Genomic DNA, 55,511 nt, shown 5'->3' on the forward strand with positions numbered 1-55,511 from the left:
TCATCGAGGTCGACGGTGCGAGGCCTGACCGGATCGCCGCGTTCCGCGAGAAGCCGAAGGACCCGGTGGGCCTGCCGGACTCGCCGGATGAGGTGCTCGCCTCCATGGGCAACTACGTCTTCGATGCCGACGCGCTCATCGACGCCGTGATCCGCGACGGCGACAAGCCGGACTCGAACCACGACATGGGCGGCGACATCATCCCGGACTTCGTCTCGCGCGACGAGGCCGCGGTGTACGACTTCAACAACAACGACGTCCCCGGTGCGACCGATCGCGACCGCTACTACTGGCGGGACGTCGGGACCATCGACTCGTTCTTCGAGGCCCACCAGGACCTCATCTCGACGCTCCCGGTCTTCAACCTCTACAACCGGTCCTGGCCGATCTTCAGCCAGGTGCTCAACTCGCCGCCCGCGAAGATCGTGCGCGACGGCCGCGGCGCCCTCGGCACGACGATCGACTCGATCGTGTCGCTCGGCTCGGTGATCTCGGGCGCGCATCTCGAGCGCAGCGTCCTCGGACCGTGGGCGAAGGTCGACTCCGGCGCGAAGGTCGTCGACTCGGTGGTGTTCGACCGGGCGATCATCGAGCCCAACGCGTTCGTCGGCCGCGCCATCCTCGACAAGGACGTCGTCGTCGCCGAGGGCGCCCGCATCGGCGTCGACCAGGAGCGCGACCGCGCACGCGGCTTCACCGTGACGGAATCCGGCATCACCGTGGTCGGAAAGGGAGTCCACGTCGTCCCATGACGCCTCCCGAGCAGCACCACCGGGCCGCCGATGATCCCGCCCGCTTCCTAGTCGTCCTCGACGCCGACTCGACCCTGATCCACGACGAGGTGATCGAGCTGCTCGCCGAGGAGGCCGGCTCGCGCACCGAGGTCGCCGACATCACCGAGCGCGCCATGCGCGGGGAGCTCGACTTCGAGCAGAGCCTGCGTGAGCGCGTCCGCACCCTGGCCGGCCTCCCCGTCTCCGTCTTCGAGCACGTCGGCGAGCGGATCCGCGTCACTGACGGCGTTCCCGAGCTGATCGCCGGCGTCCACGCCGCCGGCGGCGAGGTGGGCGTGGTCTCGGGAGGCTTCCACGAGATCCTCGACCCGCTGGGTGCGCGGCTCGGCCTCGACCACTGGCGCGCCAATCGGCTGGCCGTCACCGACGGCGTCCTGACCGGCGAGGTGGAGGGACCGGTCGTCGATGCCGCCGCGAAGGCTCAGGCCCTGCTGTTCTGGGCGGCCGCCGCCGGCGTGCACCTTCGGCAGACGATCGCCATCGGCGACGGCGCCAACGACCTTCGCATGATGGCTGAGGCGGGCCTCGCCGTCGCCTTCAATGCGAAGCCGAAGGTGCGGGCCGAGGCCGACCTGGTCATCGACCGGCAGGACCTGTCGCAGGTGCTGCCGCTCCTCGGGCTGAGAGGCTGACCGGCGTCAGTGCCCCATGCCGAGGCCGCCGTCGACCGGGATGACCGCCCCCGAGATGTAACCGGCGTCGTCGCCCGCGACCCAGGCGACGACCTTCGCCACCTCGGAGGGCGACGCGAACCGCCCGGCCGGGATGCTCTTCTTGTACTCGGCCTGCTGCGCCTCCGGCAGCTCGGCTGTCATGTCCGTCTCGATGAATCCGGGAGCCACGACGTTCGCGGTGATGCCGCGGGCGCCGAGCTCGCGGGTGATCGACCGGGCCATGCCGACGAGGCCCGCCTTCGATGAGGAGTAGTTGACCTGGCCCGCGCCGCCGAACAGGCCGACCACGCTCGAGATGAGGACGATCCGCCCGAAGCGGGCCTTCAGCATGCCCTTGGAGGCGCGCTTGACGACCCGGAAGGCCCCGCCCAGGTTCGTGTCGACGACCGAGTCGAACTCCTCGTCCGACATGCGCATGAGGAGGGTGTCCTTCGTGATCCCCGCGTTCGCGACCACGACCTCCACGGGACCGAGCTGCTCCTCGACCTCCGCGAACGCCGCATCGATGGAGGCGCTGTCCGTCACGTCGGCGCGCACGGTGAGCGCTCCCGCAGGGCCCTCGCCCGACCGAGCCGTCACGGCGACGCGGTGCCCCTGAGCGAGGAACTCCTCGGCGATCGCGTAACCGATGCCTCGGTTTCCGCCGGTCACGAGCACGGTGCGCGGAGTGGTCATAGGGTTTTTCCTCTCGATCAGGGCCGAACCCAGTTTATGGACGTACGCTGGAGGCGACGCACATGAAGCCTTCACGCCCTTCCATCACGAGCCTCCCGTTGTCCCCCGACGAGGAGCGCAAGCACCGGATGATCAAGTATTCGGTCGCCATGGGCGTGCGCGTCGTGTGCCTGTTCGCGGCCATCCTCGCACCGGGGTGGTGGGCCGCCGTGCCCATCATCGGAGCGATCTTCCTCCCGTACTTCGCCGTCGTCATCGCGAACGTCTCCGTGGAGCCGCGCCAAGCAGAAGTCCAGCGTCCAGGCAATATCCTTCCGGTAGCGCCTCCACCCGGAGGGGGCGGCGACCGGCCGGCGGACGAGTGAGCCCCGGCATCCATGAGCCGGAGGACCGATGAGCGGAGGCTGCCCATGATCGGGCTGGGCGAGCCCGAGCCCCTCACGTGCTCCCGTGCCGGGTGCCGTGAACGGGCCGCGTGGCGCATTGAGTGGCGCAATCCGAAGATCCACTCGGAAGATCGGGTCAAGGTGTGGCTCGCGTGCGACGAGCACGTCGGTTTCCTCCGCGACTTCCTCGCGGCACGGGACTTCCCGGTCGTCGTGGCCGCGATCGCGGACGAGAGGTCGACGGCATGAGCGACACCGCGCCCGAGGCGACGGCATCGCCCGGCTGGCGCTTCGCCTTCTCGCGCCGGTGGCTCGGCTATCTCGCGTTCGCGATCGTCTTCGCCGTCGCGTGCGGCTTCCTGTCGAATTGGCAGTTGGCCCGGAGCAAGGAGGCGGCCGCGGCCAATGCCGTCATCTCCGCGAACTTCTCCGCGAAGCCCGTTCCGCTCACCCAGGCACTGCCGGGTCTCGCCTCCTATTCCGCGAAGCAGGAGTGGCAGCGGGTGTCGGTGACGGGAACCTACGAGCGCGACCACGAGCTCCTCGTGCGCAATCGTCCGTTCAACGGCAACCCGGGCTTCGAGGTGCTGACGCCGCTCCGAACCGCCGACGGCGCCCTGTTCATCGTGGACCGCGGGTGGCTCCCCACCGGGAGCCGCACCGATTCTCCCGACTCCGTTCCCCCGGCCCCGAGCGGCAAGGTCACCGTCATCGCGCGGCTGAAGGCCAGTGAGCCGGCGATTCCCGGCAGAACCGCCACGGGCAATCAGGTGGGGACCATCCAGCTCTCGGTCGTCAAGGAGAAGCTCGGCGACGCGGACGTCTACACGGGCGCCTACGGCCTCCTGGACCGGCAGACGCCGGCGCCCGCGACGGCGCCGACCGCAACGGTCACCTCCCCGCCGACGCAGGACGAGGGCCTCCACTGGTCGTACATGATCCAGTGGATCATCTTCGCCCTCATCGGGTTCTTCGGACTCGGCTACGCCCTCGTCACCGAGTACCGCCGGCGCAACTCCGACGACCCCGCGGAGCGGGCGCGGGCGGCCGAGCGAGAGCGCCGGCGCCGGGCCCGCCGCACCGATGCGGACGTCGAGGACGAACTGCTCGACGCCGCCCGCTGATCGCGTGCTATCGTCGTCACGATCGTGTTCCGACGTCACGATCGTGTTCCGACGTCAGGAGGTGAGACCCATGTACGCAATGACAGCAGTGGGCGCTCCCTCTCGTCCACGATCGCGCGACTGACCTCGTCGCCACCGGAGCGCCGCCCTCCTCGTAGAAACGGCGACTCCCATGAACTCCCCCACCTCTTCACCGCATTCCGACCCGGCGCACACGCGAACGGGGTCCACCGCACGGCCCGCTGAACGGGCACTCGTCCTCGGCGGAGGCGGCTCCACCGGCAACGCGTGGCTGATCGGCGTGGTCGCCGGCCTCGCCCAAGGCGGCCTCGACGTCACAGCCGCCGAGTTGACCGTCGGGACATCTGCGGGGGCCACCGCAGCCGCACAGCTGGCGGGCGCGTCTCCCGCAGGCCTTTACCGAGCGTCCCTGGTCGCTCCCCCGCCGCGACCCGCTCCCCCGTCGAACTCCGGAGGCGCGTCGCCCGCGAGGCCCGCGGTCACCGGCGTGCACCGCGTGCAGAGCATCATCGATTCCGCACACGACATGGACGACATGCGCCGGCGCATGAGCGCCTCCGCACTCGAATTGGACGCCGAGTCCGACGGCTCCTGGTCGGAGCGGTGGCGGGCCATCGCCGCCGGGCGCCTCCCGGGCCGCGACTGGCCCGAGAGACGCGTGCTGATCACCGCGGTCGATGCGCGCACCTCCCTCCCGGTCGTGTTCGACAGGGACAGCGGCATCGACATCGCCGACGCGGTCGCGGCCAGCACGTCGAGCGGGCTCCCCCTCCGGCTGGGCGACGACCGTTACATCGACGGCGGCTTCCGGATCAATGCGGAGAACGCGGACCTCGCCGCGGGCGCCGGCCGGGTGCTCGTGCTGTCGCCGCTCGGCGGACGTTCGCTGACTCCGGAGCGGTGGGGCGTGCACCTCTCGACGCAGCTCGACACCGTGCGGGCCTCCGGCAGCGACGTCCGCCTCGTCTCACCGACGGCGGAGGCCGAGCCGCTGTTCGGCGTCAACGGCATGGACCTGTCCCTGCGCCCGGCCGCCGCCCGCGCGGGCTTCGAGCAGGGGCTGGACCTCGCGCCGGCTCTCACACCGTTCTGGAGCTGAACGCCTAGGCGAGGGAGATCAGGTCGAGGTAGTCCTTGTTCCAGTGGTCCTCGACCCCGTCGGGGAGGATGAGGACGCGCTCGGGATTGAGCGCCTCGACCGCTCCCTCGTCGTGGCTAACGAGCACGACCGCTCCCTCGTAGTGCGCGAGAGCGTCCAGGATCTCCTCGCGGCTCGCCGGGTCGAGGTTGTTCGTCGGCTCGTCGAGCAGCAGCACGTTGGCACCCGACACGACGATCATGGCCAGCGCGAGGCGCGTCTTCTCGCCACCGGAGAGGACACCGGCCGGCTTGTGGGCGTCGTCTCCGGTGAAGAGGAACGAGCCCAGGACCTTACGCGCCTCGGTCTCGGTCAGCGACGGCGACGACGACACCATGTTCTGCAGGACGGTGCGCTCCACGTCGATGGTCTCGTGCTCCTGCGCGTAGTAGCCGATCCGGAGCCCGTGGCCCGGCTCGACCGCGCCGGTGTCCGGCTTGTCGACACCGGCGAGCATGCGCAGGAGCGTCGTCTTGCCGGCACCGTTTAGGCCGAGCACCACCACTTTCGATCCGCGGTCGATCGCGAGATCCACCGCCGTGAAGATCTCGAGCGAGCCGTAGCTCTTCGACAGATCCGACGCCTGGAGGGGCGTCTTGCCGCACGGTGCGGGCGTCGGGAAGCGGAGCTTCGCGACCCGATCGACCTGGCGGACGTCCTCGAGCCCGGCGAGCAGCTTCTCCGCCCGCGCCACCATCTGGTGCGCGGCGGCCGCCTTCGTCGCCTTCGCGCCGAACTTCGCCGCTTGGAGCTGGAGCGCGCTCGCCTTCTTCTCGGCGTTCACCCGCTCCTTCTTCCGGCGCTCCTCATCGGCGGCGCGCTGGCGCTGGTAGTTCTTCCAGCCCATGTTGTAGATGTCGATGACCTGACGGTTGGCGTCGAGATAGAAGACGCGGTTGACCGTCTCGCCGACGAGCTCCACGTCGTGGGAGATCACGATGAAGCCACCGGTGTAGCTCTTGAGGAAGTCTCGCAGCCACACGACCGAGTCGGCGTCCAAGTGGTTGGTCGGCTCGTCGAGGATCATGGTGCGGGCATCGGAGAAGAGGATGCGCGCGAGCTCGATGCGACGCCGCTGGCCACCCGAGAGCGTCTTCAGCGGCTGATCGAGGATGCGGTCCGGGAGGTTCAGATTGGAGGCGATGGAGGCCGCCTCGGCCTCGGCCGCGTAGCCCCCCAGCAGGTGGAAGCGCTCCTCCAGCCGGCCGTACTTCTTCATGGCGGCTTCCGAAACAGTGCTGTCCGTGCTCGCCATGTCGAGCGTCGCCTGCTGCATGCCGAGCACGATCGAGCCGAGGCCCCGGGCGTCGAGGATGCGCGTGCGCGCCAGGTCGTCGAGGTTGCCGGACCGGGGGTCCTGAGGGAGGTACCCGAGCTCGCCCGAGCGTTCGACCTTGCCGGCGGTCGGCAGGAGGTCGCCGGCGAGCACCTTCGTGAGGGTGGTCTTGCCGGCGCCGTTGCGGCCGACGAGTCCGATCTTGTCGCCGTCGGCCACGCGGAAGCTGACGTCCTCCATCAGAAGGCGGGCGCCCACGCGCAGTTCGAGGTCGTGCACGGCGAGCACAGTGAGGGTCCTTACGTTCGGTGGTCGTGCGGAGGTCCCGGCACGCTCGTGCCGGGACCTCTTCGTCAGTGCTGTCGGTGGGCGACGGTCAGATCGCGAAGCCGAGGGCGCGCATCATGTCGCGGCCGTCGTCGGTGATCCGCTCCGGACCCCACGGCGGCATCCACACCCAGTTGATGCGGAATGCCTCGACGATGCCGTCGAGCGACTCGGCGGTCTGCTCCTCGAGCACGTCCGTGAGCGGGCAGCCGGCGCTGGTCAGCGTCATCGAGATGATCAGGGCGTTGTTCTCGTCGTCCCAGGCCAGGTCGTAGATGAGACCCAGGTCGACGACATTGATCCCGAGCTCGGGATCCATGACGTTCTTGAGCGCCTCCTCGACCTGGTCGAAGAGCGCGGGGCTCAGCGTGGCGGGCATGTCAGGATTCTACGCTTCGGCCAGCTCGACCGCGTCGGCCTTGGCGGGCTCGGGGGCGTCGACGAAGCGGTCGTAGCCCTCCTCCTCGAGGCGGTCGGCCAGCTCGGGGCCGCCCTCCTCGGCGACGCGGCCGGCCACGAAGACGTGGACGAAGTCCGGCTTGATGTACCGGAGGATCCGCGTGTAGTGCGTGATCAGGAGGATGCCGAGGCCGGTGGTCTCCTTGGCGCGGTTCACACCCTCCGAGACGACCTTCAACGCGTCGACGTCGAGCCCGGAGTCCGTCTCGTCGAGCACGGCGAACTTCGGCTTGAGCAGCTCGAGCTGCAGGATCTCGTTGCGCTTCTTCTCGCCTCCCGAGAACCCCTCGTTGACGTTGCGCTCGGCGAAGGAGGAGTCCATGCGGAGCCGGCCCATGGTCTCGCGGACGTCCTTCACCCAGGTGCGGATGGCCGGCGCCTGGCCGTCGATCGCCGTCTTCGCGGTGCGGAGGAAGTTCGTGTTCGTCACGCCGGGGATCTCGACGGGGTACTGCATCGCGAGGAACAGCCCGGCACGAGCCCGCTCGTCGACGGTCATCGCGAGGACGTCCTCGCCGTCGAGGGTGATGCTCCCCTGCGTGACGGTGTACTTCGGGTGGCCGGCGATCGTGTAGGCGAGCGTCGACTTGCCCGAGCCGTTGGGGCCCATGATCGCGTGGATCTCGCCCTCGCGGATGGTGAGGTCGACCCCGTTGAGGATGGGCTTCGTGCCCTGGTCGGTCTCGACGGTGACGTGCAGGTCGCGGATCTCGAGGACTGACATGCTTACTGGATCTCTTTCGTTGCGTGCGGGTCGATGTAGACGTCTCCGTCGATGATCTCGACCGTGAAGACGGGGACCGGCTCGTAGGCCGGGAGGTTGAGGGGCTTGCCGGTGACGAGCGAGAACTGCGACCCGTGGGCCCAGCACTCCAGGGTCTCGTCCTCGACGAAGCCCTCGGAGAGCGAGATCTCGCCGTGCGTGCAGGTGTCGCCGATGGCGTGGATGTCGCCCGCGGAGTCTTTGACGACGGCGATGGGGACGCCGTCGAGGACCACTCGCTTGGCCTGGTTCTCGACGAGCTCGTCGACGGCGACGGCGCGCTGGCCGGCCATCAGGCCTCCGCCCCGGCGTCGGCCTGCGCAACCGGGGAGCTGTCGAGCTCCGCCTCGATCTTGGCCTGGAGACGCTCCTGGAGCGACGGCGAGCCGATCTGCTGGACGATTTCGGACAGGAAGCCACGGACGACGAGGCGCCGCGCCTCCTGCTCGGGGATGCCGCGGGACTGCAGGTAGAACAACTGCTCGTCGTCGAAGCGGCCCGTCGCGCTCGCGTGCCCGGCGCCCACGATGTCGCCGGTCTCGATCTCGAGGTTCGGGACGGAGTCGGCGCGCGCGCCGTCCGTGAGGACCAGGTTGCGGTTCTGCTCGTACGTGTCGGTGCCGACCGCCTTCGGGCCGATCAGCACGTCGCCGATCCACACGGTGCGGGCTCCGTGCCCCTGCAGGGCGCCCTTGTAGGTGACGCGGCTGCGGGTCTCGGGACCGTCGTGATGCACATAGACCTGCTGCTCGAGGTGCTGGGACGCGTCGGCGAAGTAGGCGCCGAGGAGCTCGGCGTCGGACCGGGCGCCGGCGAGGTGGGCCGACGGGTTCAGGCGCACCACGCCTCCGCCGAGGGTCACCGCCACGTGCTTGAGGTGGGCGCCATCGGCGAGCTCGGCGAAGTGGGCGGCGACGTGGAGTGCGTCGTCGTCCCACTCCTGCAGCGTGACCACGGTCAGCCGGGCACCCTCGCCGAGGAGGAACTCCACGTTCTCGGACAGGTGCGCCGCCCCCCTGTTCTGGAGGATCAGCGTCGCCTCTGCCGCCGGGGCGACGTCGACGACGGTATGGGCGCCCCTGGGTGCTGCGCCCAGGGCGCTCCGGCTCAGCGTGATCTCGCGGTGATCGCCCTCGACGGCCTCGATCCGGACCAGCAGAGCCTGCTCGAAGGCCGACCACGCGTTCGCGGAGGCGCGGTCCTCGGGCTTGCCTGCGGCACCGATCCGGCGGTCGTCGCGCTCGATCCATGCGGTGCTCACGCCGGGTGCCGCGGTGACGTCGTAGACGTACGGCGAGCCGTCGAGATCGCCCGAGGTGAGCTCGGCGATGCGGGCCACCGGCGTGTACTTCCACATCGCCTCGCGGCCGGTGACGGCCGGGAAGTCGGCGACCTCAGTGGAGGTGAACCGCTCGGAGCGGGTCTGCACCGGCACGGGCGCGCGCAAGTGCGTCGCCGGCGCGTCGGGGGTCTGCGTCGGGGTGGGTGCGGTCGTCATATCAGCCGACAGAGCCTTCCATGCCCATCTCGATGAGCTTGTTGAGTTCGAGTGCGTATTCCATCGGGAGCTCGCGAGCGATCGGCTCGATGAAGCCGCGGACGATCATCGCCATGGCCTCGTCCTCCGGGAGCCCCCGGGACATCAGGTAGAACAGCTGCTCCTCGCTCACGCGCGAGACGGTCGCCTCGTGGCCGAGCTGCACGTCGTCGACCCGGATGTCGATCGCCGGGTACGTGTCGGAGCGCGAGATGGTGTCGACCAGCAGGGCGTCGCACCGGACGGTGTTCGCCGCGTGGTGCGCGTTCGCGTCGACACGGACCTCGCCGCGGTAGCCGGCCCGGCCGCCGCCGCGGGCGATCGACTTCGAGACGATCGAGGACTGCGTGTACGGCGCCATGTGGATCATCTTCGCGCCGGCGTCCTGGTGCTGGCCCGGCCCGGCGAAGGCGACCGAGAGGGTCTCGCCCTTGGCGTGCTCACCCATCAGGTAGATGGAGGGGTACTTCATCGTCACCTTGGAGCCGATGTTGCCGTCGATCCACTCCATCGTCGCGCCCTCGGCGGCGGTCGCCCGCTTGGTGACGAGGTTGTAGACGTTGTTCGACCAGTTCTGGATGGTCGTGTAGCGGACGCGGGCGTTCTTCTTCACGATGATCTCGACCACCGCGGAGTGCAGCGAGTCGGACTTGTAGATCGGCGCGGTGCAGCCCTCGATGTAGTGGACGTAGCTGCCCTCGTCGGCGATGATCAGCGTCCGCTCGAACTGGCCCATGTTCTCGGTGTTGATGCGGAAGTAGGCCTGGAGCGGGATCTCCACGTGGACGCCCTTCGGCACGTAGACGAACGACCCGCCCGACCACACAGCCGTGTTCAGCGCGGCGAACTTGTTGTCGCCTGCGGGGATCACCGTGCCGAAGTACTCCTCGAAGATCTCCGGGTGCTCGCGGAGGGCGGTGTCCGTGTCGAGGAAGATGACGCCCTGCTGCTCGAGGTCCTCGCGGATCTGGTGGTAGACCACCTCGGACTCGTACTGCGCGGCGACGCCGGCGACGAGGCGCTGGCGCTCCGCCTCCGGGATGCCGAGCTTCTCGTAGGTGTTCCGGATGTCCTCCGGAAGGTCCTCCCAGCTCTGCGCCTGCTTCTCGGTGGAGCGGACGAAGTACTTGATGTTGTCGAAGTCGATCTCCGACAGGTCGGCGCCCCAGGTGGGCATCGGCTTGCGCTCGAACAGCTGGAGCGCCTTGAGCCGGCGCTGCAGCATCCACTCGGGCTCGTTCTTGAGGGCCGAGATGTCTTTCACCACCCCGGGACCCAGCCCACGACGCGCGGAGGCACCCGCCGCATCGGAGTCGGCCCAGCCGAACTCGTACTGCCCCAGTGAGGCGAGTTCCGGCCGGTCGATCAGGATGTCTGACATATCTACCTCGTCTTCCTTCCACTCGTAACCGGATATCAGTCCGGCTCATTCCCCTCCGCCGCCGGGGGTGGCGACGGAGCGTCCTGATTGCGCGGGTGGCTGGTGTGCGTACCTAAACTGTTCGAGGACACGGGCGACGCTGCCCCGGCTTGCACGGCTGCCGCCGCTCTCTCGAGCGGGGAGGAGGCCGTGCCGGCACGCGCAGGATCGCGCGTTTCTCGAACCCATCGATTCTACAGGTGCAGGACGGTAAAAGTAGAGGAGCGGCTGCGCGTTGGCCGTGTATCCCCCACCCCCGAACGAGGAACCACACCCATGAAGCGAATCATCGCCTGGCTGCCCACCCGCGTCGCTACGCCGCTGCGGGCGATCGCCTGGGTGTACCTGGTGGGCCAGATCGTCCTCGTCGGCACGGGAGGTGCGGTCCGCCTGACCTCCAGCGGGCTCGGCTGCCCGACCTGGCCGAAGTGCACGGACGCCTCTCTCGTGAACACGCCCGAGATGGGCATCCACGGCGTCATCGAGTTCGGCAACCGCGTGCTCAGCGCCCTCCTCGCCGTCGTCGCGGTCATCGCCTTCCTGATGGTCGTGCGGATGTACCGCTCCCGCAGGGACCTCTTCTGGCTCGCGCTCGGCGCGGGGCTCGCCATCCCGGCGCAGGCCGTGCTCGGCGGGATCAGCGTCCTGACCGGGCTGAACCCCTACGTCGTCGGCCTGCACTTCGTCGTGTCCATCGCGCTGGTGGCGGTCTGCACGGCCTTCCTCGTCCGCGTCTACGCCGTGCCGGGTCCGCGGGTGCGGGCGGTGCCCGGCTGGTTCGCGGGCATCGCGCACCTGACCAGCGCCTTCGTGGCTCTCACCGTGCTCATGGGCATCCTCACCACGGGGTCCGGCCCGCACGCCGGCGACAGCGGGGCGAAGCGCAACGGGCTGAACCCCGAGATCCTCCAGCACGTCCACGCGGTGCCCGCGTACGTGACGTTCGCGCTGACCCTCGTCCTGGTCGCCGGCTCGTTCCGGCTGCGCACGACCCCGGTTCACCGCTACGCGCTCTGGCTCCTCGCGGTCGAGGTCGCCCAGATCGCCGTGGGACTGATCCAGGCGAACACCGGGCTCCCGGGCATCCTCGTCGGCATCCACATGGTCCTCGCCGCGACTCTCGCCGCCGTCATGACGGCCGTCGTGCTGGCGCTCAAGGCCCCGGTCGCCGCGCTCGAGCCGAGCGACGCCACCCCCGCCGAGGCCCTCCGGGCCTGACCACGCTCACACCGCCGGCAGCGCCCGCGTCAGGGTACCGATGACGGCCGGGCGTTGCTCGCCGCGGAACTCCACCGACCGGGGGCGGTCGTCGAACGCGAACCCGACGGCCTCTGCCAGGCGCCTGCTCCTGTCGTTCCCGGCGAGACATTCCCAGCGCAACTGCTCGAAGCCCGGGCCTGCGGGCGAGAACGCGTAGCGGCACACCGCGGCCACCGCCTCCCGCATGTACCCGTGCCCGCGCGAGCCCGGAGCCAGCCAGCACCCGAACGACCCGGACCGCGCGGCGTCGTCGCGCCGGAGCTCGACCGCCCCCAGGAGGGTCGGCGTGCCGCGCAGGCGGACGGCCCACACCGTGTAGCGGCCGCTGGTCTCGCCGTGCAGGCCGTAGCTGCGGACGAAGAACTCCGCGTCCTCCCGCGTGAACGGCGACGGGAGCGGCACCCAGCGCAGGATCTCCGGGTCGCGGCAGATGGCGAGCACCGCGTCGGCGTCCTCCTCGCGCGGCGCGTCGAGCACGAGGCGCTCCGTCAGCAGCCGCGGCGTCATGCGCCCATGGTAGGGGCTGCGTGTCGCAGAGCGCGTCCGGGCGTCAGAACGGGAGGAGCGGGTCGATCGCGACCGCGAGGAAGATGAGCGTGAGGTAGGCGATCGAGCCGTGGAACACGCGCATCGGCGACACAGACTCGTGACGGATCGCGAGGTTGTAGAGGCGGTGCGACTCGTAGATGAACCAGCCGCCAGCGACCAGCGACACCGCCGTGTACAGCAGCCCCATGTGGCCGACGGGGATCAGCAGGAGCGAGCAGGCGACCATCGCCCAGGCGTACAGGATCACCTGCAGGCCGACCGCCTGACGGCCTCGGACGACGGCGAGCATCGGGACGCCGGCGTCGCGGTAATCGGCCCGGTATTTCATCGACAGCGGCCAGTAGTGCGGCGGCGTCCAGAGGAAGATGATGCCGAACAGGATGAGCGGCGCCCAGTCGAGCGACCCCGTCACCGCGGCCCAGCCGATCAGGACCGGCATGCAGCCGGCGATGCCGCCCCAGACGATGTTCTGCGGGGTCCGGCGCTTGAGGATGAGCGTGTAGAAGACGACGTAGAGCAGGATGGCGAGCACCGAGAGGCCCGCCGCGAGCCAGTTGGTGAACACGCCGAGCACGAGGACCGACGCGACGCCGAGGGCCCACGCGAAGACGAGCGCCTCGCGGTCGCTGAGCTCGCCGGTGACCAGCGGGCGGTTCTTGGTACGCCTCATCACACGGTCGATGTCGCGGTCGATGTAGCAGTTGAACGCCCCCGCGGAGCCCGCCGACATGTAGCCCCCCACCACCGTCGCGAGCACGAGCCACAGGTTCGGGATGCCGCGGGCGGCGAGGATCATCGTCGGCACCGTGGTCACGAGCAGCAGTTCGACGACGCGGGGCTTGGTGAGGGCGACGTACGCCTTCACCTTGCGGGCGGCGCCGATGCGGCTCGGTCCGACACGGCTCTCTACGGCGACGTCCATTGCTCCTCGGCTGTTGTCCTGTCCATGTGCTGCGCGACCGCGGAGCGGCCCGGCGACGGCGCCCGCGCACCGCGGGCGACCCTCCGACAGTCTACGTCACATGCGGGGCGCTACCCCGGGTCGCTGTGTTACACAACCGTCTGGGGGAACACCCCACGTTTCGTGCGTGTTACCTATACTTGGAGGTGCTCGCCAGCCGGAGCCCCCGAAACCCGCGACTGTTCGCCGACCGTCACGGTCGGATTCCGGCGCCGATGACGTCCACGGCGCGCACTACCTCAACCGGTGCGGGTTCCACAGACGGCCCTCACCATCTCTACGAAGGGTCAGTTTTCACGTGGCAGCACTGCAGTGGGATCCCATTGACAACAAGGCGGTAGACACGGTCCGCGTTCTCGCGGCCGACGCGGTGGAGAAGGTGGGCAACGGGCATCCCGGCACCGCCATGAGCCTCGCCCCCGCCGCCTACCTGCTCTTCCAGAAGGTGATGCGCCGCGACCCTCGCGACCAGCACTGGATCGGCCGCGACCGTTTCGTCCTCTCCGCCGGCCACAGCTCGCTGACGCAGTACATCCAGCTCTACCTGGGCGGCTACGGCCTCGAGCTCGACGACCTCAAGGCCCTCCGCACGTGGGGCTCCCTCACACCCGGCCACCCGGAGTACGGACACACCGACGGAGTGGAGATCACGACCGGCCCGCTCGGTCAGGGCATCTCCTCTGCCGTCGGTTTCGCTTATGCGCAGCGTTTCGAGCGCGGCCTGTTCGATCCGGACGCCGCCCCCGGCGCCAGCCCCTTCGACCACTTCACCTACGTGATCGCCTCCGACGGCGACCTGGAGGAGGGCATCAGCTCCGAGGCCTCCAGCCTCGCGGGGCACCAGGAGCTCGGGAACCTGATCGCGATCTACGACGCGAACCAGATCTCCATCGAGGACGACACCGACATCGCGTTCACCGAGGACGTCCGCGCGCGCTACGAGGCCTACCACTGGCACGTCCAGGTCGTCGACTGGAAGAAGACCGGCGTCTACAAGGAGGACGTCGAGGAGCTCTACGAGGCGATCCAGAACGCCCAGGCCGTCAGCGACAAGCCGTCGCTGATCATCCTCAAGACGATCATCGGCTGGCCGTCGCCCAAGAAGCAGAACACGGGCAAGATCCACGGCTCGGCCCTGGGTGCCGACGAGCTGCGCGCGGTGAAGGAGGTGCTCGGCTTCGACCCCGACAAGACCTTCGAGGTCGCCGACGAGGTCCTCGAGCACACCCGGAAGGCCGTCGAGCGCGGCGCCGAGCAGCGGGCCGAGTGGCAGAAGGGCTTCGACGCCTGGGCGGAGGCCAACCCGGAGCGCAAGCAGCTTCTGGACCGCCTCCTGTCGGGAGCCGTTCCCGAGGGCCTCGAGGAGGCCCTCCCGGTCTTCGAGCCCGGCAAGGACGTCTCCACCCGCGCTGCGAGCGGAAAGGTGATCAACGCGATCGCCGGCGTGATGCCCGAGCTCTGGGGCGGTTCCGCCGACCTCGCCGAGTCGAACAACACGACCATCGAGGGCGCGCCCTCGTTCGTCCCGACCGAGCGCTCCACGCACGAGTGGAGCGGCAACCCCTACGGCCGGGTTCTCCACTTCGGCATCCGAGAGCACGCGATGGCGGCGATCCTGAACGGCATCGTGCTGCACGGCCCGACGCGGCCGTTCGGCGGCACGTTCCTCATCTTCAGCGACTACCAGCGCCCGGCGCTGCGTCTCGCCGCTCTGATGCAGGTGCCGTCGATCTTCGTCTGGACCCACGACTCGGTCGCCCTCGGCGAGGACGGCCCCACCCACCAGCCGATAGAGCAGCTCTCGACCCTGCGCGCGATCCCCCAGTTCGACGTCGTCCGCCCGGGCGACGCGAACGAGGTGGCCTGGGCCTGGAAGACGATCCTCGAGCGCCGCAAGGGCCCCGCGGGCATCGCGCTGACGCGCCAGAACATCCCGGTCTTCGAGCGCGGAGAGGGGGACGCCGAGGGCGACACCCTCGCCTCCGCGAAGAACGTCGCCAAGGGCGCCTACATCCTGGCCGAGGCGCCGGGAGGCACGCCCGACGTGATCCTCATCGCCACCGGTTCCGAGGTGCAGATCGCCCTCGAGGCCCGCGAGGTCCTCCGCGGCGAGGGCATCAATGCCCGGGTCGTCTCGGCCCCGAGCCTCGAATGGTTCGCCGAGCAGTCCGCCGAGTACCGGGAGTCCGTGCTCCCGGCCGCGATCAAGGCCCGGGTCTCGATCGAGGCCGGCCTCGCTCTGGCCTGGGACAAGATCGTCGGCGACCACGGCCGGAGCGTCTCGATCGAGCACTTCGGCGCCTCGGCCGACTACAAGACGCTGTTCCGCGAGTTCGGCATCACGACCGAGCACGCCGTCGCCGCCGCGAAAGAATCGCTCGCGTCGCTCTGAGCGCGGGCAGAAGGAAGAGAAGAAGAACAATGACCGACGCAACTTCCACGACCGCAAGCCCGACGGCGGCGCTGTCCGCCGCCGGCGTCAGCATCTGGCTCGACGACCTGTCGCGTGAGCGCATCACCTCCGGCGGCCTCCAGAAGCTCATCGCCGAGAAGAACGTGGTCGGCGTGACGACCAACCCGACGATCTTCGCGGCCGCGCTCTCCAAGGGCGAGGCCTACGACGCCCAGGTCCGCGAACTCGCCGCCCGGGGCCTCTCCGTGGACGACGCGATCTTCGAGATCACTACCGATGACGTCGCCAACGCGAGCGACGTCTTCCACGAGGTGTTCGAGCGCTCGAACGGCGTCGACGGCCGCGTTTCCATCGAGGTGGAGCCGGGCCTCGCACACGACGCCAAGGCGACGATCGAGGCCGCCAAGAAGCTGTCGGCGAAGATCGACAAGCAGAACGTGATGATCAAGATCCCGGCGACGGTCGAGGGCCTCGAGGCCATCACCGAGACCATCGCCGCCGGGATCAGCGTCAACGTGACCCTGATCTTCAGCCTCGACCGCTACCGCCAGGTCATCGACGCCTACCTCACCGGCCTCGAGAAGGCGCGGGAGGCGGGCATCGACCTGTCCGGCATCCACTCCGTCGCCTCCTTCTTCGTCTCCCGAGTCGACACCGAGGTGGACAAGCGCCTCTCGGCGGTCGGCGGCGAGGAGGCCGAGTCGTTGAAGAGCAAGGCCGGCATCGCCAACGCCCGCCTCGCCTACGAGGTCTACGAGCAGGCCTTCGCCGACGAGCGCGCCAAGAAGCTGGTCGAGGCGGGTGCCAACGAGCAGCGTCCGCTCTGGGCGTCCACCGGCGTCAAGGACCCGAGCCTCCCGGACACCCTCTACGTCGAGGCGCTCGTCGCCCCGAACGTCGTCAACACGATGCCCGAGAAGACGCTCGACGCGACCTTCGACCACGGCACCATCACCGGCGACACGGTGACGGGCGCCTACGCCGAGTCCAAGGAGGTGCTCGACCGCCTCGCCGCGCTCGGCATCAGCTACGACGACGTGACCGAGACCCTCGAGCGCGAGGGCGTCGAGAAGTTCGTCGTCTCCTGGGGCGAGCTCGTCGAGACCGTGAAGACCGCCCTCGAGGGAGCCGCCAAGTGACCTTCCGCATCCACGTCACGGGCGCGGCCGCTGAGGCGGTCCGCACCGTCGTGCCGCAGCTGGTCGCCGACAAGGTGGCCTCCGGGATCACCGCGCAGGATCCGGCCCTCTGGGGACCGGCCGCCGAGGCCGAGGCGTCGAAGCGCCTCGGCTGGACCGAGGCGGTCGCGATCTCGCGCCCGCTGGTCGCCGAGATCGTCGCCCTGCGCGACGAGCTCCGCTCGCAGGGCGTCCACCACATCGTCCTCGGGGGGATGGGAGGGTCCTCCCTGGCCCCCGAGGTGATCTCGCGCACCGCCGAGGCCGAGCTGACCGTGCTCGACTCGACCGAGCCGGGCCAGGTGCTGTCGGCCCTCCGGGACCGTCTCGAGGCCACCGCCGTCGTCATCTCGTCGAAGTCGGGTTCCACCCTCGAGACCGACAGCCAGCGCCGCGTGTACGAGAAGTGGTTCCAGGACGCCGGCATCGACCCGCGCGGCCGGATCGTGGTCGTCACGGACCCGGGCTCGCCGCTCGACCAGTCCGCCCGCGAGGCGGGCTACCGGGTGTTCAACGCCGACCCGAACGTCGGCGGCCGCTACTCGGCCCTCACCGCGTTCGGGCTGGTCCCCTCGGGACTCGCGGGTGTCGACCTCACGGAGCTGCTCGATGAGGCCGACGCGACGCTCGTCGAGCTCGCCGTGGACAACGAGCAGAACCCGGGCCTCGTGCTCGGCGCCGCGATCGCGGGCACGAACCCGCTGAAGGACAAGCTCGGGATCGTCGCCGACGGCACCCACATCGTCGGGTTCGCCGACTGGGCCGAGCAGCTGATCGCCGAGTCCACGGGCAAGGAGGGAACGGGACTCCTGCCCGTCGTCCTGGACAAGCTCGCGCCAGAGCTCGAGCTCAAGCCGGCCGACCTCCAGGTCGTGCGGCTCGTCTCCAACGCGGAGGCGCACCACCTGTTCCCCGCCGACCGCCACGAGGGCGAGATCCTCGTCTCGGGCAGCCTCGGCGCACAGCTCATCGTCTGGGAGTACGCCACCGCGGTCGCCGGCCGACTGCTCGGCATCAACCCGTTCGACCAGCCCGACGTCGAGGCCGCCAAGGTCGCCGCGCGCTCGCTGCTCGACAACCGGCCCGAGCCGGCCGCCCCCGCGTTCACCGCCGGAGGCGTGGAGGTGCGCACCACAGGCTCCTTCCTCGGCGACGCCACCACGCTCGACGCCGCCGTGGACGCCCTCCTCGCGCAGCTGGGACCGGACGGATACGTCTCGGTGCAGGCCTACGTGGACCGGATCGCGCTGCCCCAGCTCGCCGGCATCCGGGACCTCCTCGCCGCGAAGGCGAAGCGTCCGGTCACGTTCGGCTGGGGCCCGCGGTTCCTGCACTCCACCGGTCAGTTCCACAAGGGCGGCCCGGCGGTCGGCGTGTTCCTCCAGATCACGCAGGCCCCCGTGGAGGACCTCGAGATCCCCGGACGGCCGTTCACGTTCGGCCAGCTCATCCAGGCCCAGGCCGCCGGCGATGCCAGCGTTCTCGGCGAGCACGGCCGTCCCGTGCTGACCCTGACCCTCGCGAACCCCGAGGCCGACGTGGTCTCGCTGTTCGAGGCCGTGAACTGAGGCCGTGGATTCTAAAGAAAGTAGGGCGATGTCCCCGGTGGAAATCACCCCGGAGTTCAACCCGCTGCGGTTGCCCTCCGACCGACGGCTCAACCGGATCGCGGGGCCGAGCAGTCTGATCATCTTCGGCGTGACGGGAGACCTGTCGCGCAAGAAGCTGATGCCGGCCGTGTACGACCTCGCGAACCGGGGCCTCCTGCCGCCCGGGTTCTCCCTCGTCGGGTTCGCCCGGCGCGACTGGGAGGACCAGGACTTCGAGAAGGTCGTCTACGACGCCGTGAAGCAGTACGCGCGCACCCCCTTCGACGACGCCGTGTGGCAGCAGCTCGCCCAGGGCATCCGGTTCGTGCCCGGCGAGTTCGACGACGACGCGGCCTTCCAGCGCCTCAAGGAGACCGTCGAGGCGCTGGACGCGGAGCGCGGCACGATGGGCAATCACGCCTTCTACCTGTCGATCCCGCCGAAGGCGTTCCCGATCGTCACCGAGCAGCTCCGGAAGTCGGGCCTCGCCGATCAGAGCGGCACCGGGTGGCGGCGTGTCGTCATCGAGAAGCCGTTCGGGCACGACCTGCAGTCGGCTCGCGAGCTGAACAAGGTGGTCGAGACGGTCTTCCCGCCGGACTCGGTGTTCCGCATCGACCACTACCTCGGCAAGGAGACCGTCCAGAACATCCTGGCGCTCCGCTTCGCGAACGAGCTGTACGAGCCGATCTGGAACGCCAACTACGTCGACCACGTGCAGATCACGATGGCCGAGGACATCGGCGTCGGCGGCCGGGCCGGCTACTACGACGGCATCGGCGCGGCGCGCGACGTCATCCAGAACCACCTCCTGCAGCTGCTCGCGCTGACGGCCATGGAGGAGCCCATCTCCTTCGACGCCGCAGACCTGCGCGCCGAGAAGGAGAAGGTGCTCGCCGCGGTCCGCCTCCCGCAGGACCTCGCCACCTCCACCGCCCGGGGCCAGTACTCGAACGGCTGGCAGGGCGGCGAGAAGGTCGTCGGCTTCCTCCAGGAGGACGGGATGAACCCCGAGTCGACGACCGAGACCTATGCCGCGATCAAGCTCGGCATCGGCACCCGGCGCTGGGCGGGCGTGCCCTTCTACCTCCGGGCCGGCAAGCGCCTCGGGCGTCGCGTGACCGAGATCGCCGTGGTCTTCAAGCGGGCGCCGCAGCAGCTCTTCGCCGAGTCGCAGACGAGCGCGCTCGGTCAGAACGCGCTCGTCATCCGGGTCCAGCCGGACGAGGGCGTGACGATCCGGTTCGGATCGAAGGTGCCGGGCGCCGGCATGCAGGTGCGCGATGTGAGCATGGACTTCGGCTACGGCCACGCCTTCACCGAGGCGAGCCCCGAGGCCTACGAGCGCCTCATCCTCGATGTCCTTCTCGGCGACCCGCCGCTCTTCCCCCGTCATGAGGAGGTCGAGCTCTCCTGGAAGATCCTCGACCCGATCGAGAAGTTCTGGGCGACGCAGGGTCAGCCCGAGCAGTACCGCCCCGGAACCTGGGGCCCGAAGTCGGCCGACGAGCTCCTCGCCCGTGACGGCCGCGTTTGGAGGCGTCCATGATCGTCGATCTTCCCGCGACGACCGTCAGCAACATCTCGAAGGCGCTCGTCAAGATCCGCGAGGAGGGCGGCGCCGTCGCCCTCGGCCGCGTCCTGACGCTCGTCATCGCGACGCACCTCGGTCAGGAGGAGGAGGCCATCGAGGCCGCCAACGACGCCTCCCGCGAGCACCCGATGCGCGTCATCGTGGTCTCGACGGAGGAGGAGCGCAGCCACAACGGCGACGGCCGCCTCGACGCGCAGATCCGCGTCGGCGGCGACGCCGGCGCCAGCGAGGTCATCGTCCTGCGCGCCTACGGTGAGACGGCGAGCGACGAGGAGGGCCTCGTCACCGGGCTGCTCCTCCCGGACGCGCCCGTCGTGGTCTGGTGGCCGGGCATCGCACCGGCCAAGGTGTCGCATTCGCCGCTCGGCCGGATCGCGACGCGACGGATCACCGACGCCTCCGCGCAGCCGAACCCGCAGGAGGCGCTCTTCCACCTCTCCGAGACGTACGCGCCGGGCGACACCGACTTCGCATGGACGCGCCTGACGCTCTGGCGGGCGCAGCTCGCCGCCGTGCTGGATCAGCCGCCCTACGAGCCGATCACCTCCGTCGAGGTGGCCGGGGCCGCCGACTCCCCGTCGACGCTCCTGCTCGCCGCGTGGCTGCGCAAGCAGCTCCAGGTCCCGGTGCAGTACGACCTCGCCTCGCGCGCGATCGGCTCCGGCGGGATCCACGGCGTCCGGATGGAGCGCGCCTCGGGGACGATCGAACTCGAGCGCGAGATCCCCAATGTGGCCAAGCTGTCGCAGCCGGGTCAGCCCTCCCACGACCTCTCGCTCCCCCGCCGCAGCCTCCGCGATTGCCTCGCCGAGGAATTGCGTAGGCTGGACCCGGACGACCTGTACGGTGAGGTCATCACAGAGGGCCTGGCACTCCTGCAGGCCGCCGACGAAGGAGCGGGCGCGACAGCATGACGAACGAACGGCGGGTGCTGGTCCACCCCGACAGGGAGGCGCTGGCCGCCTCGGTGGCGGCCCGGTTCCTCACCAAGACGATCGACATCCTCGACGACCAGGGCCACGCCGACATCGCTCTCACCGGCGGCGGCATGGGGGATGCGGTCCTCCAGGCCGTCAACGCCTCACCCGCCCGCGACACCATCGACTGGACCCGGGTCCACTTCTGGTGGGGCGACGAGCGCTTCGTCGAGCGTGCAAGTGAAGACAGGAACGAACGTCAAGCACACGCCGCTCTGCTGGACCACATCGCCGTGCCGCCGGAGAACCTCCACCCCTTCCCCGCGTCGGATGAGATCGCCGACATCGACGAGGCCGCGCGGGTCTACGCGTCCGAGCTCGAGGCGTTCGCCGCCGACGGTCAGCTGTTCCCGAAGTTCGACATCACCTTCCTCGGTGTCGGGCCTGACGGTCACATCGCGTCGCTCTTCCCGGACCGGCCCGGAATCCGGGAGACGGAGGCGACGGTCATCGCTGAGCGCAACTCGCCCAAGCCTCCCCCGCAGCGCCTGAGCCTCACCCGTCCGGTGATCAATGCGTCGGACCGCATCTGGCTCGTCCTCTCGGGCACGGATAAGGCGAGTGCTCTCGGGCTGGCCCTCGCTGGGGCCAGCTACACCGAGGTCCCGGTGGCTGGAGCCAAGGGCCGCAAGCGCACCGTGTTCTTCGTCGACAAGGACGCCGCGGTCGACGTGCCCGAGAATCTCATCGCGCCGAGCTACTGAGCAGTCCGTCCGGGCTCGCAGAGGTATTCAGGCCGCTGCCCGCAGGCGGTCGCGCAGGACCTGCAGCCGCGCGGCGGGCGCGCCCGTGAGCGGCGCATCGCTGCGGATCGTGAGACGATTGCGCCGGCGGAGCTCGAAGGGTGCGTCCATCGCGTGGGTCAGCAGGTGCAGGTAGAACGCCAGGAGGCGCGAGCACTCGTCGCGGATCTCCTCGTTGCGACCCGCCAGGTCGAGGTCTTCGATCCACCGTCCGAGCTGCGCGAAGCGGAGACGGAGCCGGAGCCCCGACCTCGCGACGGCCGCACTGACCCGCTCCCCGTCGCTGCACTCGGCCAGCAGCCGGTCGGCGGCCGTCGCTGCGATCACGGCCTCGTCGAGCACAGCCTGCAGCGTGAGCGTGTCGACCAGACGACCGGTCGCACCGACAGGATCGGAACGCTCCCCGGGTTTCTGCATCGCGCGTACCTCCTAGCGCCGAGTGTAGGCCGGGCCGGGCCACGACACCAGAAACGACGAGACCGCCCGCTCACGCGGACGGTCTCGACGGACTGGCGGGTCTCGCCTAGTTGCTGGTCGGCTTGCCCCGGCGGGCGCGGAGCTGGTTGAGGGCGTCCTCCAGCAGCTGCTCGGCCTCCTCCTCGGAGCGACGTTCCTTCACGTAGGCGAGGTGCGTCTTGTACGGCTCGGTCTTGGCGACCTCCGGAGGGTTCTCCTTGTCGCGGCCTGCGGGCAGGCCGGTCGACGGGGAGTCGATCACATCCGGGATCTCCTCCTCGGGGAGGTTCGCTGCGAAGTACCGGACGGTCTCGTTGCCGAGAGCGTCCCAGTACGAGACGGCGATGCGGTCCGCGTGGAAACCGCGGTCCTGCTCCCCCATCGGGCCCGCGCCGACGCGCGAGCCACGGATTGCACTTCCTCCGGAAGCCATGCTTCTCCTCTGGTGAGATGAGCGCTATGCGCTGAATTTGGTGATGAGGCCGAGGACCACGATGCACGTGATCCAGATCAGGCCGAGAATCACCGTGATGCGGTTCAGGTTCCGTTCCGCGACCCCCGATGCGCCCAGGTTGGACGTCACGCCGCCGCCGAACATGTCGGACAGACCGCCGCCGCGGCCCTTGTGCAGCAGGATGAGCAGGGTCAGCAGGAGGCTGGTGATGCCCAGCAGCACCTGGAGGACGACCTGGAGAATGAGCACGCGGAACCTTTCGAGAACAACCGGGCTTGACCCGGGAAACCAACGACCAGTATAACCGCCGTCCCGCCGTCGGTGCGGATCGGACCTGAACGGCTCAGAGACCGACGTGCTTCTGGTACCGGACGATGGCCGCGAACTCGGCCACATCGAGGCTCGCGCCGCCGACCAGGGCCCCGTCCACGTTCGGCTCGCGCATGAACCCGGCGATGTTGCCCGACTTGACCGAACCGCCGTAGAGGATGCGCGTCTTGGCCGCGACCTCCTCGCCGAGCACCTCGGCGACCACGCCGCGGAGCGCGGCCGCCACCTGCTCGGCCTGTTCCGGCGTTGCAGCCTGGCCGGACCCGATCGCCCACACCGGTTCGTAGGCGACCACGATGTCAGCGGCGGAGTCGACACGCGACAGAGCGGTCCGGAGTTGGGCCACCGGGACCGCACTCGCGCCGTGCTTCTCGAGGTCGTCGGCGGTCTCGCCCACGCAGATGATCGGAGCCACGCCGTGCGCCAGCGCCGCCGCGACCTTGCCGGCGACCTGCTCATCGGTCTCGCCGTGCAACGTCCGCCGCTCCGAGTGGCCGATGATGACGTACCGGCACTCGAGCGCCGCGAGGAACGCCGCGGCGATCTCACCGGTGTACGCGCCCGACTCGTGCTCGGACACATCCTGGCCGCCGAAGGCGAGCGGCAGCTTGTCGGCTGCCACGAGCGTCTGAACGCTCCGCAGGTCGGTGAACGGCGGGAACACCGCGACCTCGACCGCGCTGAAGTCGTGCGACGCGTCCTTCAGCGTCCACGCGAGCTTCTGCACGAAGGCGATCGACTGAAGGTGGTCCAGGTTCATCTTCCAGTTGCCGGCGATGAGCGGCACCCGCCGCTGGACCGGGTTCACTGCTGCCATCCGAGGACCTCCAGACCGGGGAGGCGCTTGCCCTCGAGGAACTCGAGGCTCGCACCGCCTCCCGTTGAGATGTGACCGAAGTCGCTGTCGGCGAAGCCGAGGGCGCGCACCGCTGCGGCGGAGTCACCCCCGCCGACGACGCTCAGGCCGTCGACCTCCGTCAGCGCCTGCGCGACAGCCTTCGTGCCGGCGGCGAACGGCGCCAGCTCGAACACGCCCATGGGTCCGTTCCAGAAGACCGTGCGGGCACCGCGGACGTACTCCGCGAACAGCTCGCCCGTCTCGGGGCCGATGTCGAGCCCGAGGCCCTTCTCGCCCCAGTCGGTGTCCTCGATCGCGTCGACGGGTCGCACCACGTGCTCCGCATCCGCGCCGAACTTCGAGGCGACGACGACATCGCGCGGAAGCACGATCTCGACCCCCAGCTCCTCGGCCTTGGCGAGGTAGCCCTTGACGGTTTCGAGCTGGTCGCGCTCGAGCAAGCTCGAGCCGACCTTGTGCCCCTGAGCCGCGAGGAACGTGAACAGCATCCCTCCGCCGATGAGCAGCGAGTCGACCTTCGGCAGCAGGTGACCGATGACGCCGAGCTTGTCGCTCACCTTGGACCCGCCGAGCACGACCGCATACGGGCGCTCGGGATTCTCGGTGAGCCGGTCGAGCACCTCAAGCTCGGCCGCGATCAGGGTGCCGGCGGCGCTCGGGAGGAGCTGTGCCAGCTCGTAGACGCTCGCCTGCTTGCGGTGGACCACCCCGAAGCCGTCCGAGACGAACGCGTCGCCGAACGCGGCGAGCTTCTCGGCGAACGCGCGGCGCTCGCCCTCGTCCTTGCTGGTCTCGCCGGGGTTGAACCGGAGGTTCTCGAGAAGGGCGACGTCGCCGTCGCCCAGACCGGCGACCGTCTCCTCTGCGCCCGAACCGACGGTGTCGTGCGCGAAGGCCACCGGCTTGCCGAGCAGCTCCGAGAGCCGCTGGGCCACCGGTTCGAGGCTGTATTTCGCGTCCGGCGCGCCGTCGGGGCGGCCGAGGTGAGAGACGACCACGACGCGGGCGCCCTGCTGGATCAGGGCGTTGAGCGTGGGAATCGACGCCCGCACACGCCCGTCGTCCGTGATCGTCGAGCCCTCGAGGGGCACGTTCAGATCACAGCGGACGACGACGCGCTTTCCTGCGAGCGAACCGAGTGAGTCGAGTGTGCGGAGCGTCACGTCGGTTCCCTGCCGTCAGAGACGCTCGGCGACGTACTCGGTCAGGTCGACGAGACGGTTGGAGTAGCCCCACTCGTTGTCGTACCAGCTCGAGAGCTTCACCTGGTCGCCGATGACGCGGAGCAGACCGGAGTCGAAGATCGACGAGTGCGGGTCGCTGACGATGTCGGAGGACACGATCTCGTCCTCGGTGTACTTGAGGATGCCCTTGAGCGGGCCCTCGGCGGCCTTCTTGTACGCGGCCTTCACCTCGTCGGCGGTCACCGGGCGCGACGCCGTGACCGTGAGGTCGGTGATGGAGCCGGTGGGGACGGGCACACGGAGGGCGAAGCCGTCGAGCTTGCCCTTGAGCTCCGGGAGCACCAGGCCGATCGCCTTCGCGGCGCCGGTCGAGGTCGGGACGATGTTGATCGCGGCGGCGCGGGCGCGGCGGAGGTCGCTGTGCGGGCCGTCCTGGAGGTTCTGGTCGGCGGTGTAGGCGTGGACCGTCGTCATGAGGCCGCGCTCGATGCCGAACTCGTCGTTGAAGACCTTCGCGAGCGGGGCGAGGCAGTTCGTCGTGCACGACGCGTTGGAGATGATGTTGTGCTTCTCCGGGTCGTAGAGGTGCTCGTTGACGCCGATGACGAACGTCGCGTCCTCGTCGGTCGCGGGAGCCGAGATGATGACCTTCTTCGCGCCGGCCTCGATGTGCTTCTTCGCGTCGACGGCCTTGGTGAAGCGCCCGGTCGACTCGATGACGATGTCGACGCCCAGCTCGCCCCAGCCGAGATTGGCGGGGTCGCGCTCCGCGAGGACCTTGATCGGCTTGCCGTTGACGACGATGTTGTCTCCGTCGAGCTCCACGGTGGCGTCCAGCCGGCCCGTGATCGAGTCGTACTTGAGCAGGTGCGCGAGCGTCTTGTTGTCGGTCAGGTCGTTGACGGCCACGATCTCGAGGTCGCTGCCCTTCGCGAGGGCCGCACGCAGGTAGTTCCGACCAATGCGACCGAACCCGTTGATTCCGATCTTTACGGACACAGATGTCTCCAGTTACTCGATGGGCGCCGTGGCGCTCGTTTGGATTGGTGAAGCGGACGGCGGCGTCCCGGAGGCGGTCCCTCCGGGACGCCATCCGGTTACGACAGTAGCAGCAGACCCGAGGTCTTCTCACGCGCGCGGACGAAGCGGGCGTCGACGTCCGCCCAGTTCGTGATGTTCCAGAACGCCTTGACGTAATCGGCCTTCACATTGACGTAGTCGAGGTAGAAGGCGTGCTCCCACATGTCGAGCATGAGGAGGGGGACGGTCGCCGCGGCGAGGTTGCCCTGGTGGTCGTAGAGCTGCTCGATGATGAGCTTCTGCCCCAGCGAGTCCCACGCGAGGATGGACCAGCCGGATCCCTGGATCCCCAGCGCGGAGGCCGTGAAGTGCGCGCGGAACTTGTCGAACGAGCCGAAGAACTCGTCGATCGCCGCGCCGAGCTCGCCGGCCGGCTTGTCGCCGCCGTCCGGGGAGAGGTTGTTCCAGAACACGGTGTGGTTGACGTGCCCGGCCAGGTTGAAGGCGAGGTCCTTCTCCAGCTTGTTGACGTACGTGAGGTCGCCGGCATCGCGCGCCTCCGCGAGCTTCGCGAGGGCGGTGTTCGCACCGTCGACGTAGGTCTTGTGGTGCTTGTCGTGATGCAGCTCCATGATCCGGCCGCTGATGTTCGGCTCGAGCGCCGAGTAGTCGTAGGGCAGGTCAGGCAGCGTGTAGTCGGCCATTACTCATCTCCACTGTTGTTGTGATTCGCGCGACTCGTCGAGTCCGCTGGAAGCAACCCGATCGGCCGTCGGATGCTTCCGGGCGGCCGTGGGTCCTCGTCCGAAACTTACACCTCGTCCAGGTCGGACGGGAGGTTCGCCTCCGTGCCGGGCACGCCCAGGTCGGCGGCGCGCTTGTCCGCCATCGCCAGGAGCCGCCGGATGCGGCCGGCCACCGCGTCCTTCGTCATGGGCGGGTCGGCGTGGTGGCCGAGCTCGTCGAGGCTGGCATCGCGGTGCGCGAGCCGCAGCTCGCCCGCGTACCGGAGATGCTCCGGGACCTCCGGGCCGAGGATCTCGAGGGCGCGCTCGACCCGGGCGCACGCGGCGACGGCGGCCTGGGCCGACCGTCGGAGGTTCGCGTCGTCGAAGTTGACGAGCCGGTTCGCCGTCGCGCGGACCTCGCGGCGCTGGCGCAGCTCCTCCCAGTTGGCGACGGTCTTCGCGGCACCCATCGCGACGAGCATCGCGCTGATCTGCTCGCCGTCGCGGATGACCACGCGATGGACGCCTCGTACCTCCCGGGCCTTGGCGGCGACGCCGATGCGGCCGGCAGCACCGACGAGGGCCATCGCGGCCTCGTTGCCGGGACAGGTCACCTCCAGCGCGGCCGAGCGGCCGGGGTCGGTGAGCGAGCCGTGCGCGAGGAAGGCGCCGCGCCAGACGGCTGCCAGCTCCTCCCGGGAACCCGTCGTGAGCCGGTTGGGCAGTCCGCGGATCGGACGGCGGCGGGCGTCGAGGAGACCGGTCTGGCGGGCGAGCGTCTCGCCTCCCTCCAGCACGCGGACGAGGTACTGGCTGGTCCGCCGGATACCGGACGCGGAGATCACCGACACCTCGCTGCGGACGCCGTAGAGCTCGGCCAGGTCCTTGCGCACGCGGCGCGCCAGTTCGGGCGTGTCGAGCTCGCTCTCGACGGCGATGCGGCCGCCGATGAGGTGCAGCCCGCCCGAGAAGCGGAGGATGGTCGCGAGCTCCGCGGCGCGGACGGTGGTCTTCCCGACCTGCACCTGGGTCAGCTCGTCTTTGACGTCGGCGGTGAGAGCCAATCGGATTCCTTACTGTGTCGGACGGCGAGGGTGGTGCCGTGGAGACGGGCGGCCGGCGTCATTCACGGCCGAGGTCGCGGTGCTTCGTGTTCACCGCGACGCCGGGAAAGCCTCTCAACCGGGACGCGAGCTCTTCGACGATCGCGACGGACCGGTGCTTTCCGCCTGTGCAGCCTATCGCGATCGTGGCGTGCCGTTTGTTCTCGCGCTGGTAGCCCTCGAGGATCGGGCGCAGGGCGGCGACGTAGGCGCCGATGAACTCCGCCGCGCCGTTCTGGCCGAGGACGTAGTCGCGCACCGGCTCGTCCAGCCCGGTGAAAGGACGCAGCTCCGGGTCCCAGAACGGATTCGGGAGGAACCGGGCGTCGGCCACCATGTCGGCGTCCGGAGGGAGGCCGTACTTGAACCCGAAGCTCAGCACCGTGATCTGCACGCCGGCGGTGTTCTCGGTGGCGAACGTCTCCGTGATGTTGGTCGCCAGCTGGTGGATGTTGAGATCGGAGGTGTCGACGATGATGTCGCTCGCCTCCCGGATCTCGCGCAGCCGGGCGCGCTCGGCCGTGATGCCGTCGAGGATCGTCCCGTTGCCCTGCAGCGGGTGTGGGCGGCGCACCTGCTCGAAGCGTCGCACGAGCACCGCGTCGGACGCCTCGAGGAACAGCACCCGGACCTTTGTGCCCTCGCGGAGGCTCTGGATCATGTCGCGGAGATCGGCGAAGAAGTTCCGGCCGCGGACGTCGACGACGGCCGCGATCCGCGGCAGGCCGGAGTCGGCCCGGTTCGCGAGCTCGATCAGGGGGCGGAGCATCTGCGGCGGCAGATTGTCGACCACGTACCAGTCGAGGTCCTCCAGGGCGTTCGCCACGGTGGAGCGTCCGGCGCCCGACATGCCGGTGACGATCAGCACCTCCTGCTGCTCGGTGTCCGTCATCGCCGGTGCCCTTCCGCTCGCCGTGTGCCTCCCAGCCTAGCGATCGGCCGGGTCTGCGGCGGCCTGCTGCGCCCCCTCCCCTGCTAGACGCTCGTAGACGGCGGCGGCCGTGGTCTTCCCGACGCCGCGGACCTCGGCGATCTGCTCGGGCGTGGCCTTGCGCAGCTGCGCGACCGAGCCGAAGTGCTTGAGCAGCTCCTTCACGCGCGCCGGACCCAGCCCCGGGATCTCGCCGAGGACGGTGGTGATGTCGCGCTTGCGCCGCGACCGCTGGTAGGTGATGGCGAACCGGTGAGCCTCGTCGCGCAGCCGCTGGATCAGGAACAGGGCGTCGCTGTTCCGCGGGAGGATCACGGGGAAGTCGGAGTCGGGCAGCCAGATCTCCTCGAGCCGCTTGGCGATCCCCGCCAGCTGGATCCCCTGCACGCCGGACTCCTCGAGCGCCCGCTGGGCGGCAGCGACCTGCGGCTGGCCGCCGTCGACGATGAGGAGGTTCGGTGGATACGAGAACTTCTTCCGGCGTCGTTCGGCCGAATCCTCGGCGGCGGCGGCTGAGACGTCGATGACCGGGTCGTCTCCCCCGCCGACCGCATCGCCGGCGGCGCCGGGGTCGGCGGATGCCGTGGCGCCGTCGTCGGCGAGATAGGCGAGACGGCGCGACAGCACCTGGTAGATCGACTCGGTGTCATCCGTGGACTCGGGGATACTGAACCGGCGGTACTGATCCTTGCGCGGGAGACCGTCCTCGAAGACGACCATCGACGCGACGATGTTCGTGCCGCTCAGGTGCGAGACGTCGAAGCACTCCATGCGCAGTGGCGCCTCGTCCATGCCGAGCGCGTCCTGGATGTCGTTCAGGGCCTTCGATCGCGCCACGAAGTCGCTGCTGCGCCGGGTCTTGTAGAGGATGAGCGCGTTCTTCGCGTTCATCGCCACGGTCTGGGCCAGCGCGGCCTTGTCGCCGCGCTGCGCGATCTTGAGCTCCACGCGGCCGGTCAGCCGCCCGCGCGGCGCCGACGGATCGGAGATCTCTCGCCGGCGCTGCGTGAGCCACTGCTCGAGCTCGGCGGCGTCCTCCGGGAGCTCGGGGACGAGGATCTCGCGCGGCGGAGCGTCGGCACCCTCGTAGGCGTTCTGGACCACGGTCTCGACGAGCTCGCCCAGCTCCATGTCGAGTTCCTTGTCGACGACCCAGCTCCGCACACCGCGGATCCGGCCGCCGCGCACGATGAACTGCTGCACGGCGGCGGCCAGCTCGTCGTGGGCGATGCCGAACACGTCGGCGTCGACGTTCTCCGGGAGGACGACCGCCGTCTTGCCGAGCGCACCCTCCAGAGCCTGGATCGCGTCGCGATGCCGGGCCGCGGCCTCGTAGTCCATCGTGCTGGCGGCCTGCTTCATCTTCTCGTTCAGGTCGCGCAGGTAGCCGCTGTCGTTGCCGGCCATGAACGACGCGAAGTCGATCGCGAGAGCCTTGTGATCGCCCGGGGAGATCCGGCCGACGCAGGGGGCCGCGCACTTGCCGATGTCGCCCAGGAGGCACGGCCTCCCCGTCAGCTCGGCGCGGCGGTAGACGCCGTCGGAGCAACTGCGGACCGGGAAGGCCTTCAGCATCAGGTCGACCGTCTCGCGGATCGCCCAGACCTTCGTGTACGGCCCGAAGTAGCGGGCGTCCTTGATGTTGCGATTGCGCGTGATCATCACCCGCGGGATGCGGTCCCCCAGCGTCACCGCCAGGTACGGGTAGGTCTTGTCGTCCCGGAACTTGACGTTGAACGGAGGGTTGAACTCCTTGATCCAGGTGTACTCGAGCTGGAGCGCCTCGTACTCGCTCGCGACGACCGTCCACTCCACGCTGGCCGCCGTGGTGACCATGCGGCGGGTGCGCTCGTGGAGGCTGCGGAGCGGCTGGAAGTAGTTGCTCAGCCGCGAGCGGAGGTTCTTGGCCTTGCCGACGTAGAGCACCCGTCGGTTCTTGTCGCGGAAGCGGTAGACGCCGGGCTGCGTGGGGATCTCGCCGGCCTTCGGCCGGTAGCTGACGGTCTCGGCCATCCCCTATGCCGCGCCCTGAGCGCTCTCGCCCTGCAGGATCTCCTTGAGGAAGTACCCGGTGTGGCTGCCCGGCGCCTCGGCGACCTGCTCGGGTGTCCCCGTGGCGATGACCTGACCGCCGCCGGCGCCGCCCTCCGGACCCATGTCGATGAGCCAGTCGGCCGACTTGATCACGTCGAGGTTGTGCTCGATGACGATGACGGTGTTGCCCTTGTCGAGCAGGCCGTTGAGCACCAGGAGGAGCTTGCGGACGTCTTCGAAGTGGAGGCCGGTGGTCGGCTCGTCGAGCACGTAGACGCTCCGCCCGTTCGACCGGCGCTGCAACTCGGTCGCCAGCTTGACGCGCTGCGCCTCGCCGCCGGAGAGCGTTGTCGCGCTCTGACCGAGCCGGACGTAGCCGAGGCCCACGTCGACCAGCGTCTGCAGGTACCGGTGGATCGCCGAGATCGGCTTGAAGAACTCGGCCGCCTCGCTGATCGGCATGTCGAGGACCTCGGCGATGTTCTTCCCCTTGTAGTGGACCGTGAGGGTGTCCCGGTTGTACCGGGCGCCTCCGCACACCTCGCACGCGACGTAGACGTCGGGCAGGAAGTTCATCTCGATCTTGATCGTGCCGTCTCCGGAGCACGCCTCGCAGCGGCCGCCCTTGACGTTGAAGCTGAAGCGGCCGGGCTGGTACCCGCGTGCCTTCGCCTCCGGGGTCTCGGCGAACAGCGTGCGGATGCGGTCGAACACGCCGGTGTAGGTGGCGGGGTTCGACCGCGGGGTGCGGCCGATCGGCGCCTGGTCGACGTGGACGACCTTGTCGAGGTTCTCGAGGCCGGTGACCGTGCGGTGCTTGCCGGGGACCTTCCTGGCGCCGTTCAGCTTGTTGGCGAGCACCCGGTAGAGGATGTCGTTCACGAGCGAGGACTTGCCCGACCCGGACACGCCCGTGACGGCGACGAAGGTGCCGAGCGGGAAGTCGACCGTCACCTTCTTGAGGTTGTTCGCCTCCGCATCGACCACGCGGATCATGCGCTTCTTGTCGACCTTGCGGCGCTTCGACGGGACCGCGATCTCCCGACGGCCGGCGAGGTAGTCCCCGGTCAGCGACTCGGTGTTCGCCACCAGCTCGTCGTACGAACCGGAGTGGACCACGTGGCCACCGTTGACACCGGCGCCCGGTCCGATGTCGACGATCCAGTCGGCCGTGCGGATGGTGTCCTCGTCGTGCTCGACCACGATGAGCGTGTTGCCGAGGTCGCGCAGCGCGACGAGCGTGTCGATGAGGCGGCGGTTGTCGCGCTGGTGCAGACCGATGCTCGGCTCGTCGAGCACGTAGAGCACGCCGGTGAGCCCGGAACCGATCTGCGTCGCCAGGCGGATGCGCTGCGCCTCACCCCCCGAGAGAGTCGCCGCGGCCCGGGACAGGTCGAGGTAGCTCAGTCCGACCTGGATGAGGAAGTCGAGGCGGATCTTGATCTCGCGGAGGACCTGGGCGCCGATCTTCTGCTCGCGCTCGGTGAGGTGCAGCTTCTCCATGAACGACCGGGCGTCGCTGAGGCTCAGCTCGGAGGCGTCGGCGATGCTCTTGCCGTGCACGAGGACGGCCAGCACCTCGGGCTTCAGCCGCTTGCCCTTGCACACCGGGCACGGCACCTCCCGCAGGTACTCGGCCCAGCGGGCGCGCTGCGTGTCGGTCTCGGCCTGCAGGTACTGGCGCTCGATGTACGGGACCACTCCCTCGAAACCGGAGGTGTACGACATCTCGCGGCCGTATCGGTTCTTCCAGCGGACCTTGACCTCGAAGTTGTCCCCGTTCAGGACGGCCTCCTTGACGTTCGCGGGAAGCTTGCCCCACGGCGTCTTGAGGGAGAACTTGAGATCGCGGGCGAGGCCCTCGAGGAGCTTCTCGTAGTACTGGAACAGTCCTTTGCCCTGCGTCGTCCAGGGGACGATGACGCCCTCGGCGATGCTGAGGCTGTCGTCGCCGAGCAGCAGGTCTTCATCGACCGCCATGCGGGTCCCGAGGCCCGAGCATTCCGGGCACGCGCCGAACGGCGCGTTGAACGAGAAGGTGCGGGGCTCGATCTCGGTCAGCTGGATCGGGTGACCGTTGGGGCACGAGAGCTTCTCGCTGAACGACTGCCACGCCTCCGGTCCTTCGCGGTCGACGAAGTTGACCTGCACGAGCCCGTCGGTCAGCCCGAGGGCCGTCTCGAGCGAGTCGGTCAGCCGGCCCAGGATGTCGGGGCCGGCCACGAGGCGGTCGACGACGACCGAGATGTCGTGCTTGTACTGCTTCTTGAGCGTCGGAGGCTCGGACAGCTGCACCTGCTGCCCGTCCACCAGGGCGCGCGAGTACCCGCTCGCCGCGAGTTCCTTGAAGAGGTCGACGAACTCGCCCTTCTTCTGCGAGACGACCGGGCTCACCACCATGTAGCGGGTACCGGGTTCGAGCTCCATCAGCTGGTCGGCGATCTGCTGCACGGTCTGACGCTGGATGCGCTCACCGCACACGGGGCAGTGCGGCACCCCGATGCGGGCCCACAGCAGTCGCATGTAGTCGTAGATCTCGGTGATCGTGCCCACCGTCGACCGCGGGTTGCGGTTGGTGGACTTCTGATCGATGGACACGGCAGGACTCAGACCCTCGATGAAGTCGACATCCGGCCGGTCCACCTGGCCCAGGAACTGCCGGGCGTACGCCGACAGGGACTCGACGTAGCGCCGCTGCCCTTCCGCGAAGATCGTGTCGAACGCGAGCGACGACTTACCCGATCCGGACAGTCCCGTGAACACGACGAGGGAGTCGCGCGGGATCTCGAGGTCGACGTTGTGCAGATTGTGCACGCGGGCTCCGCGCACGCTCAGGTGGGAACCCGCGATCTTGCTCATGCTTCCCCGACTGCCGCTCAGACTGCTGCTCACTCGTTCCATTCTCCGCTATCCGTCGTCTGCTCCGGGGGCTGTTCGCCCAGCGCGCACCTGGCCTGCTGCGCGCGAGGCGCTCGAAGATCCGTTCGATTCTACCCGTCTTGAGGCAGAGCGCTCCCACCTTCGGGAGTGTAGAAGGGACCACCGACATTCGTTCGCGCCGGGAGCTCGACGGCCCTCAGTCCGGACGGCGACGCAGCAGCACGGGAGCGAGTACGGCGACCAGCGCCACCACCGCCGCGCCCGACGCGATCGCCGCGAGGGACTGGGATCCGCGCGCCAGGAGCAGGAGGGCGACCGTGCCCGGCTGGACGACGACCTGCACCCCCAGGTACCGGCGGAGCGACGGGAGGAGCGCGGCGGGCTGCAGGCGTGCGACAAGCGGAGTGACGAGCGCCCAGGAGGCGAGCACGTGCATCGCGTGGACGCCCGCGATCAGGGCGAGCAGCCGCACCGAGGGGCCGCCCGGCTCGAGGAGGCAGGAGAACGCGAGCGCGCCGATCAGGACCCAGGCCGTCAGCCACCGCGGAACGGCGACGGAGATCCCCGCGAGGACGGCGGCGATCGCCTGCCATGGGCCGTTCGGTGTGCCGATCAGCGCCAGAGCCAGCGCGATGGCGACGAACAAAGCCCGAAGCGCCCACCCGGGGACGGTCACGCCCAGGCCGCTCATCGTGGTCGCCTCGGCCGCGAGAGCACCGAGAGCCGCGCCTCCCGCTCGGTCGCGTCGCCCCAGGGGACGAGCTCCGCACCGGAGGCTTCCAGCTGTGCGAGGCGCAGCGCCCGCTCCAGTTCGATCGCGCGCAGTGCGATGCGCTCGCGCAGCGGGAGCTGCGACGAATCGCGGTGCGGCAGGACGTCGACGGCGATCACGCGATGCCCGGCCGCGCGCCAGGAGAGCGCGAGCCGCACGGGCTGATCGTCGAGGAACGTCGCGAACAGGTACACGAGCGCGCCCGGAGCCAGGCGCGGAGGGCGCACGCGATCGTGCGCCGCGCCGGTCGCGCGTGTCAGCTCGACGGCGCGAAGCACGCGTTCGCGATGCCGCGCTCCCGCTCGGGGCGGGACCACTCGGCCCGGGACGGCGAGGTCGTCGAAGCCCACCCGGTCACCGCTCCGCGCGTATGCCGCGGCCAGAGAGGCTGCGGCCTCCCGGGCGACGTCGAGCGACGAGACGGCGGGACGCGGATGGACGCGCGCCCAGTCGCCCACGGGAGCACCGAGGTCGTCGCGCGAGTCGATCACGAGCTGGATCGCGGCGTCCGAGGTCGCCGTCGTCCGCCGGACGTAGAGCTCCCCCTGACGACCGGCCCTCGCGGTCGCCTTCCAGTCGATGCGCCGGAGCCGGTCGCCCGGCCGGAACACGTCGATGTCTCGGAACTCCCCGCCCTCGCCCGGCCGGCTGGAGGTGTGCTGACCCGTGAGGCCGAGGAGCCTCGCGGGCAGCGGGAGGCTCCGCACCACCCGCCGCAGCGGGGACACCACGCGCTCGACCTGCGCCTCCGCCCCCGGCTCCCCCACCCATCCGGCGTCTGCACCGACCGGCCTCGCACGGACCGCGAGGAGCCGCTGCGGCCCCGAATGCACGAGCGGGACGTCGATTCGCAGCGCCGCTCCGGCGCGCGGGGTGACCACGGCATCGACAGGAGGCGCGCCCGCCCGGGTCAGCCGGAGGTGGAGGGCATCGGAGCGGGAGGACGCGGAGACTGAGACGTCGACACCGGTGAGGGCGGCTTCCGGTGTAGCCGAGAGCGCCAACGCCGGCGGAACAGCCGCCGCTGTGGTGACCTCGACCGCGTCGGTGGCCGGCCGCCGGTCCCAGCTCAAGGCAGCCGCGATGAGCAGCGGCGCGCCGACCAAGGCCGGCTCGACGCGACTCAGCACGAAGCCGGCCACGACGCACACCAGACCGACGACGACGGCACCCGCCAGTGCGGGGCTCATCGCCCATCGGACACCGACTGCTGTGCGCTCCGTCGCGCGAGCGCCGCTCGTCTCTGGGGCGTTCATCGGGTGACCGTGGTGCTCACCGGGCCGGCTCAGCGGCGACCCCCGCGTCCGTCGCCGCAGGGCGACCGACGGCGGGCGGACCGGCCACCCCGTTCACGACCTCTCTCACGACGTCCTCGGGCTGGACACCGGTCGTCCACGCCTGGACGGTCAGCGTGAGCCGGTGCGCCAGCACCGGGACCGCCGCCCTCTTCACGTCGTCGGGGATCACGTAGGAGCGGGCATCGAGCACGGCTAGAGCGCGAGCGACGAGCAGAAGGCCCTGCGAACCGCGCGGGGAGGCTCCCACCTCCACCGACCGGTGCCGCCTCGTCGCCGCAGCCAGGGCCACGCAGTAGTCGACGATGTCAGGATCCACATCGACCGCCTCCACACCGGCCTGCATCGCGAGCAGCGTCGCGGCATCGGTCACGGGCTCGACCGTGGCGACCTCATGCCGCCGCCTCACGCGCGCCTGGAGCACACTCGACTCGCCGGCCGCGTCCGGGTAGCCGACGCGGAGCCGCACCATGAAGCGATCGAGCTGGGCCTCGGGCAGGGCGTAGGTCCCCTCCGACTCGATCGGGTTCGCCGTGGCGACGACGTGGAACGGACGCGGGAGGGGGAAACTGCGCCCCTCGACCGAGACCTGCCCTTCCGCCATCGCCTCGAGCAGGGCCGACTGCGTCTTGGGCGACGTGCGGTTGATCTCGTCGGCGAGGAACAGCCCGGTGAAGACGGGGCCCGGGCGGAACTCGAAGTCGGCGACGGCCGGCACGTAGACGAAGGACCCGGTGATGTCGGACGGCAGCAGGTCGGGAGTGCACTGGAGCCTCCGGAAATCGAGGCCCACCGCCGACGCGATGCTGCGGGCAGCCAGAGTCTTGCCGAGCCCCGGTACGTCGTCGAACAGCACGTGACCCCCGGAGAGGATCGTCGCGAGAGCGAGGCGGAGAGGCTCCACCATGCCGACCACGACCGTGCCGACGCGATCGAGCACCGCTGCCCCGAGGCGTGCCACCTCGGCGACGGGAAGCGGCTCGGTCGCGTGGCCGTCCGGAGGATGCGGGGTGACAGGCGGGTCAACGGCCATGACGGGACTCCTCGGTGGGGCGGACAGGGCTGACGGAGAGTTCCTCCAGGCGAGCGAGCAGAGCCTCCACCTGCACGGTACGCGGCGCCTGCGCTCCGCGTGCGACGAGGGACACCGCGGAGGGCCCGATCAACCGCTGAAACGTGTCGGCGTGCGCCGGGTCGTCGAGGTCCACTCCGTGCGCGGCGAGGGCGCGGGCCGCCAGCGATCTGACCCTGCGCATGCCTTCGGCTGAAACCCGGCCACCGCGCGCGCCGAGCGCCCAGCCCAGCTGGACGACGTCCCGCCGGGATCCGGGTCGTGCGGGCGCCGGGTCGGGAGCCCAAGCCACGGGTGCCGCGTCGCCGATCATCGAGAGGCAGGAGGTGAGGCCGAGTGCGATGGCGCCGAGGCCGGCCGCGTGCGCAGCGTCCATCCCCAGGTACCACGCGCAGGCGCCGACCGCGGCGCCGAAGACCGCGCACAGCGCCAGCCTGGTGACGAGTCGGCGGGAAAGCGCGGCGCGCGTCGCCTTCATCGCGAGCTCCTGCCGGTGGCCTTCGTGCTCCAGGAGGCGCGGAGCGCGTCGACCGCCGCTGTCGCCGTCGCGATGTCGTCCGCCGTGATCGGCTCGGCGGAGAACCGCGCTCGCAGGTAGACCCCGAGAAGGGACCGCGCGGCGCCCTCGTCCGGCGCTACGCGAGCAACGACACGCGCCGTGAATTCCGATGGCGTCTCCGCCGCGAGGCGACGGACGCCTGATTCGGCTGCGCCCTGCTCCAGTCCGACCCAGGCGCGCTCGACCGCTGTGCGCGGATCGCGGTGGGCGGCGAGCTCCGCCGAGGCGAGGTCGAGGCCGCGGAGAACCCGCGCCGGCTCCGGGGCGCGGTCGGGCGCCGGGACCGGGGCAGACGGAGGCAGGTCTGTGAGGGCCGTGAGCGGAGGCGGTGCCGCAAGGGCGGCCCGGCGAAGCCTCCGCACGATCAGCGCGAGCACGATCACGATGGCGAGGACGATGAGCGCGAGCAGGAGCCAGGACAGGTCGATGCGGAGCTCGCGCTGGGCGTGCTCCGGCGACGGCGTGCCCCGGAGCCGCTGGTTACTCGGAGGGAGGGTGCTGATCGGAGCGGGCGGCAGGAACATTCGCGGAGCACCGAACTCCGGCTGCCCCTGCACGGCGATGCCGATCGTGGCGACGATCACGAGCGCGGCCGTCCCGATGAGCGTCACACGTCGCCGGCCCGGTGTCTTCTCCACACAGTCACCGTAACCCCGGCCCGGCAGCGCTCGGTGCGCCTCGCGGATCCCCGGCGCTAGCCGAGGTGGCCGGCCTTCTCCATCTGGCGCAGGTCGCGCTTGAGGTCGGACAGCTCGTCTCGCAGCCGGGCCGCGAGCTCGAACTTCAACTCGCCCGCGGCGGCCAGCATCTGCTGATTGAGGTCGGCGATCAGCGACTCGAGCTCGGCGGCACCCTGAGCGGCGATGCCGCCGTTCCGCAGGTTGGGGGTCGGGCTCTTCCGCTTCTGCTCGCGCCCCGCGAGGATGCGGGCGGTGTCGGCCTCCTCGCGCGCGAGGACGTCGGTGATGTCGGCGATCCGCTTGCGCAGCGGCTGCGGATCGATGCCGTTGACCCGGTTGTACTCGATCTGCTTGTCGCGCCGGCGGCTCGTCTCTTCGATCGCGTTCTTCATCGAGTCCGTGAGCACGTCGGCGTACATGTGAACCTCGCCGGAGACGTTGCGCGCGGCACGGCCGATCGTCTGGATCAGCGAGGTCGAGGAGCGGAGGAATCCCTCCTTGTCGGCGTCGAGGATGGCGACGAGCGACACCTCGGGCAGGTCGAGGCCTTCGCGAAGGAGGTTGATGCCCACGAGGACGTCGTAGAGGCCGGCGCGCAGCTCGGTGAGGAGCTCCACGCGCCGCAGGGTGTCGACGTCGGAATGGAGGTACCGCACCTTGACCCCGGCCTCGGCGAGGAAGTCGGTGAGCTCCTCGGCCATCTTCTTGGTGAGCGTCGTCACGAGCACGCGCTCGTCACGCTCCACACGGAGGCGGATCTCCTCGAGGAGGTCGTCGATCTGGCCCTTGGTCGGTTTGACGACGATCTGCGGATCGACGAGGCCGGTCGGACGGATGATCTGCTCGACGATGCCGTCGGCGACGCCGAGCTCGTACTGGCCCGGGGTGGCCGACAGATACACGGTCTGGCCGACGCGCTCCTTGAACTCGTTCCACCGCAGTGGCCGGTTGTCGAGGGCGCTCGGGAGGCGGAAGCCGTGCTCGACCAGGGTCCGCTTGCGGGAGGCATCCCCCTCGTACATCGCGCCGATCTGCGGCACGGTGACGTGCGACTCGTCGATGACGACGAGGAAGTCGTCCGGGAAGTAGTCGAGCAGGCAGTGCGGCGCCTCGCCGGGAGCCCGGCCGTCGATGTGGCGCGAGTAGTTCTCGATGCCGGAGCAGAAGCCGATCTGCTCCATCATCTCGATGTCGAACTGAGTCCGCATCCGCAGGCGTTGGGCCTCGAGCAGCTTGCCCTCGCGTTCGAGCTCCTGGAGGCGCTCGCGGAGCTCCTCCTGGATCGTCACGATCGCGCGCTGCATGGTCGCCGGGCTCGCCGCGTAGTGGGTCGCCGGGAACACGGAGACGGCGTCGAGCTTGGCCAGCACCTCGCCGGTCAGCGGGTGGAGGGAGTAGAGCGCCTCGATCTCGTCGCCGAACAGCTCGATGCGGACCGCGTGCTCTTCATAGACCGGGATGATCTCGATCGTGTCGCCGCGCACCCGGAACTTGCCGCGGGAAAAGTCGACGTCGTTGCGCTCGTACTGCATGTTGACGAACCGGCGGATGAGAGCGTCGCGGCCGATGTTCTGCCCGACCTGGAGCGCGACCATCGCCTCGAGATACTCCTCGGCGGCGCCGAGGCCGTAGATGCATGACACGGTGGAGACCACGACGACGTCTCGGCGGCTGAGCAGCGAGTTGGTCGTCGAGTGGCGGAGCCGCTCGACCTCGGCGTTGATCGACGAGTCCTTCTCGATGAAGGTGTCGGTCTGAGGCACGTAGGCCTCGGGCTGGTAGTAGTCGTAGTACGAGACGAAGTACTCGACGGCGTTGTTCGGCAGGAGCTCGCGGAACTCGTTGGCCAGCTGGGCGGCCAGTGTCTTGTTGTGCGCGAGCACCAGCGTCGGACGCTGCACCTGCTCGATCAGCCACGCGGTGGTCGCCGATTTCCCGGTTCCGGTCGCTCCGAGCAGCACGACGTCGGTCTCGCCCGCGTTGATCCGCGCGGCCAGTTCGGCGATCGCGTGCGGTTGGTCACCGCTCGGCTGGTACTCGCTGACGACCTCGAAAGGACGGACGGAGCGCGTGGGTAGCATGCCTCCAGTCTAGGAAGGACCACCGACACCGGGGACGGCTCTCGCTCAGGGCGAACCCCGGCCGCCCGTCGGCCTCAGCGACGGGTCCGGAGCTCCTCCCACAGCGCGTCCACCTGCGCCAGGGTGTGCTCGAGCGTTCCCCCGGTGTCGATGACAACGTCGGCGACGGCGAGGCGCTGCTCGTCCGAGGCCTGCGAGCGGATGCGTCGCTCCGCCTCCTCCCGAGCCATGCGCCGGAGCTCGACCAGCCGATCGATGCGGGTCGCCTCGTCGGCGTGCGCCACGACCACCCGGTCGAAGGGGTATTCGTTCGCGGACTCGACGAGCAGCGGCACGTCGTAGACGACGATCGCGTCCGGATCAGCCGCCCGCGCGGCGTCGAACCGTTCGGTGGACGCCTTCAGGACGGCGGGGTGCGTGATGCTGTTGAGAACCTGCAGCTTCTCGGGATCAGCGAAGACGATGGCGCCGAGGGCCGCGCGGTCGAGGCTGCCGTCAGCGGCGATCACCCCGTCACCGAAGGCGCGTGCGATCTCGGCCAGGGCCGGCGTGCCGGGCTCGACGACCTCCCGGGCGATCCGGTCGGCGTCGACGACGACGGCTCCGTGCTCCCCGAGGCGGCTCGCGATGGTCGACTTGCCGGAGGCGATCCCGCCCGTGAGTCCGATCAGCTGCACGCATCCAGCCTATGGGCTCACCGCCCGTTAAAGCCGGAACGGCCGGCCCCGCAGGGCCGGCCGTTCGCAGATGGGGTGCTCAGGAGTTGGAGCTGAGCTTCTCGCGCAGAGCCGCGAGCGACTCGTCGTCGGCGAGCGTGCCGCCCTGGCCCGAGTCGGAGGAGTACGAGCTGGTGCCGCTGTCGGCAGCCGCCTCCTCGAGGCCCTTCGCGACCTGGCGCTTGTGCGCCTCCCAGCGCGCCTGGGCCGCAGCGTACTGCTGCTCCCACTCCTCGCGCTGCTGCTCGAAGCCTTCCTTCCACTCGTTGGTCTCCGGGTCGAAGCCCTCGGGGTACTTGTAGTTCCCCTGCTCGTCGTACTCGGTGACCATGCCGTAGAGCGCCGGGTCGAACTCGGTGCCCTCGGGGTCGACGCCCTCGTTCGCCTGCTTGAGCGACAGCGAGATGCGGCGGCGCTCCAGGTCGATGTCGATGACCTTGACGAAGACCTCGTCGCCGACCGACACGACCTGCTCCGCGAGCTCGACGTGCTTGCCGGAGAGCTCGGAGATGTGCACAAGGCCCTCGATGCCGTCCGCGACGCGGACGAACGCGCCGAACGGGACGAGCTTCGTGACCTTGCCCGGTGCGACCTGGCCGATCGCGTGGGTGCGGGCGAAGACCTGCCACGGGTCCTCCTGCGTCGCCTTGAGCGACAGGGAGACGCGCTCGCGGTCGAGGTCGACCTCGAGGATCTCGACGGTGACCTCCTGGCCCACCTCGACGACCTCGGAGGCGTGCTCGATGTGCTTCCAGGAGAGCTCGGAGACGTGGACGAGACCGTCGACGCCGCCCAGGTCGACGAACGCACCGAAGTTGACGATCGACGACACGACGCCCTTGCGGACCTGCCCCTTGTGCAGGTTGTTGAGGAACGTGGTGCGGGACTCGGACTGGGTCTGCTCGAGCAGGGCGCGGCGCGACAGGACCACGTTGTTGCGGTTCTTGTCGAGCTCGAGGATCTTCGCCTCGATCTCCTGGCCGAGGTACGGCGTGAGGTCACGGACCCGGCGGAGCTCGATGAGCGAGGCCGGGAGGAAGCCGCGGAGGCCGATGTCGACGATCAGGCCGCCCTTGACGACCTCGATGACCGTACCGGTGACGACACCGTCGGCCTCCTTGATCTTCTCGACGTCGCCCCACGCGCGCTCGTACTGCGCGCGCTTCTTGGACAGGATGAGGCGGCCTTCCTTGTCCTCCTTCTGGAGGACGAGCGCCTCGACGGTGTCGCCGACCTCGACGACCTCGCTGGGGTCGACGTCGTGCTTGATGGAGAGCTCGCGGGAGGGGATAACGCCCTCGGTCTTGTAGCCGACGTCGAGGAGGACCTCGTCGCGGTCGATCTTGACGACGGTGCCCTCGATGAGGTCTCCGTCGTTGAAGAACTTCAGCGTCTTTTCGACCGCGGCAAGAAAGTCTTCAGCAGATCCGATGTCGTTGACGGCGACCTGCTTCGGTGCCTTGTCGGTCGTTGCGGTTGTCATGTAGTGGATGCTCCGTAATGGACAGGATTCAGGCCCGGCGCGATGGTGCGTTGTTTGTGGTCCGCGCAGGGCAGGCGGATAGGGATGTCACACAAGTGACGTTCCAGTCTATCGGGCCGAAGTTGTGCGCAGCAACCCGCGGGAGGCGAGCACCTGGGCGAGCGCGCCCTCCAGGTCGGGATAGGCGAACCGGTAGCCGGCGTCGAGCAGTCGTTCCGGCAGCACCCAGCGGCTCTTCAGCACGAGTTCGGTCTCGGTGCGGATCGCGGCCGAGCCCACTTCGAGCATCCACCGGTGGGCCGGGAGGCCGATGCGGACGCCGAGCAGCCGCCGCAGCGTGGCCATCAGAGTGCGGCTGTCGACCGGGTTCGGCGACGACACATTGACGGCGCCGTCGAGCTCAGGCCGCGTGCGGAGGAACTCGATCGCTCCAAGGACGTCGGCGAGGTGCACCCAGCTGAACCGCTGACGGCCTCCGCGGGCGCCGAACTCGTGGAAGGTGCCCGCGGCGCGCCGCGATGCGGTCGGCACCCAGCGCCCGTCGACCTGGGGGCCGCCGAGGAGGACTGCAGCGCCCTGGGACCGGTAGTGCTCGGCGAGATAGCGTCCGATGAACCCCGATGCCCCCGCGAGCGCGATCCGTCCGGTCACCGCGACTCCCCCGTGTCGACCTCGTAGCGGAACCACCCCGCATACTGATAGACCCTACCGACGATCGGCATCGTGACCGTGATGGCCACCCGCTGCCGGTCCGCGGCCTCGTCGAATCGCTCCGTCAGCACGATTCGAGGCGCGACCGCCCTCGGCAGGCGAACCCTGAGCCGGCCGACCAGGAGCGTCACACGCTCGCTCCGGAGTCGCAGTCCTCCCTCCAGGATGCTCGCGCGGAAGGTCGCCACCGCTCGGACGGGCCGCCCGAGCCGATCGTCGAGCGTCCCGGAGGTGACGCCGATCTCGTCGACCATGCGTCGCGCCCCTCGGGCCAGTGCGAACTCCCTCACGGCGGCGACCGCGGGGGAACCGTCCGCCCTCGTCGCGGGCCTGTTCTCGACGGTGAACGGCACGTCGCGCTCCCACACCGGGAAGATCACTTCCGGCCCGAAGAGCCCCAGGAGCGGCCGCACCCAGCGGCGGGGCGTGCCGACCGTGTCGAACACGCCCCGCCCCCGGCCGACGCCTCCAGGCGGGATGGCGTCGAAGTACGCCCGCAGGCGGGGGTGCAGCTCGTCGAAGCGGTCGGCCAGGACCTGCCGGTACGGCGACCGCTCCCCTGCTGACGGCATCGAGACGTCAGTCGAGCAGGGCCGACTTCAGCGTGTCGAGACCGACCCCGCCGATGTCGAGCGCCTTCTTGTGGAACGCCTTGATGTCGAACGCGTCGCCCTCGCGGCGCGCGTACTCGTCGCGCAGCTGCTCCCAGATGCGCTGGCCGATCTTGTACGACGGCGCCTGCCCGGGCCAGCCGAGGTAGCGGTTCACCTCGAACCGCACGAAGCCCTCGTTCATGTTCACGTTCTCGCCGAGGAATCCGAACGCGTACTCGCCGGTCCACGGCCCCGAGCCGTCGGGCAGCTGCTTCTCGAGGTGCACACCGATATCGAGGACGACCCGCGCGGCCCGCATGCGCTGACCGTCGAGCATGCCGAGCCGGTCTGCGGGGTCGTCGAGATAGCCGAGCTGCTCCATCAGGCGCTCGGCGTAGAGGGCCCACCCTTCAGCGTGACCGGAGGTGCCCGCGATGCGCCGCCACGAGTTGAGCTGCGCCTTGTTGTAGGTCGCCTGGGCGATCTGGAGGTGGTGCCCCGGCACGCCCTCGTGATACACGGTGGTGAGCTCGCGCCAGGTGTCGAACTCCGTCACGCCCTCCGGGACGCTCCACCACATGCGGCCGGCGCGCGAGAAGTCGTCGCTCGGGCCGGTGTAGTAGATGCCGCCTTCCTGGGTCGGCGCGATCATGCACTCGAGGCGCCGGATCTCGGCGGGGATGTCGAAGTGCGACCGGCCGAGCTCCTCGATGGCGCGGTCGCTCGTCTCCTGCATCCAGCGCTGGAGCGCGTCGGTTCCGTGGAGCTTGCGCGACGGGTCGCCGTCGAGGAAGGCGATCGCCTCCCGGACACTCGCGCCGGGCTTGATCTCGCGCGCGATCGACTCCTGCTCCGCGACCATGCGCGCGAGCTCCTCGATGCCCCACTCGTACGTCTCGTCGAGGTCGACCGTGGCCCCGAGGAAGCTCCGCGAGGCAAGCGCGTACAGCTCGCGGCCGACGGCGTCCTTCTCGGGAGCGTGCGGGGCGAGTTCGTTCTGGAGGAAGTCGGCGAGCTTGGCGTAGGCGGCAGCCGACTCGCGCGCCCCCTCGGCCAGGTCGGCCTTCAGCGACGCGGGAAGCTCCTCCTGCCCGGCCTTCGCCGAGCCGGTGAACTCGAAGAAGAAGCCGGAGTCGGCGACCTGCTTGTTGGCCTGAGCCAGGACCTCCCGGACCTGTCGGATCGCCGGGACGTTGCCCGCTGCGATGCCGCTGCGCAGCGTCTCGACGTAACCGTCCATCGCCGCCGGGAGGTTGTGGAGGCGCTTGGCGACGTTGGACCAGTCATCGACGGTGGCCGTCGGGACCAGGTCGAAGATGTCGCGGAGCTCCTGCGCCGGGGAGGCGATCACGTTGAGGTCGCGCTGCCCGAAACCGGCCTCGTGCTTCTCGATGGTCAGCTGGAGCTCGCGCGCCAGGTCCATCTTGGTGATGCGGTCCACCTCGTCGACCGGCTCGGCCGTCTCGATCTCGGCCAGGGCCTCCTTGACCTTGCCGATGGCGTGCTCGGCGCCCGCCGGTGAGTAGTCCGCGTACTCGCCCTCACGGCCGGGTCGGCCGAGCCATACGTGGTACTCGGGGTAGAGCTCCAGTTGGGTGTCGACCCACTTCTCGGCGATCGTGTCGACCGGAGTGGGTTCGCGCTTCTCTGCGTTCGTCATGAGACGAGCCTATTGAAGCGAGCGGCCGCCGGGCCAGCGCCCACGCCCGCCCATCCGCGGTGCACGGGCAGCTGGTCAGTGCGCGGCGGCGTCCCAGTTGGCGCCCCGGCCGACCTGCACATCGAGAGGGACCCGGAGGTCGGCGGCGCCCGCCATGCGGGTGCGGACGATGGACTCGAGAGCGTCCCACTCCCCCGCCGCCACCTCGAAGATGAGCTCGTCGTGCACCTGGAGGAGCAGACGCGACTCGAGCCGCTGGTCGATCAGGTCACCCGCGATCCCGAGCATCGCGATCTTCATGATGTCGGCCGCGGAGCCCTGGATCGGCGCGTTGAGCGCCTGCCGCTCGGCGTTCTCGCGCTGGAGCCGGTTGGTGGAGGTCAGGTCGGCGAACGGGCGGCGGCGGCCGAAGATCGTCTCGGTGAAGCCGTCGACCCGGGCACGCTCGACGACGTTGCGGAGGTAGTCGCGCACCGCCCCGAAGCGCTCGAAGTAACCGCTCATGAGGTCGCGTGCCTCCGAGGTCTCGATGCGCAGCTGCTTCGACAGGCCGAAGGCGCTCAGCCCGTACGCGAGCCCGTACGACATCGCCTTCACCTTGGTGCGCATCAGCGGTGTGACCTCGGACGGGTCGACGCCGAACACGCGTGAGCCGACGAACCGGTGGAGGTCCTCCCCCGCGTTGAAGGCCTCGATCAGTCCCGGGTCTTCGGAGAGGTGCGCCATGATGCGCATCTCGATCTGCGAGTAGTCGGCGGTGAGGAGGGTGTCGTAGCCCTCGCCGCTGACGAAGGCGGAGCGGATCTCGCGCCCCTCCTCGGTGCGGATGGGGATGTTCTGCAGGTTGGGGTCGTTGGACGAGATGCGGCCGGTGCTGGTGCCGGTCTGGTCGTACGTGGTGTGGATGCGGCCGTCGGATGTGATCGACCGCTCGAGGGTCTCGACGATCTGCTTGAGCTTGGTCGCATCGCGGTGCTGGAGGAGGAGCCCGAGGAAGGGGTGCGGGTTCTTCTCCTGCAGGTCGGCGAGCGAGCCGGCGTCGGTCGAGTAGCCGGTCTTGGTGGAGCGCGTCTTCGGCATGCCGAGCTCCTCGAACAGCACCTGCTGGAGCTGCTTCGGCGAGCCGAGGTTGATCTCGTGGCCGATCTCGGCGTAGGCGCGGGCGGCGTAGTCGTTGGCCTTGTCGGTCAGCTGCCCGCGGATCCGGCCGAGCACCTCCGTGTCGATCGCGACGCCGTTGAGCTCCATCTCGGCGAGGACCGCGACGAGCGGGAGCTCGATGTCGTCGAGCACGGCGCGCGTGCCCTCGTCGAGCGCGATCATCTGGCCCTCGGCGACGCGGAGGATGTACCAGGCCTCGGTCGCCGGGCTGACGGCGTCGTTCAGCGGCACGAGCTGGTTGGGGTCGGAGACCGGCAGGGTCTCGCCGAGCACCTCATACACCTGCTCGGCCAGCGACTGCGCCGCCGCTCCGGGATTGACGAGCCACGAGGCGATCCGCGTGTCGAAGGCGAGGCCGTCGACGATGAACCCGGCCCGGCTCAGCGCCTTGAACTGGGGCTTCGCGTGGAAGAAGTACTTGGGCGCCGAGCTCGCGAGCCACCGCTCAAGACCCTCGTAGTCCCTGCGGCCCGCGGCCCACGGCACGTAGACGGTGTCGTCTCCGGAGGCCAGCCCGAACCCGCTGATGCCGGCCGGACCCAGCTCGAGCTGCACCGCGATCGGGGTCCCTGCCTCCACGGCCTTGGTGAGCCAGTGGTCGAGCTCCTCGTCGACGAGCGTGCGGACCGCGGGGGCGCTGACGGCACCCGCGTGGGCCGACTCGACCGGGCCGGCGGCTCCTTCGAGCATTCCGTCCTCCGCGGCGGTCTTGAGGAGGCGCTCGAGCAGGGTCTTGAACTGCAGTCGCGCGAAGATGTCGCGCACCGCCTTCTCGTCGAGGGGACGCCGTCGCAGGTCGTCGAGCTCGACGGGCAGCTCGACGTCGTCGCGGAGCTGGTTGAGCCGGCGGTTGCGGAGGGCGTTCTCCTTCTGGTCGCGGAGGTTCTGCCCGACGACACCCTTGATCTCGTCGGCGTGTGCCACGAGGTTCTCGACCGTGCCGTACTGCTGCACCCACTTGACCGCCGTCTTCTCGCCCACCTTGTCGATGCCGATGAGGTTGTCGCTCGTCTCGCCGACGAGCGCAGCGATCTCGGGGTACTGGTGCGGCTCGATGCCGTAGCGCTCGCGCACCGCCGCCGGATCGTAGACCTTCAGCTCGGAGACGCCGCGGACGTTCGGGTAGAGCAGCGTCACGTCGTCGTTGACCAGCTGGATGGTGTCGCGGTCGCCGGAGACGAGGAGCACCCGGTAGCCCTCCTCCACCCCGCGCCGGGCGAGCGTCGCCAGGATGTCGTCGGCCTCGTAGTCCTCCTTGGCGATCGTGGTCACGTTCATCGCGTGGAGCGACTCCTCGAGCAGCGGGACCTGCCCGGCGAACTCGGACGGGGTCTCGCCGCGGGTGCCCTTGTACTCGGGGTATTCGCGGGTGCGGAAGGAGTAGCGGGAGATGTCGAACGCCACCGCGAGGTGGGTGGGCTTCTGCTGCTGGAGCAGGTTGATGAACATCGCGATGAAGCCGTGGATCGCGTTGGTGTGCTGGCCCTCGCGGTTGACGAAGCTGTCGACAGGGAGCGCGTAGAAGGCCCGGAACGCCAGCGAATGGCCGTCGATGATCAGAAGGGTAGGCTTTTCGGAGTCCGACACCGGTACAGCCTACAAGGGGCCGGTGACACTCCCCCCGCCCGGCCGACGAAGGTGAGAGACGCCGAGATGACCGACGACGCGCTCGCGTACGTGAAGCAGAGAGGCCTCGGCGCACTGGCCGAGAAGATGGGCATCGAGATGCTCGAGTTCACCCTCGAGCGGGCTGTCGCCCGGATGCCGGTGGAGGGGAACACGCAGCCCGCCGACCTGCTCCACGGGGGCGCCTACGTGGTGCTCGGCGAGTCTCTCGGCTCGATGTCGGCGAACCTGTGGGCGGGCGAGAACCGCCTCGCCGTGGGCATCGAGATCAACGCGACCCACACCCGCTCGGCGACGAGCGGCTACGTCACGGGCGTGTGCACGCCCATCCACCTCGGACGCACGCTCACGACCCACGAGATCGCCGTCACCGACGATCAGGGGAGGCGCTGCTCCACGATCCGGATCACGAACCTGATCAAGGACCGCTGAGGCGGCGGGCGCGCGGCGCTTGCGCCTTGTGCCGCTGCCGCCGCCGCCGCTGCTGCCGCTGCCGCCGCCGCTGCTGCTGCTTGCCGCCGACATTCGTCACGAATGCGGCCCTCAACCCCGGCAGAACCAGGATTCGGCCCGAATCCAGCGAGCCGCGGCGAGACGCGAGAACAACATTCAGCACGAATGTCGCTTTGCACGCTGTCCGACCCAACATTCAGCACGAATCTCGTGGGGGCGCCGCAGCGGCCCGACGCCACATTCAGCACGAATGTGGTTCAGGCGTGGGCGGAGCCCAGATTCGGCACGAATCTCGGGCGCAGTGGAGGCGCGGAGGGCGCAGTGGAGGCGCGGAGCGCGGGAGGCGCGGAGCGCGGAGCGCAGGAAGCCCGGAGCGCAGGAGGCGCGCAGCGCCTACTTCTTGGGGGCGAGCTGCTCGATGATGGCCTGGGCCACGTCGTGCATGGTGAGGCGGCGGTCCATCGACGCCTTCTGGATCCAGCGGAACGCCTCCGGCTCGCTGAGGCCCATCTTCTCGTTGAGGAGGCCCTTCGCGCGGTCGACCAGCTTGCGGGTCTCGAAGCGCTGCACCATGTCGGAGACCTCGGCCTCGAGCGCGATGATCTGCTGGTAGCGGGCGAGCGCGATCTCGATCGCGGGGAGCAGGTCGTTCGGGGTGAACGGCTTCACCACGTACGCCAGCGCACCGGCCTCGGTCGCGCGCTCGACGAGCTCCTTCTGGCTGAAGGCGGTGAGCAGGACCACCGGCGCGATGTGCGCCTTGGAGAGCCGCTCGGCGGCGGAGATGCCGTCGAGCTGCGGCATCTTCACGTCCATGACCACCAGGTCGGGGCGCAGTTCGGTCGCGAGCGCGACCGCGGTCTCGCCGTCTCCGGCCTCGCCGACCACTTCGAAACCGTTGTCGCGCAGGATCTCGACGATGTCGAGACGGATGAGCGATTCGTCCTCCGCGACGACGACGCGGCGGGGTGCGGTGGGGGTGGTCTCCTGGTCAGTCACGCATGAAAGCCTACGGTATTGTGCAGTTGTTGTTGTGCGCCGCTGTGGCGGAATGGCAGACGCGGAGCACTCAAAATGCTTTGTCCGGAAGGGCGTGTGGGTTCGAGTCCCACCAGCGGCACGACAGCCTCCGGCGCTGCTCTCAGCGCGCCACGCGACCTCTCTGCGGAGCCTCGATCCGGCTGAGCCGCAGCGCGAGGACGGGGCAGAGCGCCACCGCGTCCTCGGCCGCTTCGAGCTGATCCGGCCGGACCGGGATGTCGGTCCGGGCGCCGACGGGCTGTCCCACCGCGAACGGGTAGCCCCAGTCGTCGCGGCCGATCGATCCCTCGAGCAGTTCTGCGCAGAGTCCCCTGCCGTCGCAGCGGGTCCAGTCGACGTGGAGGACGTGCCGGGCGCTCATCGCGGGCTCTTCGAGCAGCGGCCGGCCTGGTGGGCGTGGACGTCTCGGGCGAAGACGCGCAGGGCGCTCCGGACGAGCCGGGCGGACCCGTCCGGATGGTGGCAGGCGCCTCTCCCGTCGACGAGCTCGGCCAGCCGAGCCGCCTCCGCCGCGGCGTGCTGGCCGCCGCTGCCGAACGCGAGCTCGCGGAAGCGCGCGGCGAGCGCAGGGAGGCCGAACATGCACGGCCCGCACTGCCGCGCCGATGCCTCGGCGAGCCGGTCGACGATCTCCGAGGTCGCGGCGAGCCCGCAGCGCTGGGGCCCAAGGACGTGCACGACGCCCGCGCCTGCGCTCGCGCCCGCGGGACTGCTCGTCTCCGACGGCTTGACCCACTCCCCGTGGTAGCCGCCGAGCAGGACGGCCGCCGCGGTGTCCGCACGTCCCCCGGCAGCAGCGACGATGGAGGCGATGTCGGCGTCGGTCGCGACCTCCAGCACGCCTTCGGCCGCGACGTCGCCCGTCACCGTGACGAGCCTCGTCCCGGGCCGTGCCGGGTCGCCCACCGAGCGGAACCAGTCTCCGCCGTACCGCGCGACGAGGGCGAGCTGTGCCAGGGTCTCGACGTTGTGGAGGAGGGTGGGGCGCCCGTCGAGTCCGCGCTCGCTGAGGCGGCGAGTGCGGTCGACCGGGAGCCCGACGCCGGTCTGCAGCGCGTTGACCACGGCCGTCGCCTCTCCGGCGACGAAGCCGTCCTCAGCCTCCACGAGCTCGACGCGCCGGGCATCGGTGCGCTCGGCGATCGCGCGGGAAAGCGGCTCGAGCGCCTCATGCCGGACAGAGAGGATCATCCGGCGAGCCCCGAGCGCCTCCCCGGCGACGAGCAGGCCGTCGAGCACGAGGTGCGGCGCGTTGGCCAGGAGGACGGCGTCCTTCCAGCTCCACGGCTCGCCCTCCGAGCCGTTCCCGATCACGACCGGGGCGCGCCGGCCCGCCGTCGCGGCCAGCTTGCGGTACGCGGGGAACCCGGCACCTCCCCGGCCGGTCAGCCCCGCTCGCTCGAGTTCGCGCACGAGCGTCTCCACGGAGAGAGCCGGCCGCAGCCCGAAGGCGGCGACGTGAGCCGGCATGCCGGCCGACGGGCCGGCCGAGAGCAGTCGCGATGTCCCGGCCGGCGCCGCCGTCGCCGTCACGGGCTCCGAGGTCATGGTCACGACAGCTCCTTCCGGCGCGTCATGGCGCCCTCGATGAACCCGGCCGACGCCCGCCACAGCACCGCGACGATCACGAACAGGACCGAGGCGGCGGCGAGCAGCAGCATCCAGCCCGACCGACCGTCGGTGCCGTCCCCGATCGAGTGGAGGAGCGCGACCGGCCAGAGGGCGTAGGACAGCCAGTGGATCGTCTTGAAGACGCGGACCCCGAGCCGCCGCCGCAACAGGGCGGTGACCGTCACCGCGATCATGAGGTCGACGGCGACCGTCCCGAGGCCCAGCCAGAAGGGCTGCACGGCTCCCGCGAACGGGACGACGATGTCGGCGGGGGTCATCTTCGCGTAGGGGTCGAGGAGCAGCGTCAGGACGTGCACGGTGATGAACACGACGGAGAGGAGCGAGAGATTGCGGTGGACGAGCGTCACCGAGAACCGAGGCATCCCGGGGAGCGGGCGCCCGGACCGCGCGACGATGCCCAGCCACAGGGAGGCGGTGAGCAGCACGAGCGCCACCACGCCGGACGCGCGCCCCACCGCCCAGAGCACCTCGTTCACGGCCGCGACTCCTCCGGCCATCGGCCGGTCGTGACGACTGAGCCGTCGCGCGCGACGAGGCGGGCGTCGGCCGACCGCGCCTCCAGCCAGGCGACCGCGTCCCTCCCCTTGACGACCGCCGCCGTCGTGAGGGCGTTCGCGTCGAGGCAGGTGCGGGCAGCCGCCGAGACGGACCGCCACACCGGTTCCACCGGGAGGCCGAAGCGGGGGTCGAGGATGTGGTGCCGGACGGCGCCGCCCTCGCTCCACCGCCGCTTCTGCGTGCTCGAGGTGGCGACGCCGGCTCCGGACGGCAGCGAGACGACCGTCGCGGGGTCGTCCGGCAGGTCCTGGACGAGCACTTCCCACCGCCGGAGGCCCGGGCCCGCCGTGGCGATGTCGCCGCCGAGGGAGACGAGGACGTCGGCCCCCGTCTCCGCCGCGACCAGGGCGGCGATCCGGTCGGCGGTGTGCGCCTTGGCGGTGGCGCCCAGATCGAGGCGCACGTCGTCCGGCAGCCGAAGCCGACGGCCCGTGAGCATGACGCTCTCCCAGCGGGGGCTGCGAGCGACGGACACGGTGACGGGGACGGCGGTGCCGCCTGCGCGGACGGGCTCCAGGTCGGCAAGGTCGCGGTCGTAGCCCAGGCCCTCCAGATCGGAGCCGAGTCCCGGGTCGACGGCGCCACCGGTGCGGCGGGCGACGTCGAGGGCCACGGCGACGTACTCGGCGAGCAGCGGGCTGAGTTCCAGCCCGTCCGCCGGGCGCGGCGCAGCGTTCAGTATTGAGAGCTCGGAGTCGGGCTCGAACCGGCTGCAGGCGGTCGTCACCGCGGCCAGTTCTCGGTCAGCGAGCCGTCGGGCGGCGGCCAGGTGGTTGGCCGGCGACACGACGAGCCGGGCCGCGAGTCCCCAGACGGTCCAGTCCTCGGCTGCTTCGTGCGTCGCGGCGACCCGGTCAGGAGCCGCTGGACTGCCCACTGACGCCACCCCCCTGACCCTGCTGGATACCGCTGCCCGGCCCGGTGAAGCTGTTGCTCCCGGAGCCGTTGTCGTCGCCCTGGCCCGAGCTTCCCGTCGAGCCGTCCTCCGAGGACGAGCTCCCCGAAGTGCCGGAGGTCGTTCCGCTCGTTCCGGTGGAGGCGGTCCCCGAGGTCTTCGAGCCCACGAAGAGGAAGCCCGAGAGCAGTCCCGTGACCGCCAGGCTGAGCACGCTGACGACCGTCGTCACCGCCACCGCGGTGCGCTTCCCCGCTGACCGGACGTCCATGGCGTCCTCCCTCCCTGAGCCTGATACCAGACTGGACCGGATTTCTTTCCGCATCCTTACGCAGGGTGGGAGGGTGCTTGCGGGTGCCTATGAATCCGCCATGGACGGCGACCGGTCCGATACGACCGGGGTCAGATGCGCGCGCCCACCACCGTCGCCGCGAAGCGGCGCGCCCGGTCGGCGAGACCCGCGATCCGCTCCTCGATCACCCGGTCGGGGTCGAACGAGACGTACTGCGGGGGCGGCGTCCGCCGGACGTTGACGCTGCACTCGAACGAGCCGCAGACCAGGGTGCCCACCGTGTCGCCGTTGCGCCCGGCCTGCCCTGCCCGGCGCGCGGACCAGAAGTAGACGTCGCGCACGAGCTGCACGTCCTGGCACCAGCCGCACATGGAGGGCACGTGAGAGCGCATCGATGCCTCGGAGGCGCGGAGCACGATGCCCACGGGCCCGTCGCCCGAGGGGATCACGACGTAGCCGCGCTGCGGGAGGCGCGGGTCGCGCCACCCGAGGTACTCGCGGCGGGCCCAGTCGACCTCGTGCAGGCCGGGCGGAAGGGACAGCTCCTCGGCTTCGCTGCGGGAGCAGTTGACGAACGACTCGCGGATCTGCTGCGGGCTCAGGATCTCCATGGGCACCTCCTCCCCCATGCTCGCACAGGATCGCCGGGCCGCCGCGGGGGCACGGGCATTTCGACGGGAGGGTTGACCTTGACCCGCGGGGCCGGTTCTAGCATCGCGGCATGAGCATGAAGCAGAGCAGGAGCCCCCTCCCGAGCGTCACCGACGACACCTTCCAGGGGGAGGTGCTCGAGGCGCCCGGGACGACGATCGTCGAGTTCTGGGCGGAGTGGTGCGGGCCCTGCCGGGCGCTCGGGCCGATCCTCGAGACGGTTCAGGAGGAGCGCCCCGAGCTCCGGCTGCTGAAGCTGAACGCCGACGAGAACATGGACACGGCGGTCGCCTACCGGGCGATGGCGCTTCCCGTCCTCAAGGTGTTCCGGCAGGGCGAGGTGATCGGGACGATCATCGGCGCGAAGCCGAAGCCCGCCCTCGACCAGGAGCTGGCCCGCATCCTCACGTGAGGTGGTCGAAGTCGCCGCTGACCCAGCCGATGTACCGGTCCGCGGAGCGGAGGACGGTGTCTCTGGCGTCTCGCGGGAGGCGATTGCCCAGGTTGCCGTACATCCGGTCGAACGGGCGGTCGCAGACCCGGTCGGCGACCCTCCGGACGACCGCCGCGGACAGCGGGATGTCGTTGGGGAAGCTGCGCTGGAAGGTCACCCAGCGCTCCGACGGGCCGGGGAAGACGGTGTCGCCGCTCAGCACGACCCCGCGGTCCCAGTGGACGACCGCGCTGCCGGGGAAGTGACCGCCGATCGTCCGGAGCGTCACGCGGGGAAGCACCTCCAGCTCGCCCGTCCAGGTCTCGATCACGGGCGCCTCCCGCTGCACCCAGTGCCGGTCGGCCTCGTTGACGAGCACCGGAGGGTCGCCGAGCATGCGCGACCACGACGTCTGGGCGCCGAACATGTGCGGGTGGCTGGAGGCGATGATCGCCGCCCCACCGAGATCCTGCACAGCCGTGGCAGCGGCCTCGTCGACGTAACCCGTCGGGTCCCACAGGAGGTTCCCCTCCGGGGTGCGCAGCAGCATCGCCTGCTGCCCGATCCCGACCCTGGGCTCGCTCCGCAGCGCGAAGAGCTCCGGCTCGAGCTCGGTCACGACGACCCGCTCGCCCTCCCGCTGCAGCTCCTGCAGGGTGGTCCAGCGCTGCCCGGAGGGAGGGACGTACTGCCGCTCGTCCTCGCAGATCGGGCACGAGGCGGGGGCCGCCTCCCCCTCGGGGAATTCGACGGCGCAGGTCGCACAGAGCCAATCAGCCACGACGCGACTCTATCCGCCGAGCCCGGGCTGGAATAGCTCCGGCCGCTGCGGGCTTGACTCCTGTGTGAAACGGATCGGCTTCCTCTCCTTCGGCCACTATCAGGCGATCCCGGGATCGGTCTCGAGGACGGCGGGAGACGCGCTTCGCCAGCACGTCGAACTCGCCGTCGCGGCCGAGGAGGTCGGCGCGGACGGCGCCTTCGTCCGCGTGCACCACTTCGCCCCGCAGCTGGCGTCGCCCTTCCCCCTCCTCGCGGCCATGGGAGCCCGGACGAGCCGCATCGAGCTCGGCACCGCCGTCATCGACATGAGGTACGAGAACCCGCTGTACATGGCCGAGGACGCCGCGGCCGCCGATCTCATCAGCGGTGGGAGGCTGCAGCTCGGCGTGAGCCGCGGGTCACCCGAGACGGCCCTCCACGGCTACGAGTCGTTCGGCTACGTTCCCGGCGATGGGGAGACCGACGCCGATCTCGCGCGCCACCACACGGACCTGTTCCGCGCCGCCATCTCGGGCGCGGGCGTGGCC

At 69.9% G+C, this 55,511-nt stretch carries 56 protein-coding genes and 1 tRNA gene (2 of these 57 cut by a window edge); 17 read left to right on the forward strand and 40 right to left on the reverse strand.

All coding sequences use genetic code 11. The features are described from left to right. Together glgC and serB are read left to right on the forward strand one after the other, a co-directional pair. A protein-coding gene (gene glgC, locus FPT20_RS08215) for a glucose-1-phosphate adenylyltransferase (RefSeq protein ID WP_158864280.1) crosses the window boundary here: on the forward strand, positions 1-752 show its 3' portion. 493 nt of this gene lie to the left of the window's left edge; the window shows 752 of its 1,245 coding nt (coding positions 494-1,245); the start codon falls outside the window, past its left edge; the stop codon is at positions 750-752. After that, entirely contained in the window at positions 749-1,426 is a 678-nt protein-coding gene (gene serB, locus FPT20_RS08220; RefSeq protein ID WP_158864282.1) for a phosphoserine phosphatase SerB, read from the forward strand. Before glgC ends, serB begins: the two co-directional genes overlap by 4 nt. A gap of 6 nt (positions 1,427-1,432) precedes the next feature. Here serB and fabG read toward each other — a convergent pair whose 3' ends face one another. Then, positions 1,433-2,143, reverse strand: a complete 711-nt coding sequence (gene fabG, locus FPT20_RS08225) for a 3-oxoacyl-ACP reductase FabG (RefSeq protein ID WP_158864284.1) — start codon at positions 2,141-2,143, stop codon at positions 1,433-1,435. Positions 2,144-2,205: 62 nt separating this feature from the next. Here fabG and FPT20_RS08230 point away from each other — a divergent pair, with 62 nt between their 5' ends. The 4 genes from FPT20_RS08230 to FPT20_RS08245 all read left to right on the forward strand — a co-directional run bounded on the left by FPT20_RS08230 (position 2,206) and on the right by FPT20_RS08245 (position 4,773). After that, positions 2,206-2,508, forward strand: a complete 303-nt coding sequence (locus tag FPT20_RS08230; RefSeq protein ID WP_158864286.1) for a DUF3099 domain-containing protein — start codon at positions 2,206-2,208, stop codon at positions 2,506-2,508. A gap of 45 nt (positions 2,509-2,553) precedes the next feature. Further along, positions 2,554-2,778 (forward strand): hypothetical protein, encoded by a 225-nt coding sequence (locus FPT20_RS08235; RefSeq protein WP_158867949.1) that lies wholly within the window; start codon positions 2,554-2,556, stop codon positions 2,776-2,778. Then, positions 2,775-3,653 carry an SURF1 family cytochrome oxidase biogenesis protein gene (locus FPT20_RS08240; protein ID WP_158864288.1) on the forward strand — a complete coding sequence of 293 codons (879 nt, stop codon included), beginning with the start codon at positions 2,775-2,777 and terminating at the stop codon, positions 3,651-3,653. The genes FPT20_RS08235 and FPT20_RS08240 overlap by 4 nt, the downstream gene beginning before the upstream one ends. 172 nt (positions 3,654-3,825) lie before the next feature. After that, positions 3,826-4,773 carry a patatin-like phospholipase family protein gene (locus FPT20_RS08245; protein WP_158864290.1) on the forward strand — a complete coding sequence of 316 codons (948 nt, stop codon included), beginning with the start codon at positions 3,826-3,828 and terminating at the stop codon, positions 4,771-4,773. 4 nt (positions 4,774-4,777) lie between these two features. Here the strand turns inward: FPT20_RS08245 and FPT20_RS08250 are convergent, their stop codons facing one another. The 6 genes from FPT20_RS08250 to sufB all read right to left on the reverse strand — a co-directional run bounded on the left by FPT20_RS08250 (position 4,778) and on the right by sufB (position 10,555). Next, on the reverse strand, positions 4,778-6,376 hold the full coding sequence (locus tag FPT20_RS08250) for an ABC-F family ATP-binding cassette domain-containing protein (protein WP_158864292.1): 1,599 nt from the start codon (positions 6,374-6,376) through the stop codon (positions 4,778-4,780). A gap of 88 nt (positions 6,377-6,464) precedes the next feature. Further along, a complete protein-coding gene (locus FPT20_RS08255) occupies positions 6,465-6,794 on the reverse strand; it encodes a metal-sulfur cluster assembly factor (RefSeq protein WP_055893974.1) in 330 nt (109 codons plus the stop codon). A 9-nt stretch (positions 6,795-6,803) separates the two neighbouring features. After that, a complete protein-coding gene (sufC, locus tag FPT20_RS08260; protein WP_158864294.1) occupies positions 6,804-7,598 on the reverse strand; it encodes a Fe-S cluster assembly ATPase SufC in 795 nt (264 codons plus the stop codon). 2 nt (positions 7,599-7,600) lie between these two features. Beyond that, the gene (locus FPT20_RS08265; protein WP_158864296.1) at positions 7,601-7,930 is read right to left on the reverse strand and encodes a non-heme iron oxygenase ferredoxin subunit; all 330 of its coding nucleotides are present in this window, start codon (positions 7,928-7,930) and stop codon (positions 7,601-7,603) included. Next, positions 7,930-9,135, reverse strand: a complete 1,206-nt coding sequence (gene sufD, locus FPT20_RS08270; RefSeq protein ID WP_158864298.1) for a Fe-S cluster assembly protein SufD — start codon at positions 9,133-9,135, stop codon at positions 7,930-7,932. Before sufD ends, FPT20_RS08265 begins: the two co-directional genes overlap by 1 nt. Before the next feature lies 1 nt (position 9,136). Beyond that, the gene (sufB, locus tag FPT20_RS08275) at positions 9,137-10,555 is read right to left on the reverse strand and encodes a Fe-S cluster assembly protein SufB (protein WP_158864300.1); all 1,419 of its coding nucleotides are present in this window, start codon (positions 10,553-10,555) and stop codon (positions 9,137-9,139) included. A 315-nt stretch (positions 10,556-10,870) separates the two neighbouring features. On the opposite strand from sufB, the gene FPT20_RS08280 reads away from it, so the two are divergent. Next, positions 10,871-11,812 carry a COX15/CtaA family protein gene (locus FPT20_RS08280; protein WP_158864302.1) on the forward strand — a complete coding sequence of 314 codons (942 nt, stop codon included), beginning with the start codon at positions 10,871-10,873 and terminating at the stop codon, positions 11,810-11,812. Between the two features lie 6 nt (positions 11,813-11,818). On the opposite strand, the gene FPT20_RS08285 is transcribed toward FPT20_RS08280, so the two are convergent. Together FPT20_RS08285 and FPT20_RS08290 are read right to left on the reverse strand one after the other, a co-directional pair. Then, on the reverse strand, positions 11,819-12,361 hold the full coding sequence (locus FPT20_RS08285; protein ID WP_158864304.1) for a GNAT family N-acetyltransferase: 543 nt from the start codon (positions 12,359-12,361) through the stop codon (positions 11,819-11,821). 43 nt (positions 12,362-12,404) lie between these two features. After that, complete coding sequence (locus FPT20_RS08290; RefSeq protein ID WP_158864306.1) at positions 12,405-13,325, reverse strand: heme o synthase; 921 nt, start codon at positions 13,323-13,325, stop codon at positions 12,405-12,407. A 337-nt stretch (positions 13,326-13,662) separates the two neighbouring features. Here FPT20_RS08290 and tkt point away from each other — a divergent pair, with 337 nt between their 5' ends. Genes tkt through pgl form a run of 6 tightly spaced genes read left to right on the forward strand, consistent with a single transcriptional unit; the run spans position 13,663 to position 21,819 of the window. Then, positions 13,663-15,756: a transketolase gene (gene tkt, locus FPT20_RS08295; protein ID WP_158864308.1), complete on the forward strand. Its 2,094-nt coding sequence runs from the start codon at positions 13,663-13,665 to the stop codon at positions 15,754-15,756. A 29-nt stretch (positions 15,757-15,785) separates the two neighbouring features. After that, positions 15,786-16,916, forward strand: coding sequence for a transaldolase (gene tal, locus FPT20_RS08300; protein ID WP_158864310.1), 1,131 nt, complete (start codon positions 15,786-15,788; stop codon positions 16,914-16,916). Further along, a complete protein-coding gene (locus FPT20_RS08305) occupies positions 16,913-18,523 on the forward strand; it encodes a glucose-6-phosphate isomerase (protein WP_158864313.1) in 1,611 nt (536 codons plus the stop codon). The genes tal and FPT20_RS08305 overlap by 4 nt, the downstream gene beginning before the upstream one ends. 28 nt (positions 18,524-18,551) lie before the next feature. Continuing rightward, the gene (gene zwf, locus FPT20_RS08310) at positions 18,552-20,093 is read left to right on the forward strand and encodes a glucose-6-phosphate dehydrogenase (protein WP_158864315.1); all 1,542 of its coding nucleotides are present in this window, start codon (positions 18,552-18,554) and stop codon (positions 20,091-20,093) included. Beyond that, a complete protein-coding gene (locus FPT20_RS08315; RefSeq protein ID WP_158864317.1) occupies positions 20,090-21,052 on the forward strand; it encodes a glucose-6-phosphate dehydrogenase assembly protein OpcA in 963 nt (320 codons plus the stop codon). The genes zwf and FPT20_RS08315 overlap by 4 nt, the downstream gene beginning before the upstream one ends. Further along, the gene (gene pgl, locus FPT20_RS08320; protein WP_158864319.1) at positions 21,049-21,819 is read left to right on the forward strand and encodes a 6-phosphogluconolactonase; all 771 of its coding nucleotides are present in this window, start codon (positions 21,049-21,051) and stop codon (positions 21,817-21,819) included. The genes FPT20_RS08315 and pgl overlap by 4 nt, the downstream gene beginning before the upstream one ends. A 27-nt stretch (positions 21,820-21,846) precedes the next feature. On the opposite strand, the gene FPT20_RS08325 is transcribed toward pgl, so the two are convergent. The 23 genes from FPT20_RS08325 to polA form a co-directional block, all read right to left on the reverse strand. Beyond that, the gene (locus FPT20_RS08325; protein ID WP_158864321.1) at positions 21,847-22,275 is read right to left on the reverse strand and encodes a hypothetical protein; all 429 of its coding nucleotides are present in this window, start codon (positions 22,273-22,275) and stop codon (positions 21,847-21,849) included. 106 nt (positions 22,276-22,381) lie between these two features. Next, on the reverse strand, positions 22,382-22,747 hold the full coding sequence (locus FPT20_RS08330; RefSeq protein ID WP_158864323.1) for an RNA polymerase-binding protein RbpA: 366 nt from the start codon (positions 22,745-22,747) through the stop codon (positions 22,382-22,384). 24 nt (positions 22,748-22,771) lie between these two features. Next, entirely contained in the window at positions 22,772-23,017 is a 246-nt protein-coding gene (gene secG, locus FPT20_RS08335) for a preprotein translocase subunit SecG (protein WP_018191139.1), read from the reverse strand. Between the two features lie 94 nt (positions 23,018-23,111). Then, entirely contained in the window at positions 23,112-23,915 is an 804-nt protein-coding gene (gene tpiA, locus FPT20_RS08340) for a triose-phosphate isomerase (RefSeq protein WP_199245721.1), read from the reverse strand. Then, the gene (locus FPT20_RS08345) at positions 23,903-25,120 is read right to left on the reverse strand and encodes a phosphoglycerate kinase (RefSeq protein WP_158864325.1); all 1,218 of its coding nucleotides are present in this window, start codon (positions 25,118-25,120) and stop codon (positions 23,903-23,905) included. Before FPT20_RS08345 ends, tpiA begins: the two co-directional genes overlap by 13 nt. A 15-nt stretch (positions 25,121-25,135) precedes the next feature. After that, positions 25,136-26,140, reverse strand: a complete 1,005-nt coding sequence (gene gap / locus FPT20_RS08350) for a type I glyceraldehyde-3-phosphate dehydrogenase (RefSeq protein ID WP_158864327.1) — start codon at positions 26,138-26,140, stop codon at positions 25,136-25,138. Positions 26,141-26,238: 98 nt separating this feature from the next. Next, entirely contained in the window at positions 26,239-26,865 is a 627-nt protein-coding gene (locus FPT20_RS08355) for a superoxide dismutase (RefSeq protein ID WP_158864329.1), read from the reverse strand. Positions 26,866-26,972: 107 nt separating this feature from the next. After that, positions 26,973-27,953 (reverse strand): DNA-binding protein WhiA, encoded by a 981-nt coding sequence (whiA, locus tag FPT20_RS08360; RefSeq protein ID WP_158864331.1) that lies wholly within the window; start codon positions 27,951-27,953, stop codon positions 26,973-26,975. Positions 27,954-28,011: 58 nt separating this feature from the next. Beyond that, complete coding sequence (gene rapZ / locus FPT20_RS08365) at positions 28,012-28,884, reverse strand: RNase adapter RapZ (RefSeq protein WP_158864332.1); 873 nt, start codon at positions 28,882-28,884, stop codon at positions 28,012-28,014. Between the two features lie 36 nt (positions 28,885-28,920). After that, on the reverse strand, positions 28,921-30,936 hold the full coding sequence (gene uvrC / locus FPT20_RS08370) for an excinuclease ABC subunit UvrC (RefSeq protein ID WP_158864334.1): 2,016 nt from the start codon (positions 30,934-30,936) through the stop codon (positions 28,921-28,923). 3 nt (positions 30,937-30,939) lie between these two features. Further along, complete coding sequence (uvrA, locus tag FPT20_RS08375) at positions 30,940-33,816, reverse strand: excinuclease ABC subunit UvrA (protein WP_158867953.1); 2,877 nt, start codon at positions 33,814-33,816, stop codon at positions 30,940-30,942. Between the two features lie 217 nt (positions 33,817-34,033). Then, entirely contained in the window at positions 34,034-34,528 is a 495-nt protein-coding gene (locus FPT20_RS08380) for a hypothetical protein (RefSeq protein WP_158864336.1), read from the reverse strand. Further along, on the reverse strand, positions 34,525-35,799 hold the full coding sequence (locus FPT20_RS08385; RefSeq protein WP_158864338.1) for a DUF58 domain-containing protein: 1,275 nt from the start codon (positions 35,797-35,799) through the stop codon (positions 34,525-34,527). Before FPT20_RS08385 ends, FPT20_RS08380 begins: the two co-directional genes overlap by 4 nt. 82 nt (positions 35,800-35,881) lie before the next feature. Beyond that, positions 35,882-36,937 (reverse strand): AAA family ATPase, encoded by a 1,056-nt coding sequence (locus tag FPT20_RS08390; protein WP_158864340.1) that lies wholly within the window; start codon positions 36,935-36,937, stop codon positions 35,882-35,884. Continuing rightward, positions 36,927-37,454 (reverse strand): hypothetical protein, encoded by a 528-nt coding sequence (locus tag FPT20_RS08395; protein ID WP_158864342.1) that lies wholly within the window; start codon positions 37,452-37,454, stop codon positions 36,927-36,929. Before FPT20_RS08395 ends, FPT20_RS08390 begins: the two co-directional genes overlap by 11 nt. Continuing rightward, positions 37,451-38,173, reverse strand: a complete 723-nt coding sequence (locus tag FPT20_RS08400; protein ID WP_233265444.1) for a DUF4129 domain-containing protein — start codon at positions 38,171-38,173, stop codon at positions 37,451-37,453. Before FPT20_RS08400 ends, FPT20_RS08395 begins: the two co-directional genes overlap by 4 nt. A gap of 56 nt (positions 38,174-38,229) precedes the next feature. Further along, positions 38,230-40,296: an excinuclease ABC subunit UvrB gene (uvrB, locus tag FPT20_RS08405; protein ID WP_158864344.1), complete on the reverse strand. Its 2,067-nt coding sequence runs from the start codon at positions 40,294-40,296 to the stop codon at positions 38,230-38,232. A 74-nt stretch (positions 40,297-40,370) separates the two neighbouring features. Further along, positions 40,371-40,973, reverse strand: coding sequence for a dephospho-CoA kinase (gene coaE, locus FPT20_RS08410; protein WP_158864346.1), 603 nt, complete (start codon positions 40,971-40,973; stop codon positions 40,371-40,373). 79 nt (positions 40,974-41,052) lie between these two features. Next, entirely contained in the window at positions 41,053-42,495 is a 1,443-nt protein-coding gene (rpsA, locus tag FPT20_RS08415) for a 30S ribosomal protein S1 (protein WP_158864348.1), read from the reverse strand. Between the two features lie 108 nt (positions 42,496-42,603). Continuing rightward, positions 42,604-43,146, reverse strand: a complete 543-nt coding sequence (locus FPT20_RS08420) for a DUF1731 domain-containing protein (protein WP_233265445.1) — start codon at positions 43,144-43,146, stop codon at positions 42,604-42,606. Continuing rightward, positions 43,143-43,778: a DUF4166 domain-containing protein gene (locus tag FPT20_RS08425; protein ID WP_158864352.1), complete on the reverse strand. Its 636-nt coding sequence runs from the start codon at positions 43,776-43,778 to the stop codon at positions 43,143-43,145. The genes FPT20_RS08420 and FPT20_RS08425 overlap by 4 nt, the downstream gene beginning before the upstream one ends. A gap of 7 nt (positions 43,779-43,785) precedes the next feature. After that, entirely contained in the window at positions 43,786-45,459 is a 1,674-nt protein-coding gene (locus FPT20_RS08430; protein WP_158864354.1) for a DUF885 domain-containing protein, read from the reverse strand. Positions 45,460-45,534: 75 nt separating this feature from the next. Next, a complete protein-coding gene (gene polA, locus FPT20_RS08435; protein ID WP_158864356.1) occupies positions 45,535-48,207 on the reverse strand; it encodes a DNA polymerase I in 2,673 nt (890 codons plus the stop codon). Positions 48,208-48,273: 66 nt separating this feature from the next. On the opposite strand from polA, the gene FPT20_RS08440 reads away from it, so the two are divergent. Beyond that, a complete protein-coding gene (locus FPT20_RS08440) occupies positions 48,274-48,678 on the forward strand; it encodes a hotdog fold thioesterase (RefSeq protein ID WP_158864358.1) in 405 nt (134 codons plus the stop codon). 414 nt (positions 48,679-49,092) lie between these two features. Here FPT20_RS08440 and FPT20_RS08445 read toward each other — a convergent pair whose 3' ends face one another. Next, positions 49,093-49,698, reverse strand: coding sequence for an ANTAR domain-containing response regulator (locus FPT20_RS08445; protein ID WP_158864360.1), 606 nt, complete (start codon positions 49,696-49,698; stop codon positions 49,093-49,095). Between the two features lie 38 nt (positions 49,699-49,736). Between FPT20_RS08445 and FPT20_RS08450 the strand changes: the two genes are divergently transcribed. Further along, positions 49,737-49,819, forward strand: a tRNA-Leu gene (locus FPT20_RS08450). A gap of 21 nt (positions 49,820-49,840) precedes the next feature. On the opposite strand, the gene FPT20_RS08455 is transcribed toward FPT20_RS08450, so the two are convergent. The 6 genes from FPT20_RS08455 to FPT20_RS08480 form a co-directional block, all read right to left on the reverse strand. Then, positions 49,841-50,101, reverse strand: coding sequence for a ferredoxin (locus FPT20_RS08455; RefSeq protein WP_158864362.1), 261 nt, complete (start codon positions 50,099-50,101; stop codon positions 49,841-49,843). Beyond that, positions 50,098-51,288 carry an NADH-ubiquinone oxidoreductase-F iron-sulfur binding region domain-containing protein gene (locus tag FPT20_RS08460; RefSeq protein WP_158867957.1) on the reverse strand — a complete coding sequence of 397 codons (1,191 nt, stop codon included), beginning with the start codon at positions 51,286-51,288 and terminating at the stop codon, positions 50,098-50,100. The genes FPT20_RS08455 and FPT20_RS08460 overlap by 4 nt, the downstream gene beginning before the upstream one ends. 2 nt (positions 51,289-51,290) lie before the next feature. Continuing rightward, complete coding sequence (locus FPT20_RS08465) at positions 51,291-51,848, reverse strand: ferric reductase-like transmembrane domain-containing protein (protein WP_233265446.1); 558 nt, start codon at positions 51,846-51,848, stop codon at positions 51,291-51,293. Continuing rightward, on the reverse strand, positions 51,845-52,807 hold the full coding sequence (locus FPT20_RS08470) for an FAD:protein FMN transferase (protein WP_158864366.1): 963 nt from the start codon (positions 52,805-52,807) through the stop codon (positions 51,845-51,847). Before FPT20_RS08470 ends, FPT20_RS08465 begins: the two co-directional genes overlap by 4 nt. After that, positions 52,785-53,096, reverse strand: coding sequence for a hypothetical protein (locus FPT20_RS08475; protein ID WP_158864368.1), 312 nt, complete (start codon positions 53,094-53,096; stop codon positions 52,785-52,787). Before FPT20_RS08475 ends, FPT20_RS08470 begins: the two co-directional genes overlap by 23 nt. Before the next feature lie 131 nt (positions 53,097-53,227). Beyond that, positions 53,228-53,728 carry an FBP domain-containing protein gene (locus FPT20_RS08480; protein ID WP_158864370.1) on the reverse strand — a complete coding sequence of 167 codons (501 nt, stop codon included), beginning with the start codon at positions 53,726-53,728 and terminating at the stop codon, positions 53,228-53,230. A gap of 110 nt (positions 53,729-53,838) precedes the next feature. Between FPT20_RS08480 and FPT20_RS08485 the strand changes: the two genes are divergently transcribed. Further along, positions 53,839-54,180 (forward strand): thioredoxin family protein, encoded by a 342-nt coding sequence (locus tag FPT20_RS08485; RefSeq protein ID WP_233265447.1) that lies wholly within the window; start codon positions 53,839-53,841, stop codon positions 54,178-54,180. Here FPT20_RS08485 and FPT20_RS08490 read toward each other — a convergent pair. After that, positions 54,173-54,982: an MBL fold metallo-hydrolase gene (locus FPT20_RS08490; RefSeq protein WP_233265448.1), complete on the reverse strand. Its 810-nt coding sequence runs from the start codon at positions 54,980-54,982 to the stop codon at positions 54,173-54,175. The two genes, FPT20_RS08485 and FPT20_RS08490, sit on opposite strands and share 8 nt — an antisense overlap. A gap of 64 nt (positions 54,983-55,046) precedes the next feature. Here FPT20_RS08490 and FPT20_RS08495 point away from each other — a divergent pair, with 64 nt between their 5' ends. After that, positions 55,047-55,511: the beginning of an LLM class flavin-dependent oxidoreductase gene (locus FPT20_RS08495; protein ID WP_158864372.1), read on the forward strand. 561 nt of this gene lie beyond the right edge of the window; 465 of the gene's 1,026 nt are visible here — the first part of the coding sequence; it begins with the start codon at positions 55,047-55,049; its stop codon lies off the right edge, out of view.

This window comes from Leifsonia sp. AG29, assembly GCF_009765225.1.
Classification (GTDB): domain Bacteria; phylum Actinomycetota; class Actinomycetes; order Actinomycetales; family Microbacteriaceae; genus Leifsonia.

What these genes read in the sequence shown, in the direction of transcription:
- serB (WP_158864282.1), top strand. Translation starts at nt 749, where the DNA reads ATGACGCCTCCCGAGCAGCACCACCGGGCCGCCGATGATCCCGCCCGC.
- fabG (WP_158864284.1), bottom strand. Translation starts at nt 2,143, where the DNA reads ATGACCACTCCGCGCACCGTGCTCGTGACCGGCGGAAACCGAGGCATC.
- FPT20_RS08230 (WP_158864286.1), top strand. Translation starts at nt 2,206, where the DNA reads ATGAAGCCTTCACGCCCTTCCATCACGAGCCTCCCGTTGTCCCCCGAC.
- FPT20_RS08235 (WP_158867949.1), top strand. Translation starts at nt 2,554, where the DNA reads ATGATCGGGCTGGGCGAGCCCGAGCCCCTCACGTGCTCCCGTGCCGGG.
- FPT20_RS08240 (WP_158864288.1), top strand. Translation starts at nt 2,775, where the DNA reads ATGAGCGACACCGCGCCCGAGGCGACGGCATCGCCCGGCTGGCGCTTC.
- FPT20_RS08245 (WP_158864290.1), top strand. Translation starts at nt 3,826, where the DNA reads ATGAACTCCCCCACCTCTTCACCGCATTCCGACCCGGCGCACACGCGA.
- FPT20_RS08255 (WP_055893974.1), bottom strand. Translation starts at nt 6,794, where the DNA reads ATGCCCGCCACGCTGAGCCCCGCGCTCTTCGACCAGGTCGAGGAGGCG.
- sufC (WP_158864294.1), bottom strand. Translation starts at nt 7,598, where the DNA reads ATGTCAGTCCTCGAGATCCGCGACCTGCACGTCACCGTCGAGACCGAC.
- FPT20_RS08265 (WP_158864296.1), bottom strand. Translation starts at nt 7,930, where the DNA reads ATGGCCGGCCAGCGCGCCGTCGCCGTCGACGAGCTCGTCGAGAACCAG.
- sufD (WP_158864298.1), bottom strand. Translation starts at nt 9,135, where the DNA reads ATGACGACCGCACCCACCCCGACGCAGACCCCCGACGCGCCGGCGACG.
- sufB (WP_158864300.1), bottom strand. Translation starts at nt 10,555, where the DNA reads ATGTCAGACATCCTGATCGACCGGCCGGAACTCGCCTCACTGGGGCAG.
- FPT20_RS08280 (WP_158864302.1), top strand. Translation starts at nt 10,871, where the DNA reads ATGAAGCGAATCATCGCCTGGCTGCCCACCCGCGTCGCTACGCCGCTG.
- FPT20_RS08285 (WP_158864304.1), bottom strand. Translation starts at nt 12,361, where the DNA reads ATGACGCCGCGGCTGCTGACGGAGCGCCTCGTGCTCGACGCGCCGCGC.
- FPT20_RS08290 (WP_158864306.1), bottom strand. Translation starts at nt 13,325, where the DNA reads ATGGACGTCGCCGTAGAGAGCCGTGTCGGACCGAGCCGCATCGGCGCC.
- tal (WP_158864310.1), top strand. Translation starts at nt 15,786, where the DNA reads ATGACCGACGCAACTTCCACGACCGCAAGCCCGACGGCGGCGCTGTCC.
- zwf (WP_158864315.1), top strand. Translation starts at nt 18,552, where the DNA reads ATGTCCCCGGTGGAAATCACCCCGGAGTTCAACCCGCTGCGGTTGCCC.
- FPT20_RS08315 (WP_158864317.1), top strand. Translation starts at nt 20,090, where the DNA reads ATGATCGTCGATCTTCCCGCGACGACCGTCAGCAACATCTCGAAGGCG.
- pgl (WP_158864319.1), top strand. Translation starts at nt 21,049, where the DNA reads ATGACGAACGAACGGCGGGTGCTGGTCCACCCCGACAGGGAGGCGCTG.
- FPT20_RS08325 (WP_158864321.1), bottom strand. Translation starts at nt 22,275, where the DNA reads ATGCAGAAACCCGGGGAGCGTTCCGATCCTGTCGGTGCGACCGGTCGT.
- FPT20_RS08330 (WP_158864323.1), bottom strand. Translation starts at nt 22,747, where the DNA reads ATGGCTTCCGGAGGAAGTGCAATCCGTGGCTCGCGCGTCGGCGCGGGC.
- tpiA (WP_199245721.1), bottom strand. Translation starts at nt 23,915, where the DNA reads ATGGCAGCAGTGAACCCGGTCCAGCGGCGGGTGCCGCTCATCGCCGGC.
- FPT20_RS08355 (WP_158864329.1), bottom strand. Translation starts at nt 26,865, where the DNA reads ATGGCCGACTACACGCTGCCTGACCTGCCCTACGACTACTCGGCGCTC.
- rapZ (WP_158864332.1), bottom strand. Translation starts at nt 28,884, where the DNA reads ATGACGGACACCGAGCAGCAGGAGGTGCTGATCGTCACCGGCATGTCG.
- uvrC (WP_158864334.1), bottom strand. Translation starts at nt 30,936, where the DNA reads ATGGCCGAGACCGTCAGCTACCGGCCGAAGGCCGGCGAGATCCCCACG.
- uvrA (WP_158867953.1), bottom strand. Translation starts at nt 33,816, where the DNA reads ATGAGCAAGATCGCGGGTTCCCACCTGAGCGTGCGCGGAGCCCGCGTG.
- FPT20_RS08380 (WP_158864336.1), bottom strand. Translation starts at nt 34,528, where the DNA reads ATGAGCGGCCTGGGCGTGACCGTCCCCGGGTGGGCGCTTCGGGCTTTG.
- FPT20_RS08385 (WP_158864338.1), bottom strand. Translation starts at nt 35,799, where the DNA reads ATGAGCCCCGCACTGGCGGGTGCCGTCGTCGTCGGTCTGGTGTGCGTC.
- FPT20_RS08390 (WP_158864340.1), bottom strand. Translation starts at nt 36,937, where the DNA reads ATGGCCGTTGACCCGCCTGTCACCCCGCATCCTCCGGACGGCCACGCG.
- FPT20_RS08395 (WP_158864342.1), bottom strand. Translation starts at nt 37,454, where the DNA reads ATGAAGGCGACGCGCGCCGCGCTTTCCCGCCGACTCGTCACCAGGCTG.
- uvrB (WP_158864344.1), bottom strand. Translation starts at nt 40,296, where the DNA reads ATGCTACCCACGCGCTCCGTCCGTCCTTTCGAGGTCGTCAGCGAGTAC.
- rpsA (WP_158864348.1), bottom strand. Translation starts at nt 42,495, where the DNA reads ATGACAACCGCAACGACCGACAAGGCACCGAAGCAGGTCGCCGTCAAC.
- FPT20_RS08425 (WP_158864352.1), bottom strand. Translation starts at nt 43,778, where the DNA reads ATGCCGTCAGCAGGGGAGCGGTCGCCGTACCGGCAGGTCCTGGCCGAC.
- FPT20_RS08430 (WP_158864354.1), bottom strand. Translation starts at nt 45,459, where the DNA reads ATGACGAACGCAGAGAAGCGCGAACCCACTCCGGTCGACACGATCGCC.
- FPT20_RS08440 (WP_158864358.1), top strand. Translation starts at nt 48,274, where the DNA reads ATGACCGACGACGCGCTCGCGTACGTGAAGCAGAGAGGCCTCGGCGCA.
- FPT20_RS08455 (WP_158864362.1), bottom strand. Translation starts at nt 50,101, where the DNA reads ATGAGCGCCCGGCACGTCCTCCACGTCGACTGGACCCGCTGCGACGGC.
- FPT20_RS08460 (WP_158867957.1), bottom strand. Translation starts at nt 51,288, where the DNA reads ATGACCTCGGAGCCCGTGACGGCGACGGCGGCGCCGGCCGGGACATCG.
- FPT20_RS08475 (WP_158864368.1), bottom strand. Translation starts at nt 53,096, where the DNA reads ATGGACGTCCGGTCAGCGGGGAAGCGCACCGCGGTGGCGGTGACGACG.
- FPT20_RS08480 (WP_158864370.1), bottom strand. Translation starts at nt 53,728, where the DNA reads ATGGAGATCCTGAGCCCGCAGCAGATCCGCGAGTCGTTCGTCAACTGC.
- FPT20_RS08485 (WP_233265447.1), top strand. Translation starts at nt 53,839, where the DNA reads ATGAGCATGAAGCAGAGCAGGAGCCCCCTCCCGAGCGTCACCGACGAC.